The sequence below is a fragment of the Streptococcus sp. HMSC068F04 genome, assembly GCF_001837455.1.
In the GTDB taxonomy this organism is placed as follows: domain Bacteria; phylum Bacillota; class Bacilli; order Lactobacillales; family Streptococcaceae; genus Streptococcus; species Streptococcus salivarius_D.
In genome coordinates this window covers 1-54924 of sequence record NZ_KV832462.1, presented here as the reverse complement: position 1 = coordinate 54924, position 54924 = coordinate 1, and the positions used below count along the sequence as shown (strand labels likewise).

Below are 54924 nucleotides of genomic sequence, written 5' to 3'. Positions count from 1 at the left end.
AGCGAAACGGACTTAAAGTCACAAAATAAAGGTAAGTAGCATCGGCTACTTACCTTTTTTGTCAATGATGAAAACTTATAAAAAGTTTATGGATAGTGTAACAGTCACTCAATGTTCCTTTTTTTCACAACAGAAAGTACCATTCAATAATAAAAGGCACCACTAATCAGATTAAAGAGAACACTACTAAACCTATTTTCATATAATTACTATTTCTTTTTTAAAGCATTAATAATAGAACGTGTTGCTGATTTCGTTAAGCCTTGATTTTTAGGATGTGTCCTTAAATAGGAATGGACTTTGGTACCAGTATCTGAACGTGTGTAACCATTTGTATTAACAATCTTATTACTTAACAGTTTATCCAATAAATCCATTCTGCATCTCCTCACAATTAGTAATTAAAATTTATACTAAATGAATTCATTGTATCATAGTTACCATTCTGTATATTAGCAGTCCACCCAATATTTTCACCGCTCTTCATTTTATGCTTATAGTAGTTTGCTTTTTTTGCTTTTTCGTCTGATTCCTCAACTTTCTGTCCTGGATTAACTGCAACAAATTCTGATATAGATACTGACTGCTTTCCTTTCGGATCGATACTAGATTGTGACGAACTAAATGGTGTTGCTTCAATACTATTGTTAATTACAATAGTTGATTCAATATTAATTTCTTTATCCGTTAAGTTATCAATAATAATATTTCCACCAGTTCTTGTTATTTTAATATTTTTATCACTATATAGTTCTTCCGTTTTTGCTACTTTTTTTTTCGAACCCGTAATACTTTGTCCTACTTTTGACGTATTATTGCCATTAGTAGAATTTTCATTCGAAGAATCTCTAATAGCCAAAAAAATTATTAACAATGTAAATATAAATCCAAAAACTGCAAGTACATAAACGCTAACATTAAAAATTTACTTTAACATATCTTTTCCTTACCTTTATTTTTGAGTTTCAATTGTCACTTTTGCCTCGTGGTCCAAAGATTTAATCATTGTAGAGTAGTACTTCTCGGCTGACTCCTTTAATAATTTTTTATTGTCCTTTATAAAACCTTGTTGTTCCTTATTTGAAAAACCTTCTGCAACAGCCTCACCAGTATCTATGTCTTTAGTCGAATAACTAAGAATCCCTCCACTAGTATCGTAGAGTGTATAAGGTTTGTCTTTATCTAATTCAACACCAATAACTTCAAATTTGGGTAATGTAACTTGATAATTATGATTACCATTATCTTTAATGGTTACATCATTCTTAATACCGAATTTTGCCGTATAATTTAGAATAATGAGTGCTTTCTTTTCTGAACCAGGTATTACAAAGTTACTACCAAATAACTTTGTATTATTTTCTATTGACTTAACTTTTTGAATAGATGCATTGAGTAAAACTAACTCACTGACCTTTTCCAAAGATTTTACATTTACTATGATTTCTGTCTTTGGTTTTTGATTACCAGATGACTCACTCCCTTTATATACGCTAAGAAAAATGAATCCTACGACAATCACTAATAAAATCGCTAAAATACCATATATTATCTTTTTCATACTTTTTTCCTATTAACTCATTTCTTCAAAAACAACTGGATTAACAATCCTGCAATCACAATACCAGCTGCAATTAGGGGGTTCAACATTGCTATTCCTACAAGAAGTAGAATAGCCAAAATCCATAAAACTACTTTTAACATTATTTCTCCTTATCAAATAACAAAAGATTGTAATATTAAACCCAAGAAATCACTAACTAAAATTTAATTTTACACAAAAATTATATAGCGATATGAATGCGTTGTCAACGCTTTCTTGAAAATAGAATATATTTTTAACTATTTATCATATTATCATAATTTAAACAATTTTATCTCATTTTATATTTAAGAATAAATATAAAAGTCACAGCTATACACAAAGCAAGACTTTCCGCTGTGCTAAAAGTGAGAGAAGCACTATTGCTTCTCTCACTCGGAAGATTTGAGACCCAGGCTCAAATCTTAGGAATGGAATTCCGCTAGGAAGTCGCTTCCGTCCGTAGCACCCAAGGAAAGTCTTAAAATAATTTAGTCAAGAAACGACGGAGTCGGTCTCTCACGTCCGTCATCACTTAGCAAAGTACCAAGAAAGAACATAAAAAAGCAGAGATATTTAATATCTCTGCTTCATAAATAGGATTAGGAGGTTTTATGCTTTTTATTTAGCATCTTTTTCTTTGATAACCAAGACACCATCTTCCATATCAGCTTCTAGATGTTTAGCATCAAGGTTATCCAAGTGGAAGTCTGTGACTTTGTCACGGATTTGTTGTTCAACCACACGACGGAGTGGACGAACACCCATGACTTCGTCGTAGCCTTCTTCAGTCATGTATTCTTTAGCAGCTTCGCTAACTGCCAAGTCAATGTCTTTCTTAGAAAGAGTCTTGTTAACTTCAACCAACATAAGGTCTACAATCTTAGAAAGATCTTCTTTGCTCAAGTGTGAGAATTCGATAACAGCATTGAAACGGTTAAGGAATTCTGGACGGAAGTAAGGTTTCAAACGATCCATAAGTTCTGGTTTATCAGCATCTTCTGTCAAGTTAGCTTCATAGCCAAATCCTGCGTTTGAAGTTGCGATAATCACAGTATTCTTGAAGTTTACAGTGTTACCTTGACCATCAGTCAAACGACCATCATCCAAAACTTGGAGAAGAAGTGTGATAACTTGAGGGTCAGCCTTTTCAATTTCATCGAGAAGGACGATTGAGTAAGGGTTACGGCGAACACGTTCTGTCAAAGTATTGCTATTGTCATCATAACCAACATAACCAGCTGTTGTACCAATCAATTTAGAAACAGCTGTGCGGTCGCTGTATTCTGACATGTCCAAACGAATGATAGCATCTTTAGTTCCGAACATATCAAGAGCCAATTGTTTAGCCAACTCAGTTTTACCAACACCAGTAGGTCCTACAAAGAGGAAGCTACCAATTGGACGGTTACCTTCGTCAAATCCTGCACGGTTACGACGGATGGCACGTGCCACTGCTTCAACGGCCTTATCTTGACCGATAACCTTAGTTTGCAAACGGTGACCCATATCTTTCAAACGTTCGATATCAGTTGCACCCATTTGTGACACTGGAATACCAGTCATACGTTCTACAGATTCAGCTACATCGTTAACAGTTGCAGTGACTTTAAGGTCTTCTGTATGGTTAGCAATTTTCTTTTCAAGTTCTTCAATACGAACCTTAGCGTTTAGAGCTGCTTCGTAGTCTTCTTTGGCAGCTGCAGCTTCTTGTTTAGCTTTTTCTTCTTCGATTTCATGTTCAACAGCATTCACATCAGTCACTGGGTGTTGAGCAGCCAAGTGAGCAGCTGTTACATCGACAAGGTCGATAGCCTTATCTGGCAAGCTACGTTGTGGAATGTATTGGACAGAGAAATCTACTGCTGCTTTCAAGACATCATCTGGCAAGATAACATTGTGGTGTTTTTCATAAAGATCACGAATACCTTGGAGAATCTTGAAAGTATCTTCAGCAGAAGGAGCATTAACCTTAACTTCATTGAAACGACGAGCAAGAGCTGCGTTCTTCAAGATAGTGTTACGGTATTCATCTTGAGTTGTTGCACCAATCACTGTCAATTCACCACGTGAAAGAGCAGGTTTCAAGATATCAGCAAGACCTTTAGAGCCTTGGCCATCGCCAGTGCTTCCGGCACCAAGAATTTGGTGGATTTCATCGAAGAAGAGGATAATATTTCCAGCTTCTTTGACTTCATTTACCAAGTTTTGAATGTTTTCTTCAAAGCTACCACGGTATTGCGTACCAGCTTCAAGTCCAGAAATATCGATTGAGATGATTTCTTTGTTCTTGATAGCAGCTGGGACATCACCATTAACGATAGCTTGAGCCAAACCTTCAACTACAGCTGTTTTACCAACACCAGCGTCCCCGACAAGGACTGGGTTATTCTTAGTACGACGAGCCAAGATTTCGCAAGCTTCTTGGATTTCTTTGTTACGTCCGATAACAGGATCCAATTTACCTTCGCGAGCTTCTTCAGTCAAGTTACGACCAAGTTTAGCAAGGATACCATCTTGTTTAGGTCCTTTACCTTGATGTTGAGTTGGGTTCACTGCTTCACCTTCATTACCAGGCAATTGACCTGTTTGACGGTAGATAGCAAATTCTTCAGGTGTCACTTCACGACCGTTAATCATGTAGCGACGGTTTTCTGAACGGTAACCACCCATGTTACCCATCAATTGATTGAAAAGATCATCCATATTGTTAAAGTTGTTGTTCATATAATTACCTCGTTTTGTGTTTTCTTGTGAAATTTTTTAAGTGTTATTTTTTATGTTAATGTGTAAGTTTTGACTTTTACTGACCAAAACCCTAAAAATTTTTAGTAGCTTCAACTACTCTTCTAATAATTTCAGGTTTTGCTCTTGGTAGGAGACTGAGAACTCTCTCAGTCTTAAATAAATTATCATTTAGCATAAGAGCCACCTTCTTTCTGTGAATCTCTCAATATAGCTAACTTCCAAGTCCCTTTCGAAACTATAAACAGTTTTTTCAGAAAGAAACTTGAATATCAAGGAATTCTTTTTCCTTATAGTTTTATCATATACCTTTCATTTGATCAGGTCAAGAATTTAGTTTTGACTTTTACTGACCTTTCAGGTGAAAATTTTTGCAGACTAGCTGCAATCCTTTTTTATTGGTATATGGGCTATTGACACAGCCTTCATAAGGATTTCATTTCCTTATGTTTATATTGTACAACATTGGTCAGTAATAGTCAATAGTTTTTTTGACTTTCTTTGACCTTTGTTATCATTTTTTGTAGCCAAGTTATAATTACCTTTTTACAATAATCTAGCCAATGCTACAAAACTTATAAGGAAGATAAATCCTTATGTGACTATCATACACCATTAGTCAGTAAAGGTCAATAGTTTTATTTGATCTTTTTTGACCTTTTTAAGAATATTTTCCGAAAAGTAAAAAAGCCTACCAAGGGTAGACCTTCTATAAAACTATTTTACTCTAATTGGTATGCGTCCGAAGTTTTGTTCGGAAAGCTCGGGATTGCCTAATTGATAAACATTATCCGCTTGTTGTGTAAGCATATCCCAAGGCTCCCTTCCAATCCGAGCCACTATATCCACAGACTTTTTCACAGATTTGAGATGAGCTTGCCCTTTTTGAGAAAATCCAAGCACATGAATAGATTCAGGTAAAGGATTTTCCACAGCTCCAACTAGGATATAGGTCAAAATACGACGTAACCGTGCTTTTGTATAGCGTTTGGTCGCCACCTTATCCACTAGTTCCTCCACAGAAGAAACCTCACGGATAGCAGCTTTTAAACGACTGGCAATCTCTTCATTTACCTGGAAAACACTGGTCAAATCAGGATTTGTAAGAATCTGATAAACCAACAATTGGAAATAATTATCCCAAGTGACCTGTGGAGAAGTTTGAAAAAGTTTGCTATTGGGCATGAACTTATCCACAAAATCACTATCTTGCTTGTGGAGACGTAGACTGGTCGCTGAGGCGAAAGATACTTCCTTGTCTGAGGAATGATAGCCAGCCCCCTGTCTCTGGATAGGAGTCAACTTAATGCCCTTACCAGCACAAGCTTTGGCATAGGCTAATCCTAGAATATGGTTGGGGGTATTGCCAGTAAAGTCCACACTAGCAAACTTTTCCCACATTTTTTGCGTCTTCTGTGGATAAGACAAATCACTAGGCAAACTTTCCACAAAGGCTTCCATTTCCTCGGATTTTTCAGCATAAACATCTGCTATCGCCTGGTAGTCTAGGACTTCTTCCGTGCCAAAAGTAAGGCTATCAATTCCCAGTCGGGACAAGATATCGACGGCTCCAGCCGCAAAATAATCGGCAGACTGAACTGCCGTCAAGAAAGGCAACTCAACCACGAGGTCAGCCCCATTTTCCAAAGCCATCTGAGCTCTAGTCCACTTATCCACAATAGCTGGCTCGCCTCGCTGAACAAAGTTCCCAGACATAGCAACGATTTTTACGACTTCGGCATGATCTAGGAGATACTTGTGGCCGTTATGAAAAGGATTGAACTCAGCAATAATACCTGTAACTCTCATAGGTTCTTACTTTTGCGCCACAAAGAACCAACGTGCACTAGTTTCAGCCGGTTCCTTATCCTCGAAATCAGCGTAAAGTTTGAAAGATTTGAAGCCAGCTTGCTCCAACAAGATATCATAAGTCAAGACCTCATAGGTACGCTCCTCATGGACCTCATCATGTCGGCTAAAGCTTCCATCTTCCTCTTGGACAAAGAAGGTCAATTCATGGACGATAGAATGCGGTGCCTCATCCTCATAAGTATCCCAAAGCATAGCAAAGTCTTCTGCATTTTCATGGTAGGAATATCCAGGGAAAACCTCATCCGTCTGATAGGTTGAGTGCACATCAAAGATAAAGACGCCATCTTCATTGAGCGCATTGTAAACCTCTTTAAAGACGTCCCCAACCTCTACTTCGTCCTGCATATAGCAGATAGAATCTGAGTAGCAAGTCACAAAATCATACTTGCCAGCTTGTGATAAATCCAACATGTTACCTTCAATAAAATCAATTTTCTGTTTGGCGGAAGACGCACGCTTCTCCGCAATCTTCAACATGTCAGCACTCAAATCAAGTCCAGTCACATCGAATCCAGCTTGAGAAAAGCGTACAGACTGAATCCCAGTCCCACAAGCCAATTCAAGCAATTTCTTTTTGTCCTTAGTCTTTGGCAAATGACGGAGGGAAAAATCCGTCCACAAATCGTAAAGACTATCATCCATAACAGCGTCGTAGACCGCCGCAAAAGTTTCATAAGTAGCCATAATGATGATACCAAGTCCGCCCGTAATCGGAAAGAAAATTAGGGGAGTGAGACAGAACGAGTTTTCTTAGAAAAATCGTTCGTTGTCTCACCCCCGCAAGGCTGATTAGGTACTCTTCCGAGCTTAAAAAGCGAATGAAGAGTCCAATCAGCTACTGCGCCAAATAATAAATTTTAATATTAATAATTTAACATAGAGCTGTCTATTTTCCGACGATTACAGGACGAGTTCAAATCCTTTCTAAGATACAAAGAGCGTCAAAAGCATAGAGAAAATAGGAAACTTTCTGCCGTATCACCAGATACAAAGAAAGTTTATCTTTTTCTCACAGTTTTTGGTGCGTGTTCAGTTGACAAGCCAACTAAACTAAACACAAGGCTCTATCCTTCCTATTAAATCTTTAGTTTAAGCAACAAAACCCAGTTGTCGCCAACTGAGTTCAATTTTTATGCCAAATAAGCTGACACATCCACCATTGGTGCTTCATGCCAGAGTTTTTCAAGGTTATAGTGAGCACGTTCATCTTCTGTAAAGATGTGAACAACGACGTCGTTAAGATCCAAAAGAATCCACCCCCCCTTGTTGTCACCTTCCATGTGACTAGCGTCAAGGCCAGCTTCTTTCACTTTCTCACGGATGTTGTCAGCAATAGCTTCCAACTGACGGCTATTCATTGCACTCAAAATAACAAAGTAATCTGTTAGGCTTGTAAGACCGTACAAATCAAGGGCAACAATGTCTTCAGCTCGCTTTTCATCAGCAGCTTTGACAACCAATTCAAGTAATTCTTCTTTCATTTAATCCTCTTTCATTAAAAAATCGTTTTGTAATCTAAGACATCCGCAAAACGCTCATCCCAAATGTTCTCGTAAAATTCATTAATTGTTTCTGCCGGAATGTCATCTCCATCAAAGGTTGTAACAGCACCTTCAGGAATTACTAGCTTGTAGCCGTGTTCAAAAGCAACTTTAACGGATGTATCGACACAATATTCTGTTTGCATACCACACAAGACTAGTTGTTTAATTCCTTGTTGCTCCAAGTATTCTTTTAAACCTGTCTCTTTAAACATACTATTGTATTGCTTCTGAAATACCTTTTCATCAGGCTGTCTCTTTAATAGTGGCGATAATTGCCAATCTTCAGAGGTTAGAGCCTCATTCGTTTCAATATGTTGAATGTAGATGATTTCAATCTGCTGTTTTCTAGCCTGATTTTGTAAATAAGAGATTTTCTCTAACAGCTTTTTTGTTTCAAAACCTGTTTCTACTAAGATATTTTGCACATCAATAATGATAAAAGCTGTTTTCACTCACTGATCCTCTTTCAAGTACTTCACAAAAGCATTATAGGTTTCCAAGGTTTGCGGGAAAATAGGCAAGGCCTGATGAGCCAAGTGTTCTACAGTATGGACTGTCTCAAAAGCAACTGCCTTATCTAAGGATTGCTCTGCTACTTGTCTAGCTTCCTCTACCAAAGGGAAATTACGGTTATGCTCAATATAATCAGCCACATAGACAATCTTATCTAGGGTTGACATTTCATGGCTTCCGACGGTATGGATTTCAATACTGCGTAGAATTTCGGAATCAGTCAATCCCAAATCTTCTTGGATTTTATAAATCCCAACCATGCCATGCCAGACATTATTCCCCCATTGTTTCAATTCAGGATCAAGCTCATACTTATCGATAAGCTCCAAGAATTCCTGATCTGGAAGTTCCTTGGCATAATCATGAAGCAAACCAGCCAATCCGGCTTTCTCAGTATCATATCCGTACTTTTCAGCAAGAGCAATAGCAGCTCGCTCAACACCCAGGACATGATTAAAGCGTTTAGGGCTCATGACCGCTCGAATCTTTTCAAGAAGTTCTTCACGAGAATAGTCTAGGTATTTTTCATAGGTCATTTATAGAGCCCCGCTTTCTTGATGTAGGCAAGTACAGACTGTGGCACCATAAAGTTAGGTGTGCGATCCTTCTTAATGTAGGCTCTGACTGCACTTGAACTAATATCCATAAGGGGCACATCCACCCAAATAACTGGGTAAGAGGTTCCAGCCTTATACTTAGGACGCTGAACACCAACAAATTGGACCATCTCGATAAGTTCATCAATACGATGCCACTTAGGTAGGTATTCGACCATATCCGCTCCAATAATAAAGTAATAATCCGTATCAGGATTGGCTTCCGTCAAGAGCTTCATGGTGTCATAAGTATAACTGATTCCCTTACGTTCCAACTCAATGGTTTCGATGTCCAATCCTTCGATACCGTTAATAGCCAACATAAGCATATTAAGGCGGTGTTTTTCATCAATGGTCTCTTTTTTATCGACATGAGGTGGCTCATATTCAGGCATGAGAAGAACTTCATCGAGGCCTAACTGCTGACGCACCTGGTCAGCAACAACCAAGTGGGCATTATGAACAGGATTGAAATTTCCACCTAATATTCCCACTTGCTTACGGCCTGTATCTTTGATTTCTTCCTCTAGTTGAACCTTTGTAAATGGGGTTACGAGATCTAATGCCATGTACGTCTCCTCTATCTCAAGCATTATACAACTGACTTAAGGCTAGCTTTAATGCTTCGAAAGTGTTCCTATACCTTAGTTTGTCCTTCACCAAGCAAAATCAGCAACTATTTTTGGATTGCTTTGACCTTTGGTGACAACTTACGATTTTCTTTTTTAGCTGATTCTTTATAGAGAATCAAGATACGTCCAATCTTAAGGACTGTATCACAGCCAATTTCCTCTTCCAAGATTTCAGCAACCTCATGAATATCTTCCATAGTATTTTGGAGTAGGGTTACTTTAATCAATTCACGGGCATCAAGGGCGTTGCGAACGCTAGTTTTGATGTGGTCGTTAAGACCGTTTTTCCCGATTTGTACAATAGGTTTAAGTGTGTGTGCTTCCGATTTAAGAAAGGCACGTTGTTTTGATGTTAATGACATGTTTATTCCTTTTAATTTTTTTGCTGTTTTTCTAGGGTGATACGGACGCTAGCAAACCTTCGGTTTCATAGCTATTTTTTGAGCCTAGGGTCTCAAAAATTCCGAATCCAAGTAACATAAAATGTAACTTGGATTACTATCATAGCGAAAAACACATCGTTTGCTCCTGACGTAAATCTAGGCAAACTTCATGTTCATTGAAAAGACTCTTTTTATACTTTTAACTACTTTATTAAGTTTAAATAATCGCTTTTCGTACGACGACGCCAACACCTTCTGGTGCCCAGGCAGCAACGATGGTTGATTGGTCAGCTTTTCCTTGGACACGAATCCAACCTAATCCCGAGAAGACAATGTCTGTCTTATCTTTGACAGTAAATTCGTGACGAACAAGTTTTGGAAAATCAGCCAGATCCTTTGGTCCAGGGGGCATGAGAAGACTTCCAACATGCTTATCATAGAAGGCATCTGCACCTTCAAGTTTGGTACGATGAAGCTTCAAGTTATTATCAAAGAAGGCTGTAAAACCTTGCTTATTCCCATCAATAAAGTCAAATCGTCCAAGACCGCCTAGGAATAGAGTTTGGCCTGCATTTAACTGGTAAGTTTTTGGCTTAATTTCCTTCTTAGGACTAACGTACTTGAGATCCTTCGCTGACAGATAGTGTGCCATCTGGTGGCGGTGGATGATTCCTGGTGTATCAAAAATGTAAGTACCATCATCCAAAGGAATTTCAATCTTATCAAGGGTTGTTCCTGGGAAACGAGAAGTCGTGATAATATCTTTATCACCTGTAATTTCCTTGATAATCGCATTGATTAAGGTTGATTTACCAACATTCGTCACACCGACAACATAAACATCACGACCCTTACGGAGTTTTTCAATACGCTGAATCAACTCTTTAATGGCGTGATGATTTTGGGCAGACGTCAACATGACATCCACAGGACGCATGCCTTCTTCATGGGCACGTTCTGTCAACCATTGGGTTACCTTACCATCTTTAACTGATTTAGGTAGGATATCCTTTTTATTTCCGACCAAGAGCACATCATTCCCAGAAACAAAGCGTGACAAGCCTGGAATGATTGATCCATTAAAATCGAAAATATCAACAACATTGACAACGAGGGCATCACTGTCTCCAACTTCATGAAGCAATTTTAAAAATTCATCATCTGTGATGTGGACATCCACAATTTCATTGTAATGACGAAGGCGGAAACAACGTTGACAGTACAACTCACCTGTTTCTTCAGCTTTTTTTATAGAGCTAGCGGGTGTGTAACCAGCCTTTTCTTTATCTTCTGTTTGAATTTGGGCTCCACAGCCAATACAAAATAATTCTTCCATTAAATTCCTTTGTTAAAGGTCATTGGACCATATGCTTTTTCAATCTTTTTCCACATGCGACGCTCACGCCAACGATTAAACTTGGTTACCCAAGCATCTGATTGCACCAAGGGCTTAACCAAAATCGAGCGAATACCAGCTCGGTGGCTAGCTCTGATGTCAGTCATGAGCTGATCTCCAACCATAACAACCTCGTCACGGTTAAAGTGGTAACGCTCAATCGCTTCATTAATCCCTTTCGTAAAAGGTTTCATGGCACGACTCACGAAATCCACATGGAAATTGGCAACCGCACGTTCAACACGTTCATGTTTATTGTTAGAGACCACAACAACTGGAATGTCAGCCTCTGTCATCTCATCTAACCAAGCACGTAGCTCAGGAGTCCCATCAGGGTTATTCCAAGCAATCAAGGTATTATCTAAATCGACCAAGACAGCACGAATACCGTGTTCACGTAGTTGGTCAGGTTTCAAATCATAAACAGCCTCCACCATAAAATGGGGCCTGTAATCGTCTATACTCATTTTCTCTCCAAAATGTTAGTTTACCTCTTATTTTACCATATTTTTAAGGTTTATGTGTGGGACTTAAGTCCTATTTTTTAAGAACATCTTTGACACAACGGTATCGAAAAAGAGCCACAATCACTTGGGCTCTATCTTTATCTTTGAATTTTCTCTTGTTTTTTAAGGGCTACTAAATCCTTAAGCGAAATGAGGATAACGGCAAGAACAATTAAAATCATTCCAAGCACATCAATGGCAAAGAAGTGGTCACCCATGATTAAGACCGTTAAAATGACCGATGCCACAGGTTCTACCGAGGCCAGGAGACTTCCTTTTACAGCGCCAACCATGGTCGTCCCCTTAAGGAAAACGGTGTAGGCAAAGACTGTCCCGATGAAGACCAACCCAAAAAGTGCTAAAAGATTGCCACCAGTCAAGGGTAACTCATACTTCCAGGCTTGGATAGCAATTGGAAAAATCAGACCACCGAGTAACATTCCTAGACCGATGACAATCAGACTGCCCCACTTTTCAATAGCCTTAGCAGGCAGTAGGATATAGAGTGCATAGGTTACTGCCGAGAAGAGGCCCCAGAACAAACCAATAGGTGTGATGGCTAGCTCTGTCACCTGACCATGCGTTGCGATGATAAAAGTTCCCGCAATAGCCATGATAATCGCCACTAACTCTGAGACCGTTGGAAATCTGCGGTTCTTAGCACACACAAAAGCCAAGATAAGAACTGGCGTGACATACTGTAAGACTGTCGCAGTTCCAGCGTTGGTGTAGTGAATAGCACTGAGATAGGCATACTGATTCAAGACCAGACCAAAGAGAGCAAATAAGGCGATACTTACTAAGGTTTTCCTATCTTTAATGGCTTGTACTAATTTGTCTCGCTGCCTAAAAAAGACCGAAGCCGTTAGTAAAGTACCAGCTAGAATCAAACGTAAACTCGTCAAAAGATTGACATTAACCCCATGAGCCATCAGGTATTGGCCAGAAACCCCTGAGACTCCCCAGGCAATCCCAGCAGTTATGACCATCAGACTACCTTTAAGTTGTTTAGACATGTGTTTTCCTCGATTATGATAATGCCTATTTATTATAACATAGGGAATTGTATGTCAGACGATTACTTCAGAAAAATTAAACTGTTTTTCTTGAGGAATGCTCTATCCACCAACCGACAATCCAGCCAAGAACTAAAAGATAATTCTCAAAAGCTCCAACAGCATTAACAGAGTGATGGTATTGAAGATAGCTAAGGAAATGATTGGTTCCAATACCTAGGCCTCCCAGAATCAAAGCAATCAGAACTGCTCTCAGATAAAACCAATCGTACTTTAGGTTAACGGCAAGGAGGATGACCAGAACCGCCACATTCCAAATACCAATCTCCCTCTGCCATCCAACTGAAATACCGTAACCCGAATGACTTCCCATATAGGTGGGAAAGAATAGCTGAAAAATAATGGCACCAGTCATGGCGATGATGACTAGGATAAATAAGACTCTTAAGAATTTGTTCATTGGTTTGCTCCTGAAATCTTCTATAAAAATATTCCCAACTAGTCTAACACAAATATTGCAAAGAAAAAACCAACCTTTCGGCTGGTTGTTTATCTATTACTCTTCTTTCAACTTAGCCAATTCTTGAGCAAGTAGCTTGAGGGCTACTTGTGGGTTGGCTTGGCCTTTGGTTGCTTTCATGAGGAAGCCGGTGAAGGCCTTGTCAGCGTTACGTTTACCTGACTTGAAGTCGGCTACGGCTGCTTCATTGTCTGCAAAGACTTGGTGGATGATTGGGATCAAGACTTCAGGATCTGAAATTTGTACCAAACCAGCTTTTTCGACGTATTCACGCGCACCGCCACCGTTTTTCGCCAAGTGAACGAAGACTTTCTTGGCAATCTTAGATGAAATGGTTCCATCTTCGATGATGGCAATCATTTCGACCAAGTTTTCTGGTGTCAACTTGATTTCTTCAAGCGTTTTGCCTTCTGCGTTCAAGAATTGCGCGACTTCACCTTGGAGCCAGTTAGACACTTGTTTGGCATCGCCACCAAGGGCTACGGCTGCTTCAAAGAAGTCTGAAGTAACTTTCGTAGCTGTCAATTGGTTGGCATCATAGTCAGACAAACCAAGCTCTGCCACGTAGCGAGCACGACGGTCTTTTGGAAACTCTGGCAACTCAGTACGCATTTCCTCGATCCACTCATCTGAGATTTCAAACAATGGAAGGTCTGGTTCTGGGAAGTAACGGTAATCCGCTGCTCCTTCTTTGACACGCATAAGGATAGTGCTCTTATTAGCTTCATCATAACGGCGTGTTTCTTGACGAATGACACCACCTGAACGCAAGATTTTCGCTTGGCGTTGCACTTCGTATTCAAGACCTTTACGAACGTTTGAGAAAGAGTTCAAGTTTTTCAACTCAGTCTTGGTACCAAATTCCTCTTGACCGTATGGGCGAAGGGAAATGTTAGCATCCACACGCATAGATCCTTCTTCCATCTTGACGTCTGAAATACCAGTATACTGGATGACTTCTTTCAAAGCTGTCAAATAAGCGTAGGCTTCTTCAGGAGAACGCATATCTGCTTCAGATACGATTTCAATCAATGGAACCCCTTGACGGTTAAGGTCTACGTAAGAGAATCCATCTGTTCCGTGCGTGTTCTTACCGGCGTCTTCTTCCAAGTGGGCACGTTCAATCCCAATTTTCTTAGTTGAGCCATCTTCCAATTGCACTTCAATCCAACCGTTATATCCGATTGGCTCGTCAAATTGCGAAATTTGGTAGGCTTTTGGATTATCAGGGTAAAAATAGTTCTTACGGTCAAAGTGCATGTGCTGATGGATATCCATATTCAGCGCCAAAGCAGCCTTGATACCAGCATCCACAACACCCTTGTTCAAGACAGGAAGCACCCCTGGGAAAGACCAGTCAATCACATTAGTGTTGGCATTTTGCTCATTCCCAAAGTGAGCAGAGGTTGGTGAGAAAATTTTTGAGTTTGTATTCAATTCAACGTGGACTTCAAGTCCGATGACTGTTTCAAAGTTCATTAATTGTCACCTCCGAAAATAAGGGGTTGTTGCTTGTGGTAATCCGTCGTTGCTTCAAAGGCAGCTGCAGCTTGGTAGATGGTTTCTTCAGAATACTTAGGACCAATCAACTGCAAACCAACTGGAAGACCTTGCGCAAAACCTGCAGGAATCGAAATCCCTGGAAGACCTGCCAAGTTGACTGGAATGGTCAAGAGGTCAGCCAAGTACATGGCAACTGGATCATGGTTGAGCGAATCCAAATCAAAGGCTACACTTGGAGCTGTTGGTCCAAGGATAAGGTCGTAATCCGCAAAGACTTTTTCGAAGTCTTGGATAATGAGGGTACGGACTTGGCCAGCTTTCTTGTAGTAAGCATCGTAGTAACCAGATGACAAACTAAAGGTACCAAGCATGATACGGCGTTTGACCTCATCACCAAAGCCTTGGCTACGAGTGTTCACGTAGATATCATCCAAGTTTTTAGCATCTTCTGCACGGAAACCATAGCGAATCCCGTCGAAACGTTGCAAGTTTGAAGAAGCTTCAGATGAAGCGATGATGTAGTAAACAGCAACCCCGTATTTAGAGTGTGGAAGGCTAACTTCTTCGACAGTTGCTCCCAATTTTTCAAAGTGTTTAGCCGCATTGAGGATAGTTTCTTTGACTTCTGGGTCAATCCCTTCACCGAGGTATTCCTTAGGAAGGGCAATCTTCATACCTTTGATGTCTTGACCAATCTTAGAAGTAAAATCGGCTACGCGTACTGGTGCTGAAGTTGAATCCTTGGCATCTTCACTGGCAATGACATTAAGCAATTGGGCATTTTCCTTAACCGTTGGTGAGAAAGTACCAATTTGGTCGAGTGAGCTACCAAAGGCAATGAGACCAAAACGGGAAACCGTTCCATAAGTTGGTTTGAGACCAACAATCCCGTTGAAGGCAGCCGGTTGACGGATAGAACCACCTGTATCTGAACCAAGGGACAAACGGACTTGCCCTGAAGCGACAGAAGCTGCTGAACCACTAGAAGATCCACCAGGCACCTTGCTGTGGTCCCAAGCATTCTTGGTTGGTCCATAGTAAGAAGTTTCTCCAGATCCACCCATGGCAAATTCATCCATGTTGGTCTTCCCGATGACAATCATATCTTTGGCTTTGGCATTGGCAACAGCTGTCGCATCAAAGATTGGCTCGTAGTTGTAGAGCATTTTTGATGCCGCAGTAGTCAAGATGCCATCTGTTGAGATATTGTCTTTGACAGCGAGTGGAATCCCTGACAAGAGGTTATCTGCATCAATTCCCTTTTCATCAATGGCCTTGGCTTGCGCAAGAGCCACTTCTTCTGCCACTGTCACAAAGGCATTGACTGCTTCTTCACGCGCCTTGATATCGTAAAGCGTTGCTTGGGTCAATTCCGTTGCCGAAATTTCCTTAGAGACAAGGAGGTCGTGCAACTCTTCAATGGTTTTATTGTTGAATGACATTAGGCATCTCCTCCATCTTCTAGGATAGCTGGTACCTTGATGTAATAGTTATCTTTTTCAGGTACATTTTTAAACAAGCGGTCACGGTCAGTCCCTTTTTCAGCAACATCCGGACGCAATACGGTCTTGCGGTCAGCCATGGTCGTTGTTGGGGCAACACCTGTTGTGTCCACTTCTTCCAACAATTCCACCATGTCGACAATTTTAGACAAGGTTGTCGCAAACTCAGCTGTCTCTTCTGGAGAGAATTTCAATTTTGAAAGATTGGCAACGTGGGTTACCTCTTCTTGCGTAATTTTCATCTTGCTTCCTTTCGTGAAATGATGATTTTTCAATACCCTCTATTTTACCATAATTTAGCCTATTTTGCTTGGAGGATAAAAAAACTGTAGTAACTTTTTTGTCACTACAGTTTACAGAGATAGAGCTTTTTCAAAACACTTATCGTATGGCTATCAAGAGCTTTCTCCAAGCCTCTAGAATTACAGGTTTCAAATACTGTTTTGCCAGGTCGTATGAGACTTGGTGCATAGACTCAAGATCACTCTCTAAGGCAAATACAATTTTATCCGCCATCTGAGAAACAAGGAGGTCCTCATCCATAGTCTCGCTATAAGGAACCAGATAGCCATTCTCACCATCTTTGATAAAGGTTGGATTGCCATAACGGGCATCAAAACCAACCAGGGCTAAACCTGCTCCTACCGCTTCCATCAGAGTCAAACCAAAGGTCTCCCACTGAGAGGTGGTGACGTAAAGTTCATACTGCGGGTAAACTTCCTGCAAATCCGCATGTCCTCTAAGTTTGATATAATCATTCGCCCCAAGAGTATCAATCAGATCTTGTAGATTCTCTTGCTCCCCACCTTTACCGTAGATGTCATTAGTCGAGAACTCATAGACTATTCTACAGAGGCACCGTTACTTGCGATAACTTCTTTGTACCAGTTAAATGATTTCTTCTTAGAGCGTTTAAGGCTACCATTACCATCGTTGTCACGGTCCACATAGATAAAACCATAACGTTTCTTCATTTCACCAGTTCCAGCAGAAACAAGGTCAATACAGCCCCATGTTGTGTAGCCCCAAAGCTCTACACCATCTTCATTGATAGCATCACGCATGGCCTTGATGTGGGCTGCCAAGTAGTCGATACGGTAATCATCTTCAACATAACCATTTTCATCTGGAGTATCCACAGCACCGAGACCATTTTCAACGATAAACATCGGTTTTTGATAACGATTCCAAATGGCGTTAAGGGTAATACGAAGACCTAGTGGGTCAATTTGCCAACCCCATTCTGAAGCTTCCAAATATGGATTTTTAATAGAGGCAAAGATATTTCCTGCTGTCTTTTCATTAACTTCTGGATCACCTGAAGCCACACGACTTGCATAGTAAGAGAAAGAAACAAAATCAACAGTATGCTCTTTAAGAAGGGCCAAATCTTCTTCAGTCATCTCAATCTCAATGCCATCACGTTCCCACTGTTTCTTAGCATAATTTGGATACTCTCCACGAGCTTGAACATCAATAAAGAAATAACTACTACGGTCTTCTTGCATGGCTGCCCAGTAGTCACGTGGGTGGGCTGTATTTGGATAATATTGACCTGCTGCCAACATACAACCAACCTTATTTTCAGGATCAATCTCATGGGCCAACTTCGTCACCATAGCTGAAGCTACCAACTCATGGTGAGCTGCTTGGTATTTAACCTGCTCCTCATTCTCACCCTCTTCAAAGCAGAGTCCTGCTCCCATAAATGGTGCATGGAGAATCATATTGATTTCATTGAATGTGAGCCAGTACTTAACCAAACCTTTATAACGTGTGAAAAGGGTACGGCAAAGATTTTCATAGAAACCAAGCATCTTACGGTTACGCCAACCACCATACTCGGTAATCAAGTGCATGGGACAATCAAAGTGTGTGATTGTCACCAAAGGTTCAATACCATACTTATGACATTCCTTGAAGAGGTCCTCATAAAAGGCAAGCCCAGCTTCATTGGGCTCAGCCTCATCCCCCTTAGGAAAAATACGTGACCAAGCAATAGAAAGACGATAGGTCTTAAAGCCCATTTCACCAAAGAGAGCAATATCTTCCTTGTAACGATGGTACATGTCGATACTTTCCTTAGCTGGATAGAAATAGCCATCCTCAAAATCAAACATCTTACGACGTCCAGTGATAATTGAAAGGCGATCCTCACCAATTGGCACCACATCAACATTGGCTAGACCACGCCCATCAGCATCATAGGCCCCCTCACATTGGTTGGCTGCTGTCGCTCCACCCCACAAAAATCCATCAGGAAAAGTCATTTTTTTAGTCATTGTTCTACCTCTTTATGATTCAAGATTATTTCAGTAATAGTATATACTAATCTGGAATCGTTTTCTTATAGTAAACTACGAAAAACTGATACTATCCTATGATTCCAGACAAAAAAACGAGAGTAGGATGGATTCCCACTCTCGATTATATTTCATTTCCAATTTTCTTCTAAGAATTGGTGACGAATGGCACTACTCTGTGCATAACGTTCAGGATTAGTCTTATAAAATCCCTGGTGATAGGTTTCTGCTTCATAGAAAGTCTCTGCAGGTTCAATCTTCGTCACAATAGGACTGTCAAAACGTCCTGAGTTCTGAAGAGTTTCCTTAGACTGTTCAGCAATTTCCTTTTGACGCTCATCAAAATAATAAATCACAGGACGATAGTTATCGCCACGATCCTCAAATTGACCAAACGCATCCGTTGGATCTGTCTGAGCCCAATAAATCTCAACTAACTCAGAGAAAGAAATAATTTCTGGATCAAAAATAATTTCTACCGCCTCTGTATGACCCGTCGTTTTTCGACAAACCTCCTCATAAGATGGATTAGGTACATGTCCGCCTGTATAACCAGAACGAACAGATAAAATTCCAGGCTGTTCTTCAAAAGGCTGCACCATACACCAGAAACACCCTCCAGCAAAAATAGCTCTTTCCATAGCGTCCTCTCTTACCAAACCGGCTCATCCAAACCTTGAGACGATTTCTTGATGACTTCTTTCACTTCGTCAGTATGATAGGCTTTGATGACTTTCTTAATAGCATCAGCCTTATCTGATTTTTCCCAACCTTTTTGGGCAACAAGTAGGTTGTACCATTGCTTAGTATTTTTACTTGCAGGTTCCACGTAGATAGCTGTCTTAGGATCAATTCCAGCCTCTGTTACGAAGTCATTATTAATGATAGCCGCATCTACAGAATCTAGGTTAGCAGCTGTTTGAGCCGCATCAACTTCTTTGATATTTAGATTCTTCTTATTTTCACTGATATCAGTCAATTTAGCTTTATCGTCAGCATCGACACTAAGCTTAATCAAACCTGCAGACTGCAAGAGGTTTAGGGCACGACTTTCATTGACAGCATCATTTGGGATGGCAATCGTAGCACCATCTGGCAATTCTTTAATATCCTTGTATTTATTCTTACCACCCTGTGTTCCTGAGTAAACACGGAAAGCTGTAAAATAAGTCTCTGCAATTGGTACTAGGTCAGTCTTATGGTCCGCATTCCAGTTATCAAGGAAATTATAGTGTTGGAAAGCGTTGATATCAATCTCACCATTATTTAGAGCTACGTTAGGTTGAGAATAGTCCGTAAACTCACTAAACTTCAGCGTAATTCCTTCTTTTTTCAAAATTTCTTCAACCTTATCCCAGCGTGCTTGCTCAGACTCACTCTTAGCCATGGTTCCCACTCGTACCACTGTCTTATCCTTAGCAGCATCCTTGCCACAAGCCGCTAAAATCCCTACAGAAGCAATAGCAAGTGCTACGATACCTAATAAACGTTTCATCTTCATAATTGTCTCCTCTCAAATAAATAAGTGGTTCCAGTCTAACACGAAAAAACTTGCTTGACTAATTCATATTCTTAATCAATTGATAGGGAGGAGCTATCAAAAAAAGAGTAAGAACTAACTCTTACTCCACAATTGTTGCTCCAAGCACATTCTTAAAATGCCCGATAGCAAAGTCATGAGCTTCAGGCGTCAAGGAGGCTGTTGCACTTGCTACAACCTCGATATCATAGCCTAAATTATAGGCATCAATGGCTGTATGCAGCACACAAATATCTGTTAAAACTCCTGTCAAAACAACTGTCGTCACACGACGTTCACGCAAACGAATATCTAAATCCGTTCCCGAAAAGGCTGAATAGTGTCGCTTGTCCATCCAAAAGACACGATTATCATCCTTGATGGCATCATATACACCAGCTAACTTTCCATAAAGCTCTCGCCCAGATGTCCCTGCAATATTGTGCGGTGGAAAGAGCTTGGTTTCAGGATGGAAGGTATCTCCTTCATCATGTCGGTCCATAGCAACGAAGATATAATCCCCATTATCATAGGCCTCTTGAGTTACCTGGGCAATGCGGTCTTCAATGGCTTGGGCAGGCTTTCCAGCCGTCAACTTCCCATCATCTGCCACAAAATCATAAGAGTAATCAATTGATATCAATGCCTTTGTCATATTACTTTCTCCTTTTAAAAAAAGTGGGGCAGGTTCCTCCTACCTCACTTTCCTTCAGTATTCTTCTTATTCGTATTCTTTCAATTTATCGTAGATACCTTCGTTAAGGACTTTAAGATAAGTCCCTTTCATACCGAGTGAACGGCTCTCAATAATACCAGCTGATTCCAACTTACGAAGGGCATTAACGATAACTGAACGTGTGATTCCAATACGGTCAGCGATAACAGACGCTGTCAAGCGGCCTTCCAAACCGTCCAACTCATTCAAGATAGCTGAAACTGCCTTGATTTCCGAGTAAGACAAGGTATTAATAGCCATGTTAATAGCTGTCTGTTTACGAATTGTTTCTTCCAAGTTCTCTGTTTGAAGATTCAACAACTGCAACCCAACTACTGTAGAGGCAATCTCAACCAAGATAAGATCTTCATCTACAAAGTCATGATCGTTACGCCAAATGATGAAAGAACCAAGACGCATACCACCACCATAGATAGGGGCAATTGTAGTCAAACCATCTGGGAAGTCGTCTTTTGATTCCACAGGGAAAATGGTCAAGTCACTGTCAATACCAATGTTTTCTTGAGTGTCATAAACACGGCTGATACCACGTGTGTATTCTTCTGGAAGTTGTTTGGCTTCAAAAAACTCTTCCACACGATCAGTGTTGGTTTTGTACTTCATGGCAAAACCAAGGAGAGCACCACCACCATTAACGATAGCAGCGTTACAATCAATGATATCCGCCAATTGAGCAGCCATATTGTTATATGGAAGATCTCCTTCCAAGCTGTCTACTGAGCGTTGCAAGATAGATGTAATTTTACGTGTTTTAGCCAGCAAATTTGCCATATTTATTGTCTTCACTTTCTATTGTAATCATAATAATATCAAGCCTTGTACTAATCTTCTGCGTCAAGACCTACTAGCCCTATCATTATAGCACACTTAACCCAGAAATTGCAAACAATTGTCTGAAAATTATTTATTATTCTACTATTCATTATATTAAGTATATTATGGCATTTTTAGGAAAAACGTTCGGATTTTTCTAAAATACATCTCCCTTTTTAGAGACAATAAAAACTGGACAAGCCTTTTTGTCCAGTTTTTCAAGAAATTAACGCTTGTAATATGACAAGACTCGTTCGATTTTGTTACCGAGATCAGCCAACTCTTCCACACGAGGAAGGTAGACAATACGGAAGTGATCTGGTTCATTCCAGTTAAAGCCTTTACCTGGAACTAGGAGAACCTTCTCCTTCTTCAAGAGACGAAGACAGAATTCTTCATCATCTTCAATATCATACATATTACGGTCAATTTTAGGGAAGATATAGAGCCCTGCATCTGGTTTAACAGCTGAAAGCCCTGGAATAGCGTTTACGGTATTCGTGATAAACTCACGTTGTTCATAGATACGCCCGCCAGGAATCAAGAGCTCATCCACAGATTGGTAGCCACCAAGTGAAGTCTGAATAACGTGCTGAGAGAGCACATTAGCACAAAGACGCATGTTGGCCAACATATTAAGCCCTTCAATATAGCCTTTGACGTTCTTTTTAGGTCCAGAGAGAACCATCCAACCTACACGGAAACCACAGATGCGGTGAGACTTAGAAAGACCATTCATAGACACACAGAAAACATCTGGTGCAAGACTAGCAATCGCAGTATGCTTTTTACCATCCATAACCAAGCGGTCATAAATCTCATCCGCAAAGATAATCAAATCATTTTGTCGAGCAATATCCACAATCTGTTCAAGGACATCCTTAGGATAGAGTGAACCTGTAGGATTATTAGGATTGATGACTACAATTGCCTTAGTATTTGACGTAATCTTTGATTTGATATCATCAATATCTGGATACCAGTTAGATTTTTCATCACAGACATAGTGTACAGCATTACCGCCTGCTAGACTGACGCAGGCTGTCCAAAGAGGATAGTCAGGCATTGGGACCAAGACCTCATCTCCATCATCAAGCAAGGCCTGCATAGACATGGAAATCATCTCTGAAACACCATTACCAATATAAATATCATCAATATCTACATTTGGGAATCCCTTTAGCTGGCAGTACTGCATAATCGCCTTACGAGCTGAGAAAATCCCCTTACTATCCGAATACCCTTCACTGTTACGAACATTCATAATTAAATCACGAATGACTTCATCCGGTGCTGTAAAGCCAAATTCCGCAGGATTTCCTGTATTAAGACGAAGAATCTTTTCACCATTGGCAATCATACGGTTGGCTTCATCCAAAACTGGTCCACGAATATCATAGGCAACGTGATCCAACTTTGATGATTTATCAAATGTTTTCATAAGTTAATCCTTTCAAAAGATACTAAAAGCAGATACATCTAGCAGAAAATAAGAAAATTCAACACCTGATGGGGATTTCCACTTTTATTGACACCAACTTTAGGCTTGGCCATTTGGTATCATTTCTGAAGACTTGTCTTCCTCTTTTTTAATTATCATGTTTCTTACGAAGCTAATAACAGATTGTATTATACCTCTTTTTCAAGCAATCTTCAATTTTTAGATAATACTGAAATCTTCACATTACTAAGAGCATCCTAAAGTAAGCAGTCAAAAAAAGATTTCAGAAAATCTATAACAACGCTTTCATTTTTTAGATTAAAGGAGTATAATAAAGCTAAAGATAGGAGGTAGAGCTTATGTCTCAACAATATGAACGTATTATGGTAGCTATCGACGGTTCTTACGAATCAGAACTGGCCTTTATTAAAGGTGTGCACGTTGCAAAACGTAATAATGCTCAGTTACTATTGGTACACGTTATCGATACACGCGCCCTTCAAAGCGTTGCGACTTTCGACTCTTACATCTATGAAAAACTAGAAGACGAAGCTAAAGCTGTTTTGGCTGACTTTGAACGCCAAGCCAGAGAAGCTGGTTTAACCAAGATTCGCAAAGTTATTGAGTTCGGTAATCCTAAGAGCCTCTTGGCTGTTGATATCCCTGATAAGGAAAATGTTGACCTTATTATGGTTGGTGCCACAGGTCTCAATACTTTTGAACGCTTGCTTATTGGTTCATCTTCTGAATACATTCTCCGTCACGCAAAAGTTGACTTGCTCATTGTTCGTGACTCTGAAAAAACACTTTAGTCACCTCTCACAAAAGCACCTCTGGTGCTTTTCTCATATGAAAAAGAACCGAGATCCTAAATCTCAGTTCTTTTTTTGTTCTATTTTTCAGACTTTGCTGATTCAGACATTACTTCTGACTCTGAAGTTGACTGGCTTTCTTCGGCCAAGTCTTCACTAGCAGATTGACTTGAGGCACCTGCTTGCTCCAAAGCAAGGCTAGTTGAAAGGCTCTCACGTTCTGCTTCCTGACTAAGGCTAGCTTCAACAATCATGAGTTCCTTTTGACGTTCTGTTTCACGAAGATATTCACGTTCTTCAAATTCTTCCTGACGACGTCTTTCCTGCTCACGTCTTTGAGCTTTTTGACGCTCACGCTTAGCATGACGTTTTTGCGTCTCATCAATCAAGACCTTAGTGTTGTCTTTAATATGCATCCACTTAATAAGACGAACCAAGAGTCTCCATAAGAAGACAATAATTGACTCTGCAAAAAGAAGAATCTCAACCAGAATAACTCCCAACAAGCTCCAAGCCATGAAGAGTGTAATCAATAACTGTGTGAAAATCTTCTTCAAGTCACCCAAATGATTATTGTGAATATTAAGGGTTTCAAGGAAAAGATCTAAAATCCCTTGCAAGAGGTGTGATTTAACAGATTTGTCTCCCTCTAGGCTCAAGTCCGTCTGGACTTCTGCCGGAGTAACAACTGTCAAGTCCCCATCTTGGTAGACATCAATACGATCTCCTAATTTTATATCAAAATCAAAAAGCGTGCGATCTATTTTCTTAAGTCGCCCGTCAGGATGACTGAGATAAACAAAGTCATCATCAAATTTTAAAATACGAAACATAATTTACCTGCTCTTTATTGCTCCCTAAATAATAGCAAAGTTAAAAAGCTCTTGTCAAGAGCTTCTTTTTCAATCCAAGGTTTTGACACCGATACGATTTTTATACTCTTGATACGTTTCAGTGTGCATGAGAGCTTTGGCATTTTTAACCCGATCTGCAGTTGGTGGTTTGACCCCTTCCAAAGGATATGGAATACCGAGCTCACGCCATTTGAACTCACCCATTGTATGATAGGGAAGAATTTCAAATTTATCGACATTTTTCAAGGTCTTTACAAACTCACCAAGCTTAACCAAGTGTTCGTCAAAGTCTGTCAAACCAGGTACCAAAACATGGCGAATCCAGACTGGAACTTGTTTATCAGACAGATATTGAGCAAATTCCAAAATATTCTTATTAGGTTGACGGGTCACAAACTTGTGTTGTTCAGGATCAATCTCTTTGATGTCAAGTAGGACCAAGTCAGTAACAGCCAAAAGTTTGTCAACAACTTCATGATATTCAGGAGTATTGCGGTAAGCAAACCCACAAGTATCAAGCGTACAATGAATCCCTAGCTTCTTAGCCTCTGTAAAGAGGGCAGTGACAAAATCAATCTGAAGCATGGCCTCACCACCTGATACAGTGATACCACCATGCTCACCCCAGAAATGACGGAAACGAAGAGCCTCATCTAAGACATCTTCAACTGTACGTTCAACAGCCTTATTTGACTCCATAGCCCAAGTATCTGGGTTATGACAATATTGGCAACGCATCTTACAGCCTTGCATGAAAACAATAAAACGGATACCAGGACCATCTACGGATCCAAAACTTTCGGTTGAATGAACAAGTCCAGTCACCTGACTGTAATCAATTTCTGCCATGGCAGCCTCCTTGAAAACGCTTTTTACATGTTTTTATTATACCTCTTTTATCAGAAACATGCTCCATATCTGCCTGAATTCAGGCAAAGGTTATACTATAATACATCTGAAATTAAGGGAAATCTATACTATACCAGAAGAAAAACAAAAAAACTGGAAAAATCCAGTCTTTTATCATCTATATTATTAGGCACGTTTCTTAAGCCCCAAAAAGGCTGCAGCAGCAAGGAAGAATGTTCCTGCCATTGTCAAGATTACTGTTGATGCTTCACCAGTCTTAGGAAGTGTAACTTCCTTACCTTTAGCATCTTTACCAGTCAATGTACCGTCAGCGTTCACTTTGAATCCTACTGTTTCAGGAGCAACAACACTTGTTGTACCATCAGTGTTAGCGATAACAATTTGGCTATTTTGTGTAGACACAATTGTTTGGCCAGCTGCAGTGATAACTGGAGCTGTCGGTGTTACAGTAACAACAGGTTGTCCATTAACATTGACTGCTGGAGTTTCAGGGTTTTGAGGTGCTTCGCTTGTCCCTTTATCAGTTGCTGAAGCTGGGTCTTCCGGCTTATCGGCTGGTTTCTCAGTTGGTTTATCAGCTGGTTTTGTTGATGAATCAGCTGTTGGAGCCGGTGTCGCAGGTGTTTCTGGAGTTGCTGGTGTTGTTGGCTCAGCTGGTACTTCAGGAACTGTAGGTGTTGGTGTTGCTGGCGTTGCCGCACCTGTGTTTGAATCATTGCTACGAGCCAAGTCACCATCACTTGGGGCTGTTGAAGGACCAGTTACTGCACGATCTGTCGTTGGTTGTGTAAGAACAGCATCATTTGTCGCAATACCATCGTCCGCAAAAGAAGTTACTGGTACAAAAGCTCCTAGGGTAAGGGTGAGTAAAAGCAAGCTACTATATATAGATTTTTTAGAAGCCATCAAGATTCTCCTTTTTTTCATTTATCAGTTAATTTATATTCTACCATAAAAAAGTAATAAAAGACTGTTTTAATTAAAATCTTATTTATTTTTATTCTAAATCTATCAATACACTGAAAAATGTTAGATTATCTTCGAAATTATGGTTGTTTTTCTGACAAAGTCCGGTAGTTTTGATAGGTAAAAAAGGCTTTATGACGTGTTTTATAGACGTTTTCTAATCTTATTATTTTGATAAGCTGATATTCCAAGATAGATAAGAAAAAGCACTTTCACTCATAATGAGAGAAAGTGCCTAATTAGTAAATAGTCGCTTTTAAGTTCCAATATTTTCTAATAAAAACATGTAGAAAACTATTCTTCTGCCTCTTCTGGAGCTGCCGTGATGATTACCTTAAGTTTGGTTACACGACCATCCTTAACCTTATCATTGATAAATTCGAGGTGTTTGTCCTTGTTGATAACTGCATAGTGTTCCTTGACTTCTTGAGTTGGAATGGCTCCCACACCAGTCAAATAATAACCTGCGATAGTATCAACGTCATCACTCTCAAGTTCTGTATCAAAATGTTCATTGAAGTCGTTAAGAGTCATAGCTCCCTCGACAATATAGGTATTCTCACCAATTTCACGAACTTCCACACTAGATTTATCTGTTTCGTCGTCAATCTCACCAACGATTTCTTCCAAAAGGTCCTCGAAGGTAACAAGACCAGCAACGCCACCGTATTCATCAAGCAAGATAGCCATCTGATTATTGGTGTTACGAAAGGCTGCCAAGAGATCATCTACGAAGATAGTCTCAGGAACAAAGAGTGGTTCATTCATGATTCGACGAAGTTTGATATTTTCAAAACCAAGTTCAAAACCTGCTTTTAGAAGGTTTTTAGTATGAATGACACCGATAATCTTATCCTTGTCATCTTCGTAAACAGGAATACGAGAGAAACTTTCCTTGAGAATAGCTTGGATATTTTCTTGAGTGTTGTCTTCAATATCAATCATGAAGGCATCTGTACGAGGAACCATAACCTCACGCGCCATCAATTCATCAAGAGAGAATACCCCCTGGAGCATTTCAATTTCTTCAGCCTCAAGTGTATCCTCACTCTTTGTCAACATGTACTCAATCTCATCACGTGTCATCTGTTCATCTGCATCATCAAAGGTCGCAGGTGTCAAACGAGACAAAAGATTGGTTGACGCCGAAAGAATCCAAACAAAGGGACTAACAATCTTACCTGTAACAATAATGACAGGTGCCGAGTAGATGGCTAGATTTTCCTTGAGATTCATAGCGATACGTTTTGGATAAAGTTCCCCAAAAACGATAGAGATATAGGTCAAGACAACCAAAGAAATCATGCTACCCGCTGTCTTAGCCCAAGCTGCATGACCAAACCAAGTTGCTATCACTGCACCTAGTGACGCAGAGAGACTGGCCCCCTGTAAGAGGCTAATAAAGGTAATACCAACTTGGATAGTTGATAGGAAGTTGTTTGGATTTTCAAGAACCTTGAGTAGGCGAATAAATTTCTTATCGCCTTCTTCTGCCTTTTGCTCTACACGTGAGCGGTTAAGTGATACGAGAGCCATCTCAGATGCTGAGAAAAAGGCTGTAAGCAAGGTTAAAATTAGTAGTAAAATAGATTGAAATAATAAGGACTGACCACTCGAGTCTTCCATTTTTTCTTCTCCTCTAAAAAAAATTCTGACTTTTATTATACCATAATTTCCCAATAAAGGTGTCTATTTTATGCTATAATTAGAGTAATTTATCATCAAAGGAGAGACTTATGTCACTTATACGATTAGAAAATGTCAGTTTGGCCCGCCAAGGAAAAACACTTTTGTCTGGCCTTAACTGGACAGTTGAAAAAGGTCAAACTTGGGCTATCCTGGGACTTAACGGTGCTGGAAAATCAACCCTCTTGCGTTTGTTGACAGCTGAATTTTTCCCTTCTGAAGGGAAGGCTGAGATACTTGGCTACACCTTTGGTAATGGAGACATCACAGGTCTTCGTCAACACATCGGTATCGTCAGTTCCTTTATCACTGAGCGTCTGCCTCAACATATGACTGCTGAAAAAATCGTCCTTACGGGTAAGTACAAGAGTTCAATCCTCTACAAAGCCTATGGAGACAAAGAGCTACAAGAAGCCAAGGATATGCTGACTTCACTTGGTGCTGGAGATTTGATTGGTCGTAAATACCATGGTCTCTCTCAGGGAGAAAAGCAAATCTGTTTGATTGCTCGTAGTCTGATGGAAAATCCCGACATTATTATCCTTGACGAAGCAACTGTTGGCTTGGATCTCTTTGCCCGCGAAAAGCTCTTACGTCAGATTGACCGTATCACTTCACTTCCACATGCTCCACTGGTTCTTTACGTCACCCACCACGCTGAAGAAATCACTGAAAAAATGGACCACATTCTCCTACTCCGTCAAGGAAAAATCGTGGCACAAGGACCAAAAAATGATATCATCACACCGGAAGTTTTAGCTGACTTCTACCAAAATCCTGTTCAAATTATTCCAATTGATGACCATCGTTTTTACATTAACCCTCTTCTATAAAAATCGCCCAAAGAAACAAGTCCCCCAGACATTATCTGGGGGACTTGTTCTTTTATCACTACTCCTCTTTTATTTTCGATACGCCATACAAAATTAAGGCTGGAACGATAAGTTGTTCTATAAAAATATATGAACAAGAAGCCAAAATTTTTCTTGGCTTCTTTTTGTGATAACATTCATTGCTTAAGCTCGACCTCGAGCCAGATTAATCATATCATAGGTTAACGTGTTGCTAGTTTCTTTGAGAGAGTAATCCTCCAAAGTATTGACTTCCTTACGAAGCTGCTTGGCATAACGGCTAGAAATAAGTTCAGCCTGCTCGTACTCGTTGATAACCTTACGTTCCAAATAGTAACCTCGCAACATTTCATCAATATTGTCTGGATGAAGGTGGGTGATAACCCGCTCAACAAAGGCACCTGATTGAATAATCTCAGCCTCTTGAAGGCGACTGCGTTTCAGATAAGACAAGAGATCTGAGTGATAAACACCTTCCAAATTACTCAAGGCTTCCAAAATCTGCTCAGTATTTGTCAAATAGAGCTCAGTCATATGGTCGCGGTTTTCTTCCGTCAACCTAGGACCTCTTCTCGTTTCATCCTGATTAATACGAAACTTGAAAGTAAGAGCTAAGTGTAACAATCTACGAAGGCCACGCACAAAGACAGCTAGGGCATAAGAAAGGCTAGAGACAAATCCACGGTTGATACGACGTTCCAAGCCCTTGATATAACGTTGGTAGAGATTGTATTCGAGTTCTGAAATCTTACCCTTCTTGTAGGCATATTCCAGACCCTCACTCTCAATTTCCATAATCATGACTCGGATATTGGCCAACTCTTCTTTGACATCATTTGATTCCTGCTCCAAGATTAAATCTTCCAAGCGTTGATTATAATTGTCAATAGTTGCATAGATAGCTCCTTGATGTTTAGACTGCTTGAGGTCCTTCTCTAGCTCTCCAACCACATCATTGAGAATGGCAATCTGCATATAATGGTTGGTCGTGTGGGCTGGTCCAGTGGCTAGCTTAGGTAGGACTAAAATCCCTGTTAAGAAACTTAATAAAGTGACACCCGCTACCGTAAAGAGCAAGAGACTATGTTCCAAAGCCGTCATATTGGCAACTGGAAGCAAAAGGATAGTTGCAATGGAAACCGTTCCTTTAACACCTGAAAAGGTTAACAGAGTAGCACCCTTCCAGATTTTTTTTAGTGATCGTTTGGCCCTCCAAGCTCTTTGGACAAATACCGCACTAATCATAACAAAGCGAATGCCAAACATGGTCGCTGTTAAAAGGATGATAGCAAGAAGCATCCAGAGATTATCGTAAGTGCTACTACGCAGTACTGGGGCTGCTAGGGTTGGAAGTTCTGTTCCCAAGAGGAAGAAGACCATACCATTAAGCATGAAGGTAATGGTTCCCCAAATCGTATGAGAAACACTATCCAACTTGGCATCAAAAACGGTGATTTTTTTGAAACGACTGGCAAGCGAAATCCCTGCTACAACAACAGCAATAATTCCAGAAGCATGAATTTCCTCGGCTACAAAGTAAGAGGAAATCGGTAGTACCAACTCTAGTAAGAGAGCACCTGTGACATCTGCAGCATCCATATTGTCCAAAATGGTCAAAAAGAGGCGATTAAATAAGGCTGTAATCAATCCAACTAAAAAACCACCAAGCACAGAAATAAGCAAATTCCAGCTTGCTCCAAGGAGGGAGAAGGCACCTGTTGTCAATGCAGTCACTGCCACCTGAAAGGCGACCAAGCCAGAGGCATCGTTCAGAAGACCTTCCCCCTGCAAAATATAACTAATCCACTTTGGAAAACTGAAGCGTTTGGAAATAGCCGAATAGGCCACTAAATCCGTTGGCCCAAGAGCCGCCCCAATGGCTAGGCAGGCAGACAAAGGCACAGCAGCAGGCAAGACGGCCTTAGCAAGATAACCGATTCCCAAGGTAGACACAAAGATAACTGGAAAAATCAAAAATAGAATAAGTTTCCAGTTACGTAGAATACTGGTGATATCACTTTCTTCACCCTCCCGAAACAGCAAGGGAGCAATAATGAAAGCTAGGAAAAGTTCTGTTTCAAGCTCGAAAGCGCGTCCCTTCAAAAGAAAACCAATACCCACTCCAAAAATAATTTGAATCAAAGGTAGGGGAAGACGTGGAAAGACACGATTGATAACATTCGATAAAATCAAGCTAAAAAGAAGAACAAGCAAAGCTAATGATAAATGCATAGCTCCTCCTACCCTTCCTTATGACAACAGTTTGAGAATAGTTCTTTTTGCTTACTAATTTTTTTATCAATGGCAGTGACATCTTCTTTGGCCAAAAGTTTATGGCAACGTTCAACCTCAAGACTAGCTAACTTTTTCTTAATTTTAGCCGTTTTACGATTATCAACCTTTTTTAAAGTATCCTCGGCACTTTGCTTATCTATATATTTGGCCTGCATATCTGCAAGCTTCTCTTTAATATCTGTAATCATTGTAATTTCTCCAACATCACCAAAAATGGTGGGGTATTAATTTGATTAAGGGGTTGGTAAAGCATGGCTGTAAAATCACGCTGGTCCAAACCGATAACGTACTCAAGCACAGCATCCTTCTCCATATCGCCGCCATCATGACCATAGTAAATCATAATAGCTAAACGACCACCCACCTCTAAGCGGTCAAGAATTTTCTCAATGGCCTCAAGAGTCGTGTGGGGTTTGGTGATAACACTCTTATCTGCAGATGGCAGATAGCCCAGATTGAAAATAGCTGCACGAATCGGTTCCGTGACATAACGGTCCAGATTTTCATGACCATCTAAAATGAGTTCCGCATTTTCAATTTCCAAGTCCGACAAGCGTTGACGAGTCTTTTCGAGCGCCTGCTCCTGCACGTCAAAGGCATAAACCTTCTTGGCAAGACCAGCCAGAAAGGCTGTGTCATTACCGTTTCCCATGGTTGCATCGACAGCAACACTCTCATCATCCAGCACTTCTGCTAGAAAGTCATGAGACAGATGAATTGGTCGTTTAATCATGCTTTTTCCTCCTTCTCGTTAGCTACTTTGCACCCTTGCCATGAGTCACGACGTTCCATCTCTTTGTCAATAGCATTGAGGACTTCCCATTTGTTGAGACTCCACATAGGACCAATCAACATATCTCGCGGTGCATCACCTGTGATTCGATGAATGACGATATCCTCAGGGATGATTTCCAACTGGTCACAGATGATGGACACATACTCTTCCTGACTCAGCAATTTAAGACGACCCTCGTGGTAGTCCCTTTGCATACGCGTATTGGTCATCAGGTGGAGGAGGTGGAGTTTAATCCCCTGAATGTCATTGTCCGTCACACAACGGCGAACATTCTCCACCATCATCTCGTGGGTTTCCCCTGGCAGCCCATTAATCAGATGCGACACAATCTCAGCCTTTGGCGCACGCTCACGCACACGCTTAACCGTCTCCACATAAAGATCATAGCTGTGTGCTCGGTTAATGAGTTCTGACGTTTCTTCATAAGTCGTCTGCAAGCCAAGTTCAACGGTCACATGCATACGTTCTGTGAGTTCTGCCAGATAATCAATCACATCATCTGGCAAACAGTCTGGGCGGGTACCGATATTGATACCAACAACACCAGGCTCATTGATAGCCTGTTCGTAGCGTTCCTTGATAACTTCAAGCGGCGCGTGGGTATTGGTAAAGTTTTGAAAATAAACCAGATATTTCTGAACTTCTGGCCACTTGCGGTGCATGAAGTCAATCTCATGGTAAAACTGCTCACGAATCGGTGCCTCAGGAGCTACAATGGCGTCCCCAGACCCCGATACCGTACAAAAGGTACAGCCACCATGAGCCACTGTGCCATCACGGTTGGGACAATCAAAACCCGCATCTATTGGTAGTTTGAAAATCTTTTCGCCAAAAATTTCACGATAGTAATCATTGACTGTTCTATAACGTTTTTTCATAAAGACTATTATAACACTTTGACCTAAAAAAGAGAGTAAGACTCAGACAAAAATCATGGATTTCTGCCTGCCCTACTCTCTCTTCTTATTTAGTCTTTTTCAAATAATCAATGGCTTCTTGAGCTGTTTTAACAGGGACGATTTTCATCTTGGTTCCCAGTTTCTTGGCAGCTTCCTTGGCCTCTTGATAGTTAGTCTTGGCATCCGGATCAGCCTTTTTCATTTCCTTGGTTACCGGATTATTTGGTACAAAGAAAATGTCTGCACCACTATCAGCCGCTGATTTCACCTTAAGGTAGGCACCACCGATATCACCGACAGAACCATCCTTTTCAATGGTTCCTGTTCCAGCAATCTTACGACCAGCCTTAAGATTTTGACCAGACACCTGATCGTAAATAGCTAAGGTAAACATAAGACCCGCACTTGGGCCGCCAACACCATCAAGTTTAAACTTCACATTTTCAGGACTTTTGACCTCGGTATGATCTGTCAAACCGATACCAATACCATTTTTACCATTGGCAATCTTGATAATCTTACCAGTAGCAGTCTTTTCTTTGTCATCTGTCGTATAAGTGACCTTGACTTTTGAACCCAACTTAAGTCCCTGAACGTATTTAATCAAGTCAGCAGAATTATCAAAAGACTTGCCATTGACAGCTGTCACCGTGTCCGCAATATTGAGGACGCCCTTGAAGCTAGAATCGTCAGCCACCTGAAGCACATAGACACCCATATACTCCAAGCTAGCCTCCTTACCAGCCAGAGTCAAGCCCTGATAAATCGCTTGGTTTTGGGAAGTCTCCATGTAAAATTGGTTGATACGCATGAAATCTTCATCAGAGTAATTTCCAGTTGCCTCTTCAGCTGTTTGAAGCTTTGCAAAATCATTAAGCTGAGCATAGAGCATCAAGGCTAAAGTCGCCTTGGTTTGAGCTACCGCCACAAAATTGTAGGATCCTTTTGAATCATCAGCTTTCTTGTCTACAGTCAAGACTTCCTTGGTATCAAAAGCACCACCCGGAAGCTCAACATAATAATTATTTAGCGGGAAAAAGAGGGCAAATAGGAGGAAAAGTACCGTAAAAATACTTAACAACCACCACTTAATCCGCCAAAGTTTCCCTAATAGTGATTTAGATTCGTTCTTGTTTGCCACGCTTGGCCTCCACTTCCTTAACAACTGCTTGAGGAACATAAGAACTAATGTCTCCCTCAAAATAAATCAACTCACGCACACGACTTGAAGAGACTGGTGTTACCTCATGACTGGCAATCAAATAAACTGTTTCTAACTCAGGTGCCAACCCCTTATTGAAATAATCCATATTGGCTTCATAGTCGAAATCTGTCGCATTACGAAGGCCTCGAACCAAATAAGTCACCCCAAGATCTCTAGCGACATCTACAGCCAGACTATCGTGGGCCGTTATAATCTTGACATTGGGAAGATCTGCCACAACCTCTTCCAGGATACGCTTGCGAGTCTCCACATCCCAGAAGCCCTGCTTATTTTTATTATAAAAGAGACCGATATAAAGCTCATCAAAGAGCTTGCTGGCTCTGGCAATAATATCCATATGCCCATTAGTAATCGGATCAAAAGACCCCGTAAACATAGCAATCTTTGTCATAGCATTCCTTTCTACAACTTCCCTATCAAAGGCTAACGCACGTAAACGGTCACCTTACTGATACCATAGGTTTTCTGTTTCCAAATCCCAAAGTTTGAAATTTCTTCAGGCAGGTCCACAGCCTTATCAGTTTCACAAACCAACATAACTTCCTCAGCCAAGAGTCCTTGCTCCTCTAACTGAGTAATATTGGCCACAATCTGCTCTTTGGCATAAGGTGGATCTAAAAGCACCAAGTCAAACTTTCCTGTCAATTGTGTCAGCGCACGTACTGCATCCATCTTCAAAAGCTGGAACTGTTTCTCACTCTTGGTCATCTTGATATTTTCCTGGATAATGGCTTGTGCCCGACGGTCTTTTTCCACGAGGACAGCAGATGACATGCCACGACTAACTGCCTCAATGGCCAGACTACCGCTCCCAGAAAAAAGATCCAAAACACGCCCTCCATCAAAGAAAGGACCAATCATATTGAAAATGGCACCCTTGACCTTGTCCGTTGTTGGACGAGTCGTTTTGCCTTCTAACGTTTTAAGCGGACGTCCGCCAAATTCACCTGCTACAACACGCAAGTCGGTCACCTCGTTTTTACTGATTTTTAGTAAGACTTTTCTATTATAACAAAAAACACGCATAGATGTTGTTCCAAAGGGGACTAGACAAGCTAAATACGCCCAAGAGAACACAAAAAACTCGAGAAGCTCCCGAGTTTCCATTCATTTTACCTATCACCAAGTGCAGTCACGTAGTTGTAAGCTTCGATACCAGCTGTGGCACCGTCCCCTACGGCTGTTGTAATCTGGCGAAGGTCTTTCTGACGAACATCCCCAATGGCAAAGATACCAGGAATACGTGTCGCCATCTTATCATCTGTAATTACCCAGCCGTCTTGGTCAGTGATGTCGAGACCTGTCAAGTAATCTGAAACAGGATCAAGTCCCACATAAACGAAGACACCGCCAAATTCGTGGTTAGTCACCTCACCAGTTTTAACATTCTTGATATCAACACTGCGAACCTTGATGTCATCACCCTTGATTTCTTCGACGACTGAGTCCCAGATAAACTTGACTTTCTCATTGGCGAAGGCACGGTCTTGAAGAACCTTTTGGGCACGCAATTCATCACGACGGTGAACAATGGTCACGCTATTGGCAAAGCGTGTCAAATAAATTCCTTCTTCAACGGCAGAGTCTCCACCACCAACAACCAAGAGGTCTTGATTACGGAAGAAGGCCCCATCACAGACCGCACAGTAAGATACCCCACGACTGTTGTACTCTTCTTCGCCAGCAACACCGATGTGGCGATGTTTGGCACCAGTCGCAATGATCACTGTCTTGGTTTGGTACTCCTCATCACCAGTTTTGACAACCTTATAGTCACCCTTGTCTTCGATACCAGACACGATACCATAAAGATTTTCAACGCCCAATTTTTCCAAAGGTTCGAACATCTTCATTGACAATTCTGGACCAGAAATACTTTCAAAACCAGGGTAATTTTCAATATCAGACGTGTTATTCATCTGTCCACCAGGAGCGCCTTGCTCCAAAGTTGCCACTTTAAGGTTGGCACGTGCTGCATAGAGTGCTGCAGTCATCCCCGCAGGACCAGCTCCAATAACAATTGTATCGTACATGAGTAACTCCTTATATGATTTTCTTGTAGAGATATCTTACACCTAATGTGCCAACAAAGCTAGAATTATGCATTCAGCACGATAAGAATCGCCATAAAAGCAAATGCCAAAACTGGAATCGAAACCATTGACATCATAATAGCATCATAGAGGGCACCTTGACGCTCCTTAACAGTTTTGTCTGCACGACGTAAGGCACGCCATCCAAGCCAAACGGCACCAATCACCAAGCACACAAAGAAAGCAATCACAAGGCCTAAGAGGTAAAATTTAAAAATATTTAATAACATAAATCATCCTAAAGTGAGAAATAGAAAAGGCTGAGATAACATTCTCCAACCTCTAAATTCGACTAGTAATAACTGCACGATGCAGTCTCTGATTGGACTATAGTCGCCTTTGAAACATTCAAAAGTTCCTAATCATCCTTGTGGGACTTTGACTATGGACTAAAATGTCGTCCACTCCCACTACCTTTTCTATTGTAACAAAAATCCCATCTTAAAGATATTGTTTTGAATAAGAAGCGAAAAATTCTTTTGTTCGTTCTTCTTTTGGATGGTTAAAGACTTCGTCAGGTGTTCCTTGTTCAAGGATACGACCTTTTTCAAGGAAGAGCACCTTGTCAGCCACTTGATAAACAAAGTTCATGTCGTGACTGACCAAAATCATAGTTTGACCTGACTTAGCTGCATCAGCGATTGATTTTTCAACCTCACCAACCAACTCAGGGTCAAGAGCAGATGTTGGTTCGTCAAGCAAGAGCACATCAGGCTTCATTGCAAGGGCACGAGCCAAGGCCACACGTTGCTTTTGACCACCCGACAAGTGACGTGGGTAGTGATTTTCACGATTAGAAAGCCCAACCTTAGCGAGCTCTTCTTTCGCAATCTTAGTAGCTTCTTCGTCAGAAAGTTTCTTAACAATCTTAAGACCTTCCTTAACATTATCCAAGGCTGTACGACGTTCAAAGAGGTTGAACTGTTGGAACACCATGGCCAACTTACGACGAAGGGTAAGAATTTGTTCTTTAGTGATAGTCTTGAAGTCTACTTTAAAATCATCAATGGTAATGGTACCAGAATCAGGTTGTTCCAAATAGTTTAAGCTACGAAGAATTGTTGATTTCCCTGCACCAGAGGCACCAACAAGAGCTACAACTTCACCCTTTTCAATGTCAATATCAATACCATCGAGAACCTTTTGACCTGAAAATTCCTTGGTCAAATTTTTGATACTAATCATTAGCGGTCACCTCCAATTCCAGAAATGTCAGTCACTTCAGGAGCATTAATAGCCATGTGATTTTCAACTGAACGACCAATATACTCAATCAAGATTGAGATTACCCAGTATACAAGGGCAACTGAGATATAACGTTCAAAGTAACGGTAGTCAGCACCACCCAAGATTTGAGCCTGAGCATACATTTCGACGATACCAGCACTAAAGGCAAGTGATGTTCCCTTAGTCAAACCAATCAAACTGTTAATCAAACTTGGTGTCGCAATAACTGCCGCATTTGGAATAATGACACGACGGTAAACCTGTGCTGATGTCATCCCAAGAGAACGGGCAGCTTCGATTTCTCCGGCATCAACAGCCTGAATCGCTGCACGAATGGTTTCACTCATGTAAGCCGCTTCGTTAAAGGCAAAGGCTGTAATGGCGAAGATAGCTGGTGGAATCTCATTAATATTCCAATCCAAACCAAACTCACCATTCAAATAACGAAGGAAGAGTGGAATACCATAGTAAGTCAACATGAGTTGTACAAGGATTGGTGTCCCACGCAAGAAGCTCACAAAAACTGCTTGAATTGGATAAAGGATACGTACTCGATTGATCTTAACGACCGCAAAGACAAGGGCCAAAATCAAACCGAAGAAAGCACCTGCAATGGTCAATCCCAAAGTCAAAGGCAAGCGTTCCACAATCTTAGGAACAGCATCAAAGACTGCCTTCCATGAGAAGAGCTTACCAGCTGGCATCCAAGATGAGATCCACTTGAAGACAATCGTAACCAGTTGCAAAATATAACCCCAAAGAATTTCTACTAGCCAAGACAAGGGAATGGCTAAAGCAACTGCTACTGCCAAACCAACCAGACCAATGATAACTTGGAGATACCAAGGTGACCGATTAAATGCTTCTATACTCTTTTTCACAATGTCGCCCTTTCTTTCTAAAAAAGTAGGTTAGCCTAGTGCTAACCATTCAAATATCTTATCATAATTTTATAGTATTCATTTTAGCACGACTCAGAAAGTCTGTGAAATAGTCTTTTCTTATCATAGTGATAAGAAAATCGTATCACTGATAGTAATACCTTGTTAAGACCAAAAAGATTTGAACTCATTCCTTATTTAACGAACAAAGTGAGCATAAACCGAGGCTTTCCGGCGTGAGAAAAACACCTGAAACTTTAAAGTTTCAGGTGTTCGGAAGTTTTGAGACCTTAGGCTCAAAACTTAGTCATGGAACTTCGAAGAAGGTCGCTGACGTCCGTCATCACCTCAGGAAAGCCTCAAAAGAAAGCTTTGTGTTTAATCCACAGCTGAGATGGCAGTCTCAACTTTTAACAGTCTTATTTCAAATCACTGACGTAATCGTCACCGAAATATTCCTTGCTGAGTTTGGCAAGGGTTCCATCCTTCTTAAGCTCTTTGATACGCTTATTAACAAAAGTCTTGAGTTCCTTACCTTGCTTATCATTTGAGAATAGAAGATATTCAAGACCATCAGTCTTCATACCGATATCGTCTTTAATCTTGTTTACAGCTAGCTTATAGCCTTGATCTTTAACAATGTACTCAGACGAAATGGCATCGTAAAGGATAAAGTCAATCTTTCCTTCTTGAATGTGTTGAATACGTGTTGAAAGACCAGTTGAGCTAGAAGCATAGTTGATAGTAATTGGTGTCTTGTCCGCATTGGCATGGTTCCAATTTTCAAGCAACTGAGCATAGTTAGAGCCAGGAAGCACCTCTGTTGTCTTACCAGACAAATCATCTAGGCTAGTATACTTGGTACCCTCAGCACTAGTGATGGCATAGTTAGAACGTGAAATCGGATCTGAGAAACCATATTTCTGCGCACGTTCTTCATTGTAGTTGAAGTCGTTAGCCGCAATCTGATAACGTCCAGAATCCACCCCTGTCAAGATGGAATCAAAAGGTGTCGTTACAAACTTGACCTCATATTTGTCCGAATCCTTGAAAATAGCCTTGACCAAATCAATATCATAACCCTTGAAGTCATCACCCTTTTTGAAAGTGAAAGGCGCCGTATCAGAGTCTGTCGCAACAGTAATCGTCTGCTTCTCACCAGATGCCTTATTGTCACTCTTGTTCCCACAAGCAGCCAAAGTCAAAACCGACAAGCCAAGAATCCCTAAACCTGCAAGCCATTTTTTCATATCTATAATCCTCGATACTTTCATTAATAGTTAGTGATAACAGTTTACCATCTTCATCCAAACTCGTCTAATAATAAAATCCTAAGAAGTGATAGATAAAGGTTATAGGGGAATTGATACAACGAACAATAAGAAAAGAGCTGCCACTGGTGTGACAACTCTTCTCGTCCAAAAAAGCTTTCCGTACATGTTTAACATCAAAGACAATAAAACTCTATTTTTCCTTACTTGATGACTTACTGCTTGAATCGCTACTGTCTTCAGGTTGATAATCTGATAAATTCTTATGGATGCGTTCAGCGTAAACAGCTCTGCTTCCTGATTCATCATGGTCAACCAAGGCTTCGGCAAGCTCTTTATAATCTTCTACAGAAATCGTCCAGTTACCCCCATCATCTTTGGTTAGCTTGAAGGTCTTTTCTAGATTATCAGCACCTGTCAAAGGTGTATAGGCCATTTCTTTATCAATATCCTTAAATTGTGTCAAATCTCCGTTAAAGTTTTCACCATAAAGGAATTTCGTTGTGAGATCTTTGGCTTTACCTTTTTCCACATCGTTGTTATCAGCTTGATTCCATTGTTTCAACTTGTCAATGTCGTTGTCATAGAGACTCATAAGGAGAGTACGAACAGCAGCTGCAGCACCATAGGCACTAACAGAACGTGAAGTAAAGGTAACTGTCGCTTCATTTCCTTTAACTTTGACATCTTTCAGCTTATAGTCCTGAATCTTACCAATCATATTACGACGGACCTTGAGAAACTTAGAAAGCACTTGGGTTGGTGTCTTGGCATCGTAGCCTTCAATGTATTTAAACGTATACTTGTCTTCCGGTGTATACCCCTTTTCCTCGATAGTATCTGCAACTTGTTTTTCAAAGACTTTCGTTTCAGTCCAGGTCTCGTAATTTTCACCGTATAGTTTTGAAAAACCGTTACTAGATTTTCCAAGCATAGTATCAATTAAAACTGTCGCATCAGCCTTGGCACGTTCTGTCGGAGTTGGTGTCGCTTTTTTCTTCTCAGCTGGTTTATTGGAAGCACAAGCTACGAGAACCAAGCAAGCTGCCAGAATCAGTCCTAGATAGGTAAGAACTTTTTTCATTAAGATTATTCCCTCATTTCTTTTAGTTACTATTTAAGATAGCATAGGTCTGATGATTCTTCAAGGTCACTTTTCAAAAGAAAAAATCAAAACTCTACTATTATAATGACTCCAAATCATCTAGGTCCAATTGCCTGCCTTCTTGATCTTCCAGACCCGTCAGCGTCACACCGAGTAGGCGAACACCACTGCTATTTTCCTCTAATTGATCAAAAATGGTATGGGCAATCCTTTCGATGGTGTCGAAATCCTGAGTCGATTTGTCCAAGGTCATACGCTTGGTTAAGGTCGAGAAATCCGAATAACGGACCTTGATGACAATAATTCGACCGACTTTTTTATTTTTCTGAGCACTTTCAGCTACCCGCCTAGCATTCTTAGTCAACTCAGCCTTGATATCATCTTCATTATAAAGAAGCTTGCCGTAGGTTCGCTCACTTCCAATAGATTTACGGACACGATTGGGCCTAACAGGACTATTGGAAATCCCTCTAGCCTTTCGAAAGAGATCAAATCCAAAACGTCCAAAACGATCAATCAGCGTCATCTCAGGAATCTTCAGAAGATCGGCACCGGTGTATATTTCCATGTCATGAAGACGTTCAACTGACTTTTTACCTACCCCATGAAACTTTTCAATAGGTAGCTTTCCCAAAAATTCCTGAGCTTCCTCTGGAAGCACCACCGTCAAACCAGCAGGCTTTTGAAAATCAGAGGCTAGTTTGGCGATAAATTTATTGTAGGAAACCCCTGCTGAACAAGTCAGGTGAAGTTCCTGCCAGATATCATACTGGATAAGTTTGGCTACCTTAACCGCCGATTTGATACCAAGCTTATTTATCGTCACATCAAGATAGGCTTCGTCGATAGACATAGGCTCTACCAAGTCGGTGTAGCGTTTAAAAATCTCACGAATTTGCATCCCTACCTCTCGGTAATGGCTATAATTTCCTGAGATAAAGACAGCATTAGGACAACGTTCATAGGCTTCCTTAGAAGACATGGCTGAATGGACACCATATTTTCTAGCCTCGTAATTACAGGTTGATACCACACCACGTCCCCCAGTTTTTCTAGGATCGTGACCGATAATAACCGGTTTGTCCTTAAGACTGGGGTCATCCCTCATCTCGACCTGAGCAAAAAAGGCGTCCATGTCAATATGGATGATTTTCCGACTGGTATCATTTATTAGAGGAAACTCTAACATGGCTCCCTGCCTCCTTTCTCAGATTTATCTCATTGTAAAGCTTTTCACATAAAACTTTGGGACTACAAAGCATTCTCCCCTTATGATACCAAAATCTATCAAAAAACAGAAATTTATAATACAGATTTGTCGTTTTCGAAACTGTATTATAAAAGAATGTCTCTAAAAACGCAGTTTTAAAGTTGTGTAAGCGGTTACTGTGTGATAGAATACTTCTAGAGAATGTAACAGATGATTTTGTTACTAGAATTATAGGAGATCCAAACTATGGCAACGGTTAAAACTAACACAGATGTTTTTGAAAAAGCGTGGGAAGGCTTTAAAGGAACTGACTGGAAAGAAAAAGCTAGCGTTTCACGTTTCGTTCAAGCAAACTACACACCTTATGATGGTGACGAAAGCTTCCTTGCAGGACCAACTGAACGCTCTCTAAAAATTAAAAAAATCGTAGATGAAACTAAAGCAGGCTATGAAGCTGAAGGACGCTTCCCAATGGATACTCGTCCAACTTCAATCGCTGACATTGACGCAGGATACATTTCAAAAGAAGATGAACTTATCTATGGTATCCAAAATGATGAGCTCTTCAAATTGAACTTCATGCCTAAAGGTGGTATCCGTATGGCGGAAACTGCTTTGAAAGAACACGGTTATGAACCAGACCCAGCTGTACACGAAATTTTCACAAAATACGTGACTACAGTTAACGATGGTATCTTCCGTGCTTACACTTCAAACATCCGTCGTGCACGTCACGCTCACACAGTTACTGGTCTTCCAGATGCTTACTCACGTGGACGTATCATCGGGGTTTACGCTCGTCTTGCCCTTTACGGTGCTGACTACTTGATGCAAGAAAAAGTTAACGACTGGAATGCTATCAAAGAAATCGACGAAGAAACTATCCGTCTTCGTGAAGAAGTTAACCTTCAATACCAAGCACTTCAAGACGTTGTTCGCCTTGGTGACCTTTACGGTGTAGATGTTCGTCGTCCAGCCTTCGATACTAAAGAAGCTATCCAATGGACAAACATCGCCTTCATGGCAGTATGTCGTGTAATCAACGGTGCCGCTACTTCACTTGGTCGTGTGCCAATCGTCCTTGACGTATACGCAGAACGTGACCTTGCTCGTGGTACTTACACTGAATCAGAAATCCAAGAATTCGTTGATGATTTCGTTATGAAACTTCGTACAGTTAAGTTTGCTCGTACAAAAGCTTACGACCAATTGTACTCAGGTGACCCAACATTCATCACAACTTCTATGGCTGGTATGGGTGCTGACGGACGTCACCGTGTTACCAAGATGGACTACCGTTTCTTGAACACTCTTGACAACATCGGTAACTCTCCAGAACCAAACTTGACAGTTCTTTGGACTGACAAATTGCCTTACTCATTCCGTCGCTACTGTATGCACATGAGCCACAAACACTCTTCTATCCAATACGAAGGTGTAACTACTATGGCTAAAGACGGATACGGTGAAATGAGCTGTATCTCATGTTGTGTATCACCACTTGACCCAGAAAACGAAGAACAACGTCACAACATCCAATACTTCGGTGCTCGTGTTAACGTGCTTAAAGCCCTTCTTACTGGTTTGAACGGTGGTTACGACGATGTTCATAAAGACTATAAAGTATTTGACATCGAACCAGTCCGTGATGAAGTTCTTGACTTTGACACTGTTAAAGCTAACTTTGAAAAATCTCTTGACTGGTTGACTGACACTTACGTAGATGCCCTTAACATCATCCACTACATGACTGATAAGTACAACTACGAAGCTGTTCAAATGGCCTTCTTGCCAACTAAACAACGTGCTAACATGGGATTTGGTATCTGTGGTTTCGCAAATACTGTTGATACATTGTCAGCAATCAAATACGCTACAGTTAAACCGATCCGTGACGAAGATGGCTACATCTACGACTACGAAACAATCGGTGAATACCCACGTTGGGGTGAAGATGACCCACGTTCAAACGAATTGGCAGAATGGTTGATTGAAGCTTACACTACTCGTCTTCGTAGCCACAAACTCTACAAAGATGCAGAAGCTACAGTTTCACTTCTTACAATCACTTCTAACGTTGCTTACTCTAAACAAACTGGTAACTCTCCAGTTCACAAAGGGGTATACCTCAACGAAGATGGTTCAGTGAACTTGTCTAAATTGGAATTCTTCTCACCAGGTGCTAACCCATCTAACAAAGCTAAAGGTGGATGGTTGCAAAACTTGAACTCACTTGCAAGCCTTGACTTCGGTTATGCAGCTGACGGTATCTCACTTACTACTCAAGTATCACCTCGTGCCCTTGGTAAGACTCACGACGAACAAGTTGACAACCTCGTAACTATCCTTGACGGATACTTCGAAAACGGTGGACAACACGTTAACTTGAACGTTATGGACTTGTCAGATGTTTACGAAAAGATCATGAGCGGTGAAGATGTTATCGTACGTATCTCTGGATACTGTGTAAACACTAAATACCTCACTCCAGAACAAAAAACTGAATTGACACAACGTGTCTTCCACGAAGTTCTTTCAATGGACGACGCTTTGGGATAAATCTAAGCATATAACAAGAAACAAGCATCCTAGTGATGCTTGTTTTTTCTTAGCTTCTTAAACAGTTTCTACCAAACTGTACAAAACCTTACATTAACAGTTGTTAATAATTATGGATAGGACTATAATACAAACTGAATTTGAAAGAAGGTATTATTATGAAAAAAGTGTTTTTCAAAACTAGTCTTGGAATCACACTTAGCGTCCTAGCTAGTGTCTTATTCCTTGCCCACAAATCTGAATTCTTCAAGGACGATAGTGCCTTATATGATGAATTTGATTCTACGTTGGATTAAGGAGGAGAACTATCATGCAAAAGAAAAAAGCAATTATGATCGGTGCTGGTTTATCAAATATGGCTGCCGCTGTTTACCTCATTCAAGAAGGTAAATGGTCAGGAGACCAAATCACTTTCTACGCTCTTGATAATTACGGATCAAACGACGGTTCCCCTACCCAAGATGTTAAAGATGACTATTGGAATAAAAATCATCCGATGGAAAATCAAAAGGGTTATATTGCTCGCGGCGGTCGTATGCTTAACTACCGTACCTACGTTGACTTGATGGATTTGCTTGATCGGGTTCCTTCAATGACAGAACCAGGTCTTACAGCTGCTGAGGATACTCGCCAATTTGATGCCGCACACCCAACCTATGATAAGGCTCGTCTCTTAGCAGGTGGACAAGGTATCGTTGATGGTGGTAAGCTTGGTTTGAATAATAAAAGTCGTAAGCTCCTTACGCAGTTAATTATGATGCCTGATTCACAAGAGGAAAAACTAGATAACATCACGATTGCTGACTATTTCAAAGACAATACTGAGTTTTTCGAAAGTAACTTTTGGTTTATGTGGGAAACGACATTCGCTTTTAGGACTCGCAGTTCTGCACAAGAGCTTCGTCGTTACATGCACCAAATGATTTATGAATTCACTCAGATTGAGCATTTAGTTGGTGTTAACCGTACACGCTATAATCAATACGAAAGCATCATGAAGCCTTTGATTAATTACTTGGAAAAAGAGGGCTGTCACATTGTCCTTAATCGTCGTGTTGTTGACTGGAAATTCAAGGACAGCAAGATGCAAGACGAAATTACTGTTACTGGTCTTCACATGGTCAATACTAAAACTGATGAAAATGAGTTCGTACCAGTGGATGACGATACAGCAGTCATCTTTACAAACGGTTCGATTACTGACTCTGCAACACTAGGCGATTTCAACACTCCGGCTGCAGAAAACATGGATTATGGTGCTGCTTCAAGTCTTTGGAAAAAGGCATCAGATCATTTTTATAACCTTGGTAATCCTGATAAATTCTTCGCTGATCGTGATGCCAGTGAATGGGTAAGTTTCACTCTCACTACTAAAAATCATCTCTTCTTGAACGAAATTGCTCGTATTACCACTCAGGAACCAGGCAACGCCCTTAATTCCTTTATTTCTACAGAACCAGTGACACCACTCGGTCAAAAAGATGTAACCATGTCAATCGTTGTCCATCACCAACCTCACTTCACTAGTCAAAAACCAAACGAAACGGTTCTTTGGGGATACTTCCTCTACCCTCGTCGTCACGGGGAAATCATTGATAAACCTTATATCGAAATGACTGGTAAAGAGATGCTCCAGGAACTTATTGGACAACTTTCAAAGGTAGACCCAGGGCCTATCAATATCAGCGATAAAGAAGAGGAAATCATGGACAGTGTTATTAACTGTATCCCTGTCTATATGCCATATGCTTCTGCTCTCTTTAACAATCGAGCCAAGTCAGATCGTCCTAAGGTTATTCCAAAACATTCAACAAACCTTGCCTTTACTGGAGAATTTGTCGAACAACCTTATCAAATGATTTTCACAGAAAATAGTGCTGTTCGTTCTGGAGAAATCGCAGCTTTCCATTTTGCTGGTATCCCCATGTCACGTTTGGTGAAAACACCTCGTTATGATAAAGATATCAAAACCTTGTTAAGAGCTGCAAAGAAAATGTTCGATTAAGAATCATTACACACATTAAAGACAGTAAACATCATGATTTCAAAATGTTTGCTGTTTTTTATTTTTGCAAAAACCAGCTTTCATTATATTTTTCTAAATCTACTATAATTTACATTTGACTTTTTATCAGATTAGCTATAAAATAAAAGCGTTTCCGTTTGGTATCTCCAAACACTTCCTTCTCAGAAGCACCATAGAGAAACGATACTCAATTACGTCAAATGGATAGTGTCTAATAACACGTAAACTATCATTGTTATAAGATTAAAGAGTATAAGGAGGACAAATGAATAAGAAAAGTTTTAAACTAATTGGATTAGTAGCTCTCGTAGCAAGTACTATCCTACTCGTAGCCTGCCAGTCTGATACCAAAACCGAATCCTCAAAGTCCAAGGACGTTCAATGGGGTTATACTGGTGCTACTGGTCCAGACCATTGGGGTGACCTTTCTAAAGATTATAAACTCAGCAAAAATGGTAAAGAACAATCTCCGATCAATATCACCGGAGCTGAGGACGTTGATCTTCCAGAACTAAACCTTAATAATCAAGAATCAGAGGCTCAAGTTGAAAATAACGGGCATACAATTGAAGTCAGCTTTAAAAATCCAAAGAATACCCTAACGATTGGTGATGATGTCTATAAATTACAGCAGTTCCATTTTCACGCACCTAGTGAGAATGAAATTGATGGTCAGACTTATCCTCTAGAGGGTCACTTCGTCTACAAGACTGATAATGGAAAAATCACAGTTATCTCAGTTCTCTATAATTATGGCGATGAAAATCAAGCCTTAAAACAAATCTGGGATAAGATGCCTCAGGCTGCTAATACTGAAACCGAGTTGTCTCAACCTATCTCACTAGATGATTTCTATCCTGAAGACAAGGACTACTACAACTTCGAAGGTTCCTTGACAACACCACCATGTACTGAGGGTGTTAACTGGATTGTCTTCAAGAATCAAGAAACCGTTAGTAAGGAACAAGTGGAGAAATTCACTCAAACCCTTGGATTTGAAAATAACCGTCCTATCCAAGATACAAACGGTCGACAAATTAAAGAATAAAGCAAGATAAAAAGCTTGATGATAACTCCTCTCATCGAGCTTTTTTTTCGTTGACAATTAGTTATAGACTTTGTTACACTTGCCCTATGATTATCAAACATACAAGAGATACACTCTCAGAAACTTACCTCGATGCCGTAGCCATCCGAAACACTGTTTTTGTTAAGGGACAAGGTGTTCCTCGCTCCATCGAGATTGATGCGAATGAAGCCTACTGCATCCACTTTGTTCTATATGATGACAAAGGCAAGGCCGCAGCAACCGTACGCCTACTACCGAATAAAGACTTGACTCAGCTTACCCTCCAACGTATGGCGGTGCTCGATGCCTACCAAGGTCAAGGTCTGGGGAGCATTCTCCTAAAAGAAGCTGAAGATTTTGCACAAGAACAAGGCTTCCAGACTATTTCTCTCCATGCTCAACTCAGTGCACTTAAGTTCTACCTCAATAATGGCTATCAAGAAGTCGGTAACATCTTTGAAGAAGCTGGTATCCAACACATTACTGTTGAAAAATCCTTACTAAGTAAAAAAGCTTAAGCAGTTGACCCACTGCTTAAGCTTCTTCTTTTGCCGCAAATATAGGATAACCATGCTCGACAGCCAGAACTGTTACATTTTCTCTAGCTTTTAATGTCTCTGTGATTTTTTTCCAGCTATGATTTCCCATAATGATAACGATCATCGTTACCATATAAACTAAAAAAGCAGGATATCTAGCAAAGTCGGTAAATGTCAATTTTAAGGACTCCAGAATTTTCCTGAGTATAAAGGCGTAACCAATCACAATATGAGTGAGTCCACAAAAGTACCCTAAACATATAAGCAAATACTCTATTTGAAGCTTCTTGGAACGCTTTTTGTAGAGTAACTTATAGTCTTGACCATACTTTTCAAACACAGGAAAATGAATATCAAACCCTCTTCTCATACGAAGGACTTTTAAATCGGGTTGGGCACGATACCCAAGGCAATGAATCAGTTTGTATAGTAGTTCTCTTATCAAAATATAAAAAGAAATAATAAGGTTAGATAACAAGCTAATAAATACCAAAATTACAAAAGAGTCTACATCTCTATCCGTCGTCAAAAAAATGATCACCACTGTAAAACACATACCACAGACAAAGAGACTACTCCCGTTAAGCATGCAAAAGAGCAGACTCAGAAACCAAGGGATAAGCTTTCTTTCCTTGGAGTGTCTACTCGACCGTTTCACGAATCAGCTCCTTCTTCATTATCTCAATTAAAACATCTCTATCCTTAATCCATTGAGCCCTCTCATCCTTGTAATAAGTACGATTACTGAGGAAAACCGCCGCACGTTGAGCTGGGATGTTAATCAGAATAAAGGTCCCTGTATAACCTGTATGAAGAATCCAATCTTCTTGGAGGTCCCAAGCGACACTACGTTCCTTGTTGGATTGGCTGATATTCTGCGTCATATTTTTAGCAAAATCATCCGTCAAATAATGGTTAACAAAGATTTCCAAATCCTTTAGGGTTGAAAAGAGACCTGCTGAACCTGTATGCTCCTTGAGAACTCGAGCCTTGGGGTCATGAACAGTTCCCCCCGGAATTCCCTCAACAGTTGGAACAGCAAGGTCAACTGGCCCAAACTGTGTTTCAGACATACCAAACGGTTGGAAAATTTCGCTATCAAAGAGCTTATCCAGTGTTGTTCCAGAGACTTTTTCAAGCATCAAGCCTAGGAGAATAAAATTAATATCTGTATACAAGAAAGGTTTATCATCCCTAACTTTGATGGCATTAATAGCAGCAATCAAGCCAGCTTGGTCTAAGTCATCACGATTTGGAATAAAAGGATCAATTCCGCTACTGTGAGAAAGAAGCTGACGAAGGGTTAACGTCTTATCCACTTCTTCAGGATAATAGGTCGATAGTTTCTCATCCAAGTCCAATTTTCCCGCTTGCAAGTAGAAAAGACAGAGGGTCCCAACTCCGACTACCTTGGAAACACTAGCTAGATCATAGGTCAGTCCTGGAACTACCGGATGCTTTCCATCCTGAGTTCCTAGATAATGCTCCTGCCAACCTTGTCCATCATAAAGTGCAAGGCTGGCACCTGGAAAGATGTCAGCCTTGATGTAGTCTGTAATTGTTGACAATGTTTGTTGAAAATTAGTCATTACTTTGTAAACCAAACCTCAATATTGCTCATGTCAGTGAGTGCGAGCAAGTTCCCTTTGCTGTCTAGGTAACTAGAGAACTGTTCTTTTTCAAGTTTATCATGCAAGGCAACTAAGTCATAGTCTTCTGCCACCTTAAACTCTAGAATTTCCAAATCCCAAGTCTGGTCTGGACTCACTTGGAGGTCAGGACCTTCTGCTTTTTCAAAGTGGATAGACAAAGGCAATTCTTCGCCAAAAAGATTGTCGTAGAAGAAAGCTGCTTGGGCTGTATCAACAACGTTCAAGGTCAAAGACTCAACCGTAAAGTCTGATACTCCTTTGAAGTCTTCTTTTTCTTCAACATCTGCGTATTCAACTGTCTTGAGAGTAGACAAGTCATCTTCAGCATGCATCAAAATAAGACCATTCTCAGGTGAGATTGTTTCAAAAGCATAGCCCTTTTCCCCTTGGAAAATAGCCTTGGCCTGGTGATCATCACGCGCCAAAAGGTACTCAATCTCAAGTGGATTTGAAACTTTAATGACCACTTTATTAATTTTCTTAGGACCTTCAACAGCGCGACAACGATAAGCTGGTGACTCCTCAATCACAAAAAGTGAGTTACGGTCTGTCCAATCTGTGAAGACCGCAAGGGCATTTTCCTCAGTCAAAAGCTTAAATCCTAATGTATTTTGGTAAAAATCAATATTTTCTTGTCTGTTATTTACACGAAAAATTGGTGTGTGAAACTTAAAATTCCCTGATTGCGTCATGACAACCTCCATTCTTTTCTATTTTATCCGAAAAGAGCCTGTGTGACAAGGATTTTCCTAAGAAAAAACAGTATTGTAATTTTTTCACTTTCTTTCACACAAATTATGAACTATTACATTATCTTTACTTTGGGGCTAGCATTTTCCTCATTTTAGAGTATAATAGAGTCTATGAAAACTCTTGTCAATAATCTGGCATTTAGACATGCCTATCAGGGATTTTTTTTACTGCTGATGATAGCTATCCCAAACATCACCTTAGGTATGACAACCTTATATAACAATCAGACTGGATTGACCTTCACTAACCTAGAAAGCTGGGGGATTATCACTGTCAACCTCATTATTTTTTATATTAGCTATCTTTGGGCTAAGAGTGAGGGTATGATTCACAACTTTAGCTTAAATCGAAAGGATATCAAAGCCATTATCTGGGGCTTTGCCATTATCTTCTTGATGGGACTCATCGGAAGTAACCTCATGTTACTGACCCACACCAACTACCATGCAGAACTTCAAAAGACGCTCACAACAATTCCTATCCTACCTGTAGCCATTGGTATGATCACGACAGCCGTCCTCCAAGAAATCCTCTTTCGCAAGTGGATTTTCACCTGGTTAGCTCCTTATTCAAAAACGGCTGTGCTAGTCAGCACTGGGCTCTTTTGTCTCTTTCATATGCCAACTAATCTTGCCTACCTCACTCTTTATATCGGAATGGGCTTGGCTCTCTCTATGGTCTACCAAAAAAGAGAAAACTTATCTGCAAGTATCACACTTCATGTTTTATGGAATCTTTACACCTTAGGTGCTACCATTCTAGTAATGACTAATCCAATGTGACTGAGAATATTTTCTCAGTTTTTTATTACTTTCAAAATTTTAAGCATAAAAAAATCTGAAGCACTAACTTCAGATTTTTTGTATTGATTAAAGGTAGAGGAACTTGAACAAAGCTATAGCTAAAACTCCTGCTAAGATTGGAGCCACAACTGGAACCCATGAATACCACCATTTAGAATCACCTTTGTGTTCACCAAGAACTGTTGTTGGCAAGATGTGGTGGAGAAGACGTGGCATCAAGTCACGGGCTGGGTTAAGAGCTGGACCTGTTGCACCACCAAACGAAATAACCAAGGCTGCAACCAAGAAACCAACACCGATGTGGGCAACCGCAAGTGCACCATTAGCCATTTGACCTGTTACAGCTTCTTTATCATACCCATATTGAACTGCTTGTGAGACTAATTTGTGACCAAAGTAGTTGTTAGTCAAGGCAAGAGCACCAAAGAAGAGAAGGAATGAACCCGCAAACTCATTGGCAAAACCATTAAGCCAAGCACGTTTGTGATTTTCCTCTGAGTCTGAGTTATCATCAACAGCAGAGATTGTAGAGAAGGTACCGAGGATGTTGTTTGGATTCTCAGTTTGAAGATAATAAGGTTGGTGAACCCAAACCACGATAGCTTGTCCTAAGAAAGCACCGAGAAGTTGAGCAATCAAGTAACCTGGAACGGCTACCCATGAGAACAAGCCAGATGCAGCAAGTCCAAGTGTGAAGGCTGGGTTGATGTGGTTACCAGAAACATCACCAAACATAAGTGCTGGCATCATTACCGCAAAACCATAACCAAAACCAATAACAAGCCATCCAGACTTATTACCCTTAGTCCCTTTAAGCTCAACATTGGCAACCGAACCATTACCAAGTGCAACCATCAAAGCTGTCCCAATAAACTCAGTAATGTACTTCATAATCCAATCATGACTGAGCGCTTCTTTTAGAAAATCATTCATTTGTCTCTTTATTTCCTTTCACATTTTACAATAATTTAGACATCTATCATTTTATCAAGTATAATGTCTGATGTAAAGATATTTCTGAAATGTTTACGTATTCTTTTTTTGAGGTTTTAAAGTATGAAATTTAATCAGTTTAGTTACATCCCAGTAAGTCCTGAAATGGCTTGTCAGGAACTCCATTCTCTGGGCTTTGAAGTCTCTCCAAATGCTAGTGCCAAGGATAATTTTGAAGCCTTTGTTCGTAAGTCCTTCCTCTTCTTTGAAGACACCGACTTAGCTTTGAAAAATTGGATTGCTGATACAGAGACTGATCTCCTAACCTTCTTCCAATCAGACCGTCCTTTGACTGCTGACGTCTTTGGTTTGGTAGCTCTTCAAATGCTAGGATTTGTCCCTAATGTAGACTTTACAGATAGTGTTGCTTTCCTAGAGGAAATGGCTTTCCCAATTACTTTTGATGGTAGCCTTAGTAACCTCCATCAATTGCTAGCAACACGCACACAGTCTGGCAATACCTTAATTGATCAGTTAGTAGCTCAGGATTTAATCCCTGTAAATAATAACTACGTCTTCTTTAACGGTAAGAGCTTGGCAACATTTGACACTAATCAGCTTCACCGTGAGGTGGTTTATGTTGAAACACCTGTAGATACCGATAAAGATGGGCAGTTAGACTTGGTCAAAGTGACTATCTTACGTCCTAATGTGGACTTCCCAGTTCCAGCCATGATGACCGCAAGCCCTTATCAACAAGGGACTAATGAGCCTGCTTCAGATAAGCTTACCCACAAGATGGAAGGTGATTTGCTCGTCAAACCAGCAGGTGAAATCTCCCTTAACCAACCAGAAATCAAGACACCAGAGGCAGACCTTACGCCTATCAATCCTGTCACGAAGGCTCAGGAGCGTTTTGCTCACACAGATACCTACACGCTTAACGATTACATGTTGGCTCGTGGTGTGGCTTCTATCTATGTGTCGGGTGTCGGTACCTTCAATTCCGAAGGCTTCATGACCTCTGGAGACTATCAACAAGTTCTGGCCTATAAAGCTGTCATCGACTGGCTCAATGGTCGTGCACGCGCCTTTACTAGCCGTAGTAGACAGCATACCATCACTGCGGATTGGGCTTCTGGTAAAGTGACTACTACCGGACTTTCATACTTGGGTACCATGTCCAACGCCCTTGCTACAACTGGTGTCGACGGTTTGGAGATGGTTATTGCTGAAGCGGGTATTTCATCTTGGTACGACTACTATCGTGAAAATGGACTCCTCGTCAGTCCTGGAGGCTACCCTGGTGAAGATCTCGACACCTTGACCGAATTTACCTATTCTCGTGCCCTATTAGCTGGAGAATACCTACGCCACCAAAAAGACTACCAAGCCTATCTCAAAGAGCTAAGCACAGCCATTGATCGTACGCATGGTGATTATAGCCAGTTTTGGCATAACCGTAACTATGTGCAGTTCGCAGACCGTGTTAAAGCTACCGTTGTCTTTACACATGGTAGTCAAGACTGGAATGTCAAACCGATTAACGTCTATCAAATGTTCAATGCTCTTCCTGACACTCTTGAAAAACACTTCTTCTTCCACAATGGTGCCCACGTTTACATGAATGCTTGGCAGTCTATTGACTTCCGAGAAAGCATGAACGCCTTGATTTGTCAGAAACTCCTTGGTTTGGAGAATGGCTACACACTGCCTACTGTTATCTGGCAAAACAACCAGTCTGAACAGACCTGGGAAGTCCTCGATAACTTTGGACACGACAATGGTAAAAACATTCCGCTTGGTGAGGCTGAAGCTAGTATCGCTAACCATTATGAAGAGGAAACCTTCACCAAATATGGTAAAGCTTACCAAAGCTTCAAGGATGACCTCTTTGCAGACAAAGCCAATGCCATTACCTTGGACTTTGAACTGGACCAAGATATCCAGATTAATGGTCGTGTCCACCTAGAGCTCAAGGTTAAGTCTAACACAAACCGTGGTCTCATTTCGGCCCAAGTTCTAGAAATGGGTGACAAGAAGTATCTCGCACCTATTCCCGCTCTCAAACGCATGAATCTAGATAACGGCCGTCTCTTCAAGGAAGAAGCCTTACGTGAATTGCCATTCAAGCAGGCAAAATATCGTGTCATTACCAAAGGACACCTTAACCTGCAAAATCGTAAAGACCTCCTCACCATTGAGGATGTCACTCCAAATGAATGGATGACTATCGGCCTGGACTTGCAACCAACCATCTACAAACTCAACAAGGGCGACAAACTCCGACTTGTTCTCTATACCACAGACTTTGAACACACTATTCGTGACAATAGTGACTACGAATTAACCGTGGACCTAAGCCAAAGTCAGATGACATTGCCTTATTAGCTTTTTATAGTCAAAACCACCCGTGAGAACGGGTGG

Annotated in this window: 56 protein-coding genes and 1 pseudogene; 9 read left to right on the top strand and 48 right to left on the bottom strand. The window is 40.6% G+C overall.

All coding sequences use genetic code 11. The features are described 5' to 3' along the window. Positions 1-209 precede the first annotated feature (209 nt). The 26 genes and pseudogenes from HMPREF2571_RS10640 to HMPREF2571_RS01530 all read right to left on the bottom strand — a co-directional run bounded on the left by HMPREF2571_RS10640 (position 210) and on the right by HMPREF2571_RS01530 (position 23122). Positions 210-377 carry a hypothetical protein gene (locus HMPREF2571_RS10640; RefSeq protein ID WP_162837453.1) on the bottom strand — a complete coding sequence of 56 codons (168 nt, stop codon included), beginning with the start codon at positions 375-377 and terminating at the stop codon, positions 210-212. Between the two features lie 17 nt (positions 378-394). Beyond that, positions 395-859 (bottom strand): hypothetical protein, encoded by a 465-nt coding sequence (locus HMPREF2571_RS01645; RefSeq protein ID WP_231724201.1) that lies wholly within the window; start codon positions 857-859, stop codon positions 395-397. A gap of 93 nt (positions 860-952) precedes the next feature. After that, positions 953-1561 (bottom strand): DUF4230 domain-containing protein, encoded by a 609-nt coding sequence (locus HMPREF2571_RS01640; protein ID WP_002884297.1) that lies wholly within the window; start codon positions 1559-1561, stop codon positions 953-955. Positions 1562-1578: 17 nt separating this feature from the next. Next, positions 1579-1704, bottom strand: coding sequence for a hypothetical protein (locus HMPREF2571_RS10785; RefSeq protein ID WP_002884447.1), 126 nt, complete (start codon positions 1702-1704; stop codon positions 1579-1581). A gap of 499 nt (positions 1705-2203) precedes the next feature. Continuing rightward, positions 2204-4309 carry an AAA family ATPase gene (locus tag HMPREF2571_RS01635; RefSeq protein WP_070847067.1) on the bottom strand — a complete coding sequence of 702 codons (2106 nt, stop codon included), beginning with the start codon at positions 4307-4309 and terminating at the stop codon, positions 2204-2206. 735 nt (positions 4310-5044) lie between these two features. Further along, entirely contained in the window at positions 5045-6136 is a 1092-nt protein-coding gene (locus tag HMPREF2571_RS01630) for a nucleotidyltransferase (protein WP_070847065.1), read from the bottom strand. A gap of 6 nt (positions 6137-6142) precedes the next feature. Beyond that, entirely contained in the window at positions 6143-6883 is a 741-nt protein-coding gene (locus HMPREF2571_RS01625; RefSeq protein WP_070847063.1) for a class I SAM-dependent DNA methyltransferase, read from the bottom strand. 446 nt (positions 6884-7329) lie between these two features. Beyond that, positions 7330-7680 (bottom strand): ribosome silencing factor, encoded by a 351-nt coding sequence (gene rsfS, locus HMPREF2571_RS01620; protein ID WP_002891669.1) that lies wholly within the window; start codon positions 7678-7680, stop codon positions 7330-7332. Between the two features lie 14 nt (positions 7681-7694). Then, positions 7695-8195 carry a cysteine hydrolase family protein gene (locus HMPREF2571_RS01615; protein WP_045771996.1) on the bottom strand — a complete coding sequence of 167 codons (501 nt, stop codon included), beginning with the start codon at positions 8193-8195 and terminating at the stop codon, positions 7695-7697. Then, positions 8196-8792 carry a bis(5'-nucleosyl)-tetraphosphatase (symmetrical) YqeK gene (gene yqeK / locus HMPREF2571_RS01610; RefSeq protein ID WP_070847061.1) on the bottom strand — a complete coding sequence of 199 codons (597 nt, stop codon included), beginning with the start codon at positions 8790-8792 and terminating at the stop codon, positions 8196-8198. Then, the gene (locus tag HMPREF2571_RS01605) at positions 8789-9421 is read right to left on the bottom strand and encodes a nicotinate-nucleotide adenylyltransferase (RefSeq protein ID WP_002884372.1); all 633 of its coding nucleotides are present in this window, start codon (positions 9419-9421) and stop codon (positions 8789-8791) included. Before HMPREF2571_RS01605 ends, yqeK begins: the two co-directional genes overlap by 4 nt. Positions 9422-9528: 107 nt before the next feature. Beyond that, positions 9529-9846 carry a ribosome assembly RNA-binding protein YhbY gene (gene yhbY, locus HMPREF2571_RS01600; protein ID WP_002884193.1) on the bottom strand — a complete coding sequence of 106 codons (318 nt, stop codon included), beginning with the start codon at positions 9844-9846 and terminating at the stop codon, positions 9529-9531. Between the two features lie 238 nt (positions 9847-10084). Then, positions 10085-11203, bottom strand: coding sequence for a ribosome biogenesis GTPase YqeH (gene yqeH, locus HMPREF2571_RS01595; protein ID WP_070847059.1), 1119 nt, complete (start codon positions 11201-11203; stop codon positions 10085-10087). Further along, a complete protein-coding gene (locus tag HMPREF2571_RS01590; RefSeq protein WP_002884676.1) occupies positions 11203-11730 on the bottom strand; it encodes a YqeG family HAD IIIA-type phosphatase in 528 nt (175 codons plus the stop codon). Before HMPREF2571_RS01590 ends, yqeH begins: the two co-directional genes overlap by 1 nt. Before the next feature lie 137 nt (positions 11731-11867). Further along, positions 11868-12785 (bottom strand): DMT family transporter, encoded by a 918-nt coding sequence (locus HMPREF2571_RS01585; RefSeq protein ID WP_014632692.1) that lies wholly within the window; start codon positions 12783-12785, stop codon positions 11868-11870. Positions 12786-12861: 76 nt separating this feature from the next. Further along, positions 12862-13245: a hypothetical protein gene (locus HMPREF2571_RS01580; protein ID WP_014632691.1), complete on the bottom strand. Its 384-nt coding sequence runs from the start codon at positions 13243-13245 to the stop codon at positions 12862-12864. Positions 13246-13341: 96 nt separating this feature from the next. After that, on the bottom strand, positions 13342-14784 hold the full coding sequence (gatB, locus tag HMPREF2571_RS01575; protein ID WP_003018306.1) for an Asp-tRNA(Asn)/Glu-tRNA(Gln) amidotransferase subunit GatB: 1443 nt from the start codon (positions 14782-14784) through the stop codon (positions 13342-13344). After that, entirely contained in the window at positions 14784-16250 is a 1467-nt protein-coding gene (gatA, locus tag HMPREF2571_RS01570) for an Asp-tRNA(Asn)/Glu-tRNA(Gln) amidotransferase subunit GatA (RefSeq protein WP_014632690.1), read from the bottom strand. Before gatA ends, gatB begins: the two co-directional genes overlap by 1 nt. Beyond that, the gene (gatC, locus tag HMPREF2571_RS01565) at positions 16250-16552 is read right to left on the bottom strand and encodes an Asp-tRNA(Asn)/Glu-tRNA(Gln) amidotransferase subunit GatC (protein WP_002884769.1); all 303 of its coding nucleotides are present in this window, start codon (positions 16550-16552) and stop codon (positions 16250-16252) included. The genes gatA and gatC overlap by 1 nt, the downstream gene beginning before the upstream one ends. A 139-nt stretch (positions 16553-16691) precedes the next feature. After that, a pseudogene (locus HMPREF2571_RS10195) lies at positions 16692-17132 on the bottom strand (glycosyltransferase); the annotation flags it as partial. Positions 17133-17152: 20 nt separating this feature from the next. After that, the gene (locus HMPREF2571_RS01555) at positions 17153-18592 is read right to left on the bottom strand and encodes a 6-phospho-beta-glucosidase (protein WP_070847057.1); all 1440 of its coding nucleotides are present in this window, start codon (positions 18590-18592) and stop codon (positions 17153-17155) included. Positions 18593-18744: 152 nt separating this feature from the next. Beyond that, on the bottom strand, positions 18745-19254 hold the full coding sequence (gene msrA, locus HMPREF2571_RS01550; RefSeq protein ID WP_045772001.1) for a peptide-methionine (S)-S-oxide reductase MsrA: 510 nt from the start codon (positions 19252-19254) through the stop codon (positions 18745-18747). A gap of 11 nt (positions 19255-19265) precedes the next feature. After that, entirely contained in the window at positions 19266-20114 is an 849-nt protein-coding gene (locus HMPREF2571_RS01545; RefSeq protein WP_045772002.1) for a MetQ/NlpA family ABC transporter substrate-binding protein, read from the bottom strand. Positions 20115-20235: 121 nt separating this feature from the next. Continuing rightward, positions 20236-20787, bottom strand: a complete 552-nt coding sequence (locus HMPREF2571_RS01540) for a cysteine hydrolase family protein (RefSeq protein WP_004183314.1) — start codon at positions 20785-20787, stop codon at positions 20236-20238. Between the two features lie 66 nt (positions 20788-20853). After that, entirely contained in the window at positions 20854-21639 is a 786-nt protein-coding gene (gene codY / locus HMPREF2571_RS01535; protein ID WP_045772004.1) for a GTP-sensing pleiotropic transcriptional regulator CodY, read from the bottom strand. Between the two features lie 268 nt (positions 21640-21907). Beyond that, positions 21908-23122, bottom strand: a complete 1215-nt coding sequence (locus HMPREF2571_RS01530; RefSeq protein WP_002884715.1) for a pyridoxal phosphate-dependent aminotransferase — start codon at positions 23120-23122, stop codon at positions 21908-21910. A gap of 359 nt (positions 23123-23481) precedes the next feature. On the opposite strand from HMPREF2571_RS01530, the gene HMPREF2571_RS01525 reads away from it, so the two are divergent. Beyond that, entirely contained in the window at positions 23482-23934 is a 453-nt protein-coding gene (locus HMPREF2571_RS01525) for a universal stress protein (protein WP_002891687.1), read from the top strand. A gap of 80 nt (positions 23935-24014) precedes the next feature. On the opposite strand, the gene HMPREF2571_RS01520 is transcribed toward HMPREF2571_RS01525, so the two are convergent. From HMPREF2571_RS01520 to HMPREF2571_RS01505, 4 genes are all read right to left on the bottom strand, one after another. Further along, positions 24015-24767, bottom strand: a complete 753-nt coding sequence (locus tag HMPREF2571_RS01520) for a hypothetical protein (RefSeq protein WP_070847055.1) — start codon at positions 24765-24767, stop codon at positions 24015-24017. Positions 24768-24836: 69 nt separating this feature from the next. Then, the gene (pflA, locus tag HMPREF2571_RS01515; RefSeq protein ID WP_021143691.1) at positions 24837-25637 is read right to left on the bottom strand and encodes a pyruvate formate-lyase-activating protein; all 801 of its coding nucleotides are present in this window, start codon (positions 25635-25637) and stop codon (positions 24837-24839) included. 186 nt (positions 25638-25823) lie between these two features. After that, a complete protein-coding gene (locus tag HMPREF2571_RS01510) occupies positions 25824-26564 on the bottom strand; it encodes an LPXTG cell wall anchor domain-containing protein (protein ID WP_070847053.1) in 741 nt (246 codons plus the stop codon). A 354-nt stretch (positions 26565-26918) separates the two neighbouring features. Continuing rightward, complete coding sequence (locus HMPREF2571_RS01505) at positions 26919-28250, bottom strand: hemolysin family protein (RefSeq protein ID WP_070847051.1); 1332 nt, start codon at positions 28248-28250, stop codon at positions 26919-26921. A gap of 110 nt (positions 28251-28360) precedes the next feature. Between HMPREF2571_RS01505 and HMPREF2571_RS01500 the strand changes: the two genes are divergently transcribed. Then, positions 28361-29143 (top strand): ABC transporter ATP-binding protein, encoded by a 783-nt coding sequence (locus HMPREF2571_RS01500; RefSeq protein WP_070847049.1) that lies wholly within the window; start codon positions 28361-28363, stop codon positions 29141-29143. Between the two features lie 183 nt (positions 29144-29326). On the opposite strand, the gene HMPREF2571_RS01495 is transcribed toward HMPREF2571_RS01500, so the two are convergent. From HMPREF2571_RS01495 to dinB, 14 genes are all read right to left on the bottom strand, one after another. Next, on the bottom strand, positions 29327-31393 hold the full coding sequence (locus HMPREF2571_RS01495) for a cation:proton antiporter (protein WP_070847046.1): 2067 nt from the start codon (positions 31391-31393) through the stop codon (positions 29327-29329). A gap of 8 nt (positions 31394-31401) precedes the next feature. Continuing rightward, positions 31402-31644, bottom strand: a complete 243-nt coding sequence (locus HMPREF2571_RS01490) for a hypothetical protein (RefSeq protein WP_014634967.1) — start codon at positions 31642-31644, stop codon at positions 31402-31404. Next, on the bottom strand, positions 31641-32189 hold the full coding sequence (locus tag HMPREF2571_RS01485) for a tRNA 5-(aminomethyl)-2-thiouridylate-methyltransferase MnmM (protein WP_014634968.1): 549 nt from the start codon (positions 32187-32189) through the stop codon (positions 31641-31643). The genes HMPREF2571_RS01490 and HMPREF2571_RS01485 overlap by 4 nt, the downstream gene beginning before the upstream one ends. After that, positions 32186-33130 carry a tRNA modification radical SAM protein MnmL/YtqA gene (locus tag HMPREF2571_RS01480; protein WP_004183328.1) on the bottom strand — a complete coding sequence of 315 codons (945 nt, stop codon included), beginning with the start codon at positions 33128-33130 and terminating at the stop codon, positions 32186-32188. Before HMPREF2571_RS01480 ends, HMPREF2571_RS01485 begins: the two co-directional genes overlap by 4 nt. 85 nt (positions 33131-33215) lie before the next feature. Further along, positions 33216-34292 carry a SepM family pheromone-processing serine protease gene (locus HMPREF2571_RS01475; RefSeq protein WP_014634969.1) on the bottom strand — a complete coding sequence of 359 codons (1077 nt, stop codon included), beginning with the start codon at positions 34290-34292 and terminating at the stop codon, positions 33216-33218. Then, the gene (gene coaD / locus HMPREF2571_RS01470; protein ID WP_048674796.1) at positions 34270-34767 is read right to left on the bottom strand and encodes a pantetheine-phosphate adenylyltransferase; all 498 of its coding nucleotides are present in this window, start codon (positions 34765-34767) and stop codon (positions 34270-34272) included. Before coaD ends, HMPREF2571_RS01475 begins: the two co-directional genes overlap by 23 nt. 32 nt (positions 34768-34799) lie before the next feature. Continuing rightward, positions 34800-35339 (bottom strand): 16S rRNA (guanine(966)-N(2))-methyltransferase RsmD, encoded by a 540-nt coding sequence (rsmD, locus tag HMPREF2571_RS01465; protein ID WP_070847069.1) that lies wholly within the window; start codon positions 35337-35339, stop codon positions 34800-34802. Between the two features lie 149 nt (positions 35340-35488). Next, positions 35489-36442, bottom strand: coding sequence for a thioredoxin-disulfide reductase (trxB, locus tag HMPREF2571_RS01460; RefSeq protein WP_256314582.1), 954 nt, complete (start codon positions 36440-36442; stop codon positions 35489-35491). A 32-nt stretch (positions 36443-36474) separates the two neighbouring features. Further along, complete coding sequence (locus tag HMPREF2571_RS01455; protein ID WP_045769051.1) at positions 36475-36699, bottom strand: DUF4059 family protein; 225 nt, start codon at positions 36697-36699, stop codon at positions 36475-36477. Between the two features lie 211 nt (positions 36700-36910). Then, positions 36911-37654 carry an amino acid ABC transporter ATP-binding protein gene (locus HMPREF2571_RS01450; protein ID WP_014632672.1) on the bottom strand — a complete coding sequence of 248 codons (744 nt, stop codon included), beginning with the start codon at positions 37652-37654 and terminating at the stop codon, positions 36911-36913. After that, positions 37654-38400, bottom strand: coding sequence for an amino acid ABC transporter permease (locus HMPREF2571_RS01445; protein WP_118058287.1), 747 nt, complete (start codon positions 38398-38400; stop codon positions 37654-37656). The genes HMPREF2571_RS01450 and HMPREF2571_RS01445 overlap by 1 nt, the downstream gene beginning before the upstream one ends. A gap of 596 nt (positions 38401-38996) precedes the next feature. Further along, entirely contained in the window at positions 38997-39827 is an 831-nt protein-coding gene (locus HMPREF2571_RS01440; RefSeq protein WP_045769049.1) for a transporter substrate-binding domain-containing protein, read from the bottom strand. A gap of 214 nt (positions 39828-40041) precedes the next feature. After that, a complete protein-coding gene (locus HMPREF2571_RS01435; RefSeq protein WP_014632669.1) occupies positions 40042-40932 on the bottom strand; it encodes a hypothetical protein in 891 nt (296 codons plus the stop codon). Between the two features lie 100 nt (positions 40933-41032). Beyond that, the gene (gene dinB, locus HMPREF2571_RS01430; RefSeq protein ID WP_045769047.1) at positions 41033-42142 is read right to left on the bottom strand and encodes a DNA polymerase IV; all 1110 of its coding nucleotides are present in this window, start codon (positions 42140-42142) and stop codon (positions 41033-41035) included. Between the two features lie 267 nt (positions 42143-42409). Between dinB and pflB the strand changes: the two genes are divergently transcribed. The 5 genes from pflB (at position 42410) to HMPREF2571_RS01410 (ending at position 48335) form a co-directional block, all read left to right on the top strand. Beyond that, positions 42410-44722 carry a formate C-acetyltransferase gene (gene pflB / locus HMPREF2571_RS01425; protein WP_045769046.1) on the top strand — a complete coding sequence of 771 codons (2313 nt, stop codon included), beginning with the start codon at positions 42410-42412 and terminating at the stop codon, positions 44720-44722. Positions 44723-44880: 158 nt separating this feature from the next. Next, positions 44881-45018, top strand: coding sequence for a hypothetical protein (locus tag HMPREF2571_RS10635; RefSeq protein ID WP_004183341.1), 138 nt, complete (start codon positions 44881-44883; stop codon positions 45016-45018). Positions 45019-45032: 14 nt separating this feature from the next. Next, positions 45033-46727 carry an oleate hydratase gene (locus HMPREF2571_RS01420; RefSeq protein WP_070847041.1) on the top strand — a complete coding sequence of 565 codons (1695 nt, stop codon included), beginning with the start codon at positions 45033-45035 and terminating at the stop codon, positions 46725-46727. 286 nt (positions 46728-47013) lie between these two features. Beyond that, the gene (locus HMPREF2571_RS01415; protein WP_045769044.1) at positions 47014-47796 is read left to right on the top strand and encodes a carbonic anhydrase; all 783 of its coding nucleotides are present in this window, start codon (positions 47014-47016) and stop codon (positions 47794-47796) included. An 86-nt stretch (positions 47797-47882) separates the two neighbouring features. Next, positions 47883-48335 (top strand): GNAT family N-acetyltransferase, encoded by a 453-nt coding sequence (locus HMPREF2571_RS01410; RefSeq protein WP_004183346.1) that lies wholly within the window; start codon positions 47883-47885, stop codon positions 48333-48335. 16 nt (positions 48336-48351) lie between these two features. Here HMPREF2571_RS01410 and HMPREF2571_RS10630 read toward each other — a convergent pair whose 3' ends face one another. The 3 genes from HMPREF2571_RS10630 to HMPREF2571_RS01395 are packed head-to-tail and all read right to left on the bottom strand — an operon-like array spanning position 48352 to position 50700. Next, on the bottom strand, positions 48352-49014 hold the full coding sequence (locus tag HMPREF2571_RS10630) for a hypothetical protein (RefSeq protein WP_045769043.1): 663 nt from the start codon (positions 49012-49014) through the stop codon (positions 48352-48354). Further along, positions 48998-49945, bottom strand: a complete 948-nt coding sequence (locus HMPREF2571_RS01400; RefSeq protein ID WP_045769042.1) for a serine hydrolase domain-containing protein — start codon at positions 49943-49945, stop codon at positions 48998-49000. The genes HMPREF2571_RS10630 and HMPREF2571_RS01400 overlap by 17 nt, the downstream gene beginning before the upstream one ends. Continuing rightward, positions 49945-50700: a CppA family protein gene (locus tag HMPREF2571_RS01395; protein WP_004183351.1), complete on the bottom strand. Its 756-nt coding sequence runs from the start codon at positions 50698-50700 to the stop codon at positions 49945-49947. The genes HMPREF2571_RS01400 and HMPREF2571_RS01395 overlap by 1 nt, the downstream gene beginning before the upstream one ends. A gap of 264 nt (positions 50701-50964) precedes the next feature. Between HMPREF2571_RS01395 and HMPREF2571_RS10190 the strand changes: the two genes are divergently transcribed. Then, the gene (locus tag HMPREF2571_RS10190) at positions 50965-51543 is read left to right on the top strand and encodes a CPBP family intramembrane glutamic endopeptidase (protein ID WP_231593847.1); all 579 of its coding nucleotides are present in this window, start codon (positions 50965-50967) and stop codon (positions 51541-51543) included. An 87-nt stretch (positions 51544-51630) separates the two neighbouring features. Here HMPREF2571_RS10190 and gla read toward each other — a convergent pair whose 3' ends face one another. Continuing rightward, entirely contained in the window at positions 51631-52497 is an 867-nt protein-coding gene (gla, locus tag HMPREF2571_RS01385; RefSeq protein ID WP_004183354.1) for an aquaglyceroporin Gla, read from the bottom strand. 123 nt (positions 52498-52620) lie between these two features. Between gla and HMPREF2571_RS01380 the strand changes: the two genes are divergently transcribed. Beyond that, positions 52621-54888, top strand: a complete 2268-nt coding sequence (locus tag HMPREF2571_RS01380; protein ID WP_013991114.1) for a Xaa-Pro dipeptidyl-peptidase — start codon at positions 52621-52623, stop codon at positions 54886-54888. Positions 54889-54924: the final 36 nt, after the last annotated feature.

What these genes read in the sequence shown, in the direction of transcription:
- HMPREF2571_RS10640 (WP_162837453.1), bottom strand. Translation starts at nt 377, where the DNA reads ATGGATTTATTGGATAAACTGTTAAGTAATAAGATTGTTAATACAAAT.
- HMPREF2571_RS01640 (WP_002884297.1), bottom strand. Translation starts at nt 1,561, where the DNA reads ATGAAAAAGATAATATATGGTATTTTAGCGATTTTATTAGTGATTGTC.
- HMPREF2571_RS10785 (WP_002884447.1), bottom strand. Translation starts at nt 1,704, where the DNA reads ATGTTAAAAGTAGTTTTATGGATTTTGGCTATTCTACTTCTTGTAGGA.
- HMPREF2571_RS01635 (WP_070847067.1), bottom strand. Translation starts at nt 4,309, where the DNA reads ATGAACAACAACTTTAACAATATGGATGATCTTTTCAATCAATTGATG.
- HMPREF2571_RS01630 (WP_070847065.1), bottom strand. Translation starts at nt 6,136, where the DNA reads ATGAGAGTTACAGGTATTATTGCTGAGTTCAATCCTTTTCATAACGGC.
- HMPREF2571_RS01625 (WP_070847063.1), bottom strand. Translation starts at nt 6,883, where the DNA reads ATGGCTACTTATGAAACTTTTGCGGCGGTCTACGACGCTGTTATGGAT.
- rsfS (WP_002891669.1), bottom strand. Translation starts at nt 7,680, where the DNA reads ATGAAAGAAGAATTACTTGAATTGGTTGTCAAAGCTGCTGATGAAAAG.
- yqeK (WP_070847061.1), bottom strand. Translation starts at nt 8,792, where the DNA reads ATGACCTATGAAAAATACCTAGACTATTCTCGTGAAGAACTTCTTGAA.
- HMPREF2571_RS01605 (WP_002884372.1), bottom strand. Translation starts at nt 9,421, where the DNA reads ATGGCATTAGATCTCGTAACCCCATTTACAAAGGTTCAACTAGAGGAA.
- yhbY (WP_002884193.1), bottom strand. Translation starts at nt 9,846, where the DNA reads ATGTCATTAACATCAAAACAACGTGCCTTTCTTAAATCGGAAGCACAC.
- yqeH (WP_070847059.1), bottom strand. Translation starts at nt 11,203, where the DNA reads ATGGAAGAATTATTTTGTATTGGCTGTGGAGCCCAAATTCAAACAGAA.
- HMPREF2571_RS01590 (WP_002884676.1), bottom strand. Translation starts at nt 11,730, where the DNA reads ATGAGTATAGACGATTACAGGCCCCATTTTATGGTGGAGGCTGTTTAT.
- HMPREF2571_RS01585 (WP_014632692.1), bottom strand. Translation starts at nt 12,785, where the DNA reads ATGTCTAAACAACTTAAAGGTAGTCTGATGGTCATAACTGCTGGGATT.
- HMPREF2571_RS01580 (WP_014632691.1), bottom strand. Translation starts at nt 13,245, where the DNA reads ATGAACAAATTCTTAAGAGTCTTATTTATCCTAGTCATCATCGCCATG.
- gatB (WP_003018306.1), bottom strand. Translation starts at nt 14,784, where the DNA reads ATGAACTTTGAAACAGTCATCGGACTTGAAGTCCACGTTGAATTGAAT.
- gatA (WP_014632690.1), bottom strand. Translation starts at nt 16,250, where the DNA reads ATGTCATTCAACAATAAAACCATTGAAGAGTTGCACGACCTCCTTGTC.
- gatC (WP_002884769.1), bottom strand. Translation starts at nt 16,552, where the DNA reads ATGAAAATTACGCAAGAAGAGGTAACCCACGTTGCCAATCTTTCAAAA.
- HMPREF2571_RS01555 (WP_070847057.1), bottom strand. Translation starts at nt 18,592, where the DNA reads ATGACTAAAAAAATGACTTTTCCTGATGGATTTTTGTGGGGTGGAGCG.
- msrA (WP_045772001.1), bottom strand. Translation starts at nt 19,254, where the DNA reads ATGGAAAGAGCTATTTTTGCTGGAGGGTGTTTCTGGTGTATGGTGCAG.
- HMPREF2571_RS01545 (WP_045772002.1), bottom strand. Translation starts at nt 20,114, where the DNA reads ATGAAGATGAAACGTTTATTAGGTATCGTAGCACTTGCTATTGCTTCT.
- HMPREF2571_RS01540 (WP_004183314.1), bottom strand. Translation starts at nt 20,787, where the DNA reads ATGACAAAGGCATTGATATCAATTGATTACTCTTATGATTTTGTGGCA.
- codY (WP_045772004.1), bottom strand. Translation starts at nt 21,639, where the DNA reads ATGGCAAATTTGCTGGCTAAAACACGTAAAATTACATCTATCTTGCAA.
- HMPREF2571_RS01530 (WP_002884715.1), bottom strand. Translation starts at nt 23,122, where the DNA reads ATGAAAACATTTGATAAATCATCAAAGTTGGATCACGTTGCCTATGAT.
- HMPREF2571_RS01525 (WP_002891687.1), top strand. Translation starts at nt 23,482, where the DNA reads ATGTCTCAACAATATGAACGTATTATGGTAGCTATCGACGGTTCTTAC.
- HMPREF2571_RS01520 (WP_070847055.1), bottom strand. Translation starts at nt 24,767, where the DNA reads ATGTTTCGTATTTTAAAATTTGATGATGACTTTGTTTATCTCAGTCAT.
- pflA (WP_021143691.1), bottom strand. Translation starts at nt 25,637, where the DNA reads ATGGCAGAAATTGATTACAGTCAGGTGACTGGACTTGTTCATTCAACC.
- HMPREF2571_RS01510 (WP_070847053.1), bottom strand. Translation starts at nt 26,564, where the DNA reads ATGGCTTCTAAAAAATCTATATATAGTAGCTTGCTTTTACTCACCCTT.
- HMPREF2571_RS01505 (WP_070847051.1), bottom strand. Translation starts at nt 28,250, where the DNA reads ATGGAAGACTCGAGTGGTCAGTCCTTATTATTTCAATCTATTTTACTA.
- HMPREF2571_RS01500 (WP_070847049.1), top strand. Translation starts at nt 28,361, where the DNA reads ATGTCACTTATACGATTAGAAAATGTCAGTTTGGCCCGCCAAGGAAAA.
- HMPREF2571_RS01495 (WP_070847046.1), bottom strand. Translation starts at nt 31,393, where the DNA reads ATGCATTTATCATTAGCTTTGCTTGTTCTTCTTTTTAGCTTGATTTTA.
- HMPREF2571_RS01490 (WP_014634967.1), bottom strand. Translation starts at nt 31,644, where the DNA reads ATGATTACAGATATTAAAGAGAAGCTTGCAGATATGCAGGCCAAATAT.
- HMPREF2571_RS01485 (WP_014634968.1), bottom strand. Translation starts at nt 32,189, where the DNA reads ATGATTAAACGACCAATTCATCTGTCTCATGACTTTCTAGCAGAAGTG.
- HMPREF2571_RS01480 (WP_004183328.1), bottom strand. Translation starts at nt 33,130, where the DNA reads ATGAAAAAACGTTATAGAACAGTCAATGATTACTATCGTGAAATTTTT.
- coaD (WP_048674796.1), bottom strand. Translation starts at nt 34,767, where the DNA reads ATGACAAAGATTGCTATGTTTACGGGGTCTTTTGATCCGATTACTAAT.
- HMPREF2571_RS01455 (WP_045769051.1), bottom strand. Translation starts at nt 36,699, where the DNA reads ATGTTATTAAATATTTTTAAATTTTACCTCTTAGGCCTTGTGATTGCT.
- HMPREF2571_RS01450 (WP_014632672.1), bottom strand. Translation starts at nt 37,654, where the DNA reads ATGATTAGTATCAAAAATTTGACCAAGGAATTTTCAGGTCAAAAGGTT.
- HMPREF2571_RS01445 (WP_118058287.1), bottom strand. Translation starts at nt 38,400, where the DNA reads ATGCCAGCTGGTAAGCTCTTCTCATGGAAGGCAGTCTTTGATGCTGTT.
- HMPREF2571_RS01440 (WP_045769049.1), bottom strand. Translation starts at nt 39,827, where the DNA reads ATGAAAAAATGGCTTGCAGGTTTAGGGATTCTTGGCTTGTCGGTTTTG.
- HMPREF2571_RS01435 (WP_014632669.1), bottom strand. Translation starts at nt 40,932, where the DNA reads ATGAAAAAAGTTCTTACCTATCTAGGACTGATTCTGGCAGCTTGCTTG.
- dinB (WP_045769047.1), bottom strand. Translation starts at nt 42,142, where the DNA reads ATGTTAGAGTTTCCTCTAATAAATGATACCAGTCGGAAAATCATCCAT.
- pflB (WP_045769046.1), top strand. Translation starts at nt 42,410, where the DNA reads ATGGCAACGGTTAAAACTAACACAGATGTTTTTGAAAAAGCGTGGGAA.
- HMPREF2571_RS10635 (WP_004183341.1), top strand. Translation starts at nt 44,881, where the DNA reads ATGAAAAAAGTGTTTTTCAAAACTAGTCTTGGAATCACACTTAGCGTC.
- HMPREF2571_RS01420 (WP_070847041.1), top strand. Translation starts at nt 45,033, where the DNA reads ATGCAAAAGAAAAAAGCAATTATGATCGGTGCTGGTTTATCAAATATG.
- HMPREF2571_RS01415 (WP_045769044.1), top strand. Translation starts at nt 47,014, where the DNA reads ATGAATAAGAAAAGTTTTAAACTAATTGGATTAGTAGCTCTCGTAGCA.
- HMPREF2571_RS01410 (WP_004183346.1), top strand. Translation starts at nt 47,883, where the DNA reads ATGATTATCAAACATACAAGAGATACACTCTCAGAAACTTACCTCGAT.
- HMPREF2571_RS01400 (WP_045769042.1), bottom strand. Translation starts at nt 49,945, where the DNA reads ATGACTAATTTTCAACAAACATTGTCAACAATTACAGACTACATCAAG.
- HMPREF2571_RS01395 (WP_004183351.1), bottom strand. Translation starts at nt 50,700, where the DNA reads ATGACGCAATCAGGGAATTTTAAGTTTCACACACCAATTTTTCGTGTA.
- HMPREF2571_RS10190 (WP_231593847.1), top strand. Translation starts at nt 50,965, where the DNA reads ATGACAACCTTATATAACAATCAGACTGGATTGACCTTCACTAACCTA.
- gla (WP_004183354.1), bottom strand. Translation starts at nt 52,497, where the DNA reads ATGAATGATTTTCTAAAAGAAGCGCTCAGTCATGATTGGATTATGAAG.
- HMPREF2571_RS01380 (WP_013991114.1), top strand. Translation starts at nt 52,621, where the DNA reads ATGAAATTTAATCAGTTTAGTTACATCCCAGTAAGTCCTGAAATGGCT.